The organism is Streptomyces sp. NRRL WC-3618 (assembly GCF_001280005.1).
Classification (GTDB): Bacteria; Actinomycetota; Actinomycetes; order Streptomycetales; family Streptomycetaceae; genus Streptomyces.
Genome location: NZ_LGDW01000444.1, coordinates 1 through 56646 on the forward strand (window position 1 = coordinate 1; position 56646 = coordinate 56646).

The 56646-nt window shown below is 68.9% G+C and carries 55 protein-coding genes and 1 pseudogene (1 of these 56 only partly in view); 28 read left to right on the plus strand and 28 right to left on the minus strand.

Features of this window, described 5'->3' with window-relative positions; all coding sequences use genetic code 11:
* Positions 1-110 precede the first annotated feature (110 nt).
* Both ADL01_RS28885 and ADL01_RS28890 read right to left on the minus strand, forming a co-directional pair.
* Positions 111-959: a helix-turn-helix domain-containing protein gene (locus ADL01_RS28885; protein ID WP_053744935.1), complete on the minus strand. Its 849-nt coding sequence runs from the start codon at positions 957-959 to the stop codon at positions 111-113.
* Between the two features lie 16 nt (positions 960-975).
* Entirely contained in the window at positions 976-1725 is a 750-nt protein-coding gene (locus ADL01_RS28890) for a DUF6879 family protein (RefSeq protein ID WP_053744936.1), read from the minus strand.
* 172 nt (positions 1726-1897) lie between these two features.
* Between ADL01_RS28890 and ADL01_RS28895 the strand changes: the two genes are divergently transcribed.
* From ADL01_RS28895 to ADL01_RS28905, 3 genes are read left to right on the plus strand one after another with little or no spacing between them, the layout of a single operon-like run.
* On the plus strand, positions 1898-2098 hold the full coding sequence (locus tag ADL01_RS28895) for a hypothetical protein (protein ID WP_053744937.1): 201 nt from the start codon (positions 1898-1900) through the stop codon (positions 2096-2098).
* Positions 2095-2334, plus strand: coding sequence for a hypothetical protein (locus ADL01_RS28900; RefSeq protein WP_234354828.1), 240 nt, complete (start codon positions 2095-2097; stop codon positions 2332-2334). Before ADL01_RS28895 ends, ADL01_RS28900 begins: the two co-directional genes overlap by 4 nt.
* Positions 2331-2546 (plus strand): hypothetical protein, encoded by a 216-nt coding sequence (locus ADL01_RS28905; RefSeq protein ID WP_053744938.1) that lies wholly within the window; start codon positions 2331-2333, stop codon positions 2544-2546. The genes ADL01_RS28900 and ADL01_RS28905 overlap by 4 nt, the downstream gene beginning before the upstream one ends.
* 145 nt (positions 2547-2691) lie before the next feature.
* Here the strand turns inward: ADL01_RS28905 and ADL01_RS28910 are convergent, their stop codons facing one another.
* From ADL01_RS28910 to ADL01_RS28920, 3 genes are all read right to left on the minus strand, one after another.
* Positions 2692-3219, minus strand: a complete 528-nt coding sequence (locus tag ADL01_RS28910; RefSeq protein ID WP_053744939.1) for a DUF6584 family protein — start codon at positions 3217-3219, stop codon at positions 2692-2694.
* A gap of 96 nt (positions 3220-3315) precedes the next feature.
* Complete coding sequence (locus tag ADL01_RS28915; protein WP_053744940.1) at positions 3316-3513, minus strand: DUF397 domain-containing protein; 198 nt, start codon at positions 3511-3513, stop codon at positions 3316-3318.
* Between the two features lie 8 nt (positions 3514-3521).
* Positions 3522-4373, minus strand: coding sequence for a helix-turn-helix domain-containing protein (locus ADL01_RS28920; protein ID WP_053744941.1), 852 nt, complete (start codon positions 4371-4373; stop codon positions 3522-3524).
* A 224-nt stretch (positions 4374-4597) separates the two neighbouring features.
* On the opposite strand from ADL01_RS28920, the gene ADL01_RS28925 reads away from it, so the two are divergent.
* The 5 genes and pseudogenes from ADL01_RS28925 to ADL01_RS46710 form a co-directional block, all read left to right on the plus strand.
* Positions 4598-5065, plus strand: coding sequence for an ATP-binding protein (locus ADL01_RS28925; RefSeq protein WP_053744942.1), 468 nt, complete (start codon positions 4598-4600; stop codon positions 5063-5065).
* An 87-nt stretch (positions 5066-5152) separates the two neighbouring features.
* On the plus strand, positions 5153-6040 hold the full coding sequence (locus tag ADL01_RS28930; RefSeq protein WP_053744943.1) for a hypothetical protein: 888 nt from the start codon (positions 5153-5155) through the stop codon (positions 6038-6040).
* Positions 6040-6945 (plus strand): hypothetical protein, encoded by a 906-nt coding sequence (locus tag ADL01_RS28935; protein ID WP_053744944.1) that lies wholly within the window; start codon positions 6040-6042, stop codon positions 6943-6945. Before ADL01_RS28930 ends, ADL01_RS28935 begins: the two co-directional genes overlap by 1 nt.
* Before the next feature lie 77 nt (positions 6946-7022).
* Positions 7023-7433, plus strand: a complete 411-nt coding sequence (locus ADL01_RS28940; RefSeq protein WP_053744945.1) for a VOC family protein — start codon at positions 7023-7025, stop codon at positions 7431-7433.
* Positions 7434-7739: 306 nt separating this feature from the next.
* Positions 7740-7938, plus strand: a pseudogene (locus tag ADL01_RS46710) (IS6 family transposase); the annotation flags it as partial.
* Between the two features lie 46 nt (positions 7939-7984).
* On the opposite strand, the gene ADL01_RS28945 reads toward ADL01_RS46710, so the two are convergent.
* The 6 genes from ADL01_RS28945 to rsmI form a co-directional block, all read right to left on the minus strand.
* Complete coding sequence (locus ADL01_RS28945) at positions 7985-9064, minus strand: SGNH/GDSL hydrolase family protein (RefSeq protein ID WP_053745038.1); 1080 nt, start codon at positions 9062-9064, stop codon at positions 7985-7987.
* Positions 9065-9515: 451 nt separating this feature from the next.
* Complete coding sequence (locus tag ADL01_RS28950) at positions 9516-10445, minus strand: class I SAM-dependent methyltransferase (RefSeq protein WP_234354829.1); 930 nt, start codon at positions 10443-10445, stop codon at positions 9516-9518.
* Positions 10446-11036: 591 nt separating this feature from the next.
* Positions 11037-12374, minus strand: coding sequence for a resuscitation-promoting factor (locus tag ADL01_RS28955; RefSeq protein ID WP_053744946.1), 1338 nt, complete (start codon positions 12372-12374; stop codon positions 11037-11039).
* 104 nt (positions 12375-12478) lie between these two features.
* A complete protein-coding gene (locus ADL01_RS28960) occupies positions 12479-13357 on the minus strand; it encodes a TatD family hydrolase (RefSeq protein ID WP_053744947.1) in 879 nt (292 codons plus the stop codon).
* Between the two features lie 107 nt (positions 13358-13464).
* Positions 13465-13854 carry a hypothetical protein gene (locus ADL01_RS28965; RefSeq protein WP_053744948.1) on the minus strand — a complete coding sequence of 130 codons (390 nt, stop codon included), beginning with the start codon at positions 13852-13854 and terminating at the stop codon, positions 13465-13467.
* Between the two features lie 193 nt (positions 13855-14047).
* On the minus strand, positions 14048-14914 hold the full coding sequence (gene rsmI / locus ADL01_RS28970; protein WP_053744949.1) for a 16S rRNA (cytidine(1402)-2'-O)-methyltransferase: 867 nt from the start codon (positions 14912-14914) through the stop codon (positions 14048-14050).
* 62 nt (positions 14915-14976) lie between these two features.
* Here rsmI and ADL01_RS28975 point away from each other — a divergent pair, with 62 nt between their 5' ends.
* The 3 genes from ADL01_RS28975 to ADL01_RS28985 all read left to right on the plus strand — a co-directional run bounded on the left by ADL01_RS28975 (position 14977) and on the right by ADL01_RS28985 (position 20295).
* Positions 14977-16719, plus strand: a complete 1743-nt coding sequence (locus tag ADL01_RS28975; RefSeq protein ID WP_053744950.1) for a dolichyl-phosphate-mannose--protein mannosyltransferase — start codon at positions 14977-14979, stop codon at positions 16717-16719.
* Between the two features lie 159 nt (positions 16720-16878).
* The gene (locus tag ADL01_RS28980; RefSeq protein WP_053744951.1) at positions 16879-18510 is read left to right on the plus strand and encodes a penicillin-binding transpeptidase domain-containing protein; all 1632 of its coding nucleotides are present in this window, start codon (positions 16879-16881) and stop codon (positions 18508-18510) included.
* Positions 18511-18606: 96 nt separating this feature from the next.
* Positions 18607-20295 carry a penicillin-binding transpeptidase domain-containing protein gene (locus ADL01_RS28985; RefSeq protein ID WP_053744952.1) on the plus strand — a complete coding sequence of 563 codons (1689 nt, stop codon included), beginning with the start codon at positions 18607-18609 and terminating at the stop codon, positions 20293-20295.
* A gap of 89 nt (positions 20296-20384) precedes the next feature.
* On the opposite strand, the gene ADL01_RS28990 is transcribed toward ADL01_RS28985, so the two are convergent.
* Positions 20385-20732, minus strand: a complete 348-nt coding sequence (locus ADL01_RS28990; RefSeq protein ID WP_053744953.1) for an SsgA family sporulation/cell division regulator — start codon at positions 20730-20732, stop codon at positions 20385-20387.
* 157 nt (positions 20733-20889) lie between these two features.
* On the opposite strand from ADL01_RS28990, the gene ADL01_RS28995 reads away from it, so the two are divergent.
* The 6 genes from ADL01_RS28995 to ADL01_RS29020 all read left to right on the plus strand — a co-directional run bounded on the left by ADL01_RS28995 (position 20890) and on the right by ADL01_RS29020 (position 25783).
* Positions 20890-21945 (plus strand): energy-coupling factor ABC transporter permease, encoded by a 1056-nt coding sequence (locus ADL01_RS28995; RefSeq protein ID WP_053744954.1) that lies wholly within the window; start codon positions 20890-20892, stop codon positions 21943-21945.
* A gap of 1 nt (position 21946) precedes the next feature.
* Positions 21947-22708 (plus strand): cobalt ECF transporter T component CbiQ, encoded by a 762-nt coding sequence (cbiQ, locus tag ADL01_RS29000; protein ID WP_053744955.1) that lies wholly within the window; start codon positions 21947-21949, stop codon positions 22706-22708.
* Complete coding sequence (locus ADL01_RS29005; RefSeq protein WP_053744956.1) at positions 22705-23472, plus strand: energy-coupling factor ABC transporter ATP-binding protein; 768 nt, start codon at positions 22705-22707, stop codon at positions 23470-23472. Before cbiQ ends, ADL01_RS29005 begins: the two co-directional genes overlap by 4 nt.
* A gap of 36 nt (positions 23473-23508) precedes the next feature.
* Positions 23509-23982 (plus strand): MarR family winged helix-turn-helix transcriptional regulator, encoded by a 474-nt coding sequence (locus ADL01_RS29010; protein WP_053744957.1) that lies wholly within the window; start codon positions 23509-23511, stop codon positions 23980-23982.
* A 147-nt stretch (positions 23983-24129) separates the two neighbouring features.
* Positions 24130-24534 (plus strand): organic hydroperoxide resistance protein, encoded by a 405-nt coding sequence (locus tag ADL01_RS29015; protein WP_053745039.1) that lies wholly within the window; start codon positions 24130-24132, stop codon positions 24532-24534.
* 61 nt (positions 24535-24595) lie between these two features.
* Positions 24596-25783, plus strand: coding sequence for a serine hydrolase domain-containing protein (locus ADL01_RS29020; RefSeq protein ID WP_053745040.1), 1188 nt, complete (start codon positions 24596-24598; stop codon positions 25781-25783).
* Between the two features lie 21 nt (positions 25784-25804).
* Here the strand turns inward: ADL01_RS29020 and ADL01_RS29025 are convergent, their stop codons facing one another.
* Positions 25805-26083 carry a DUF1876 domain-containing protein gene (locus tag ADL01_RS29025; RefSeq protein WP_199834957.1) on the minus strand — a complete coding sequence of 93 codons (279 nt, stop codon included), beginning with the start codon at positions 26081-26083 and terminating at the stop codon, positions 25805-25807.
* A gap of 262 nt (positions 26084-26345) precedes the next feature.
* Between ADL01_RS29025 and ADL01_RS29030 the strand changes: the two genes are divergently transcribed.
* The 3 genes from ADL01_RS29030 to ADL01_RS29040 all read left to right on the plus strand — a co-directional run bounded on the left by ADL01_RS29030 (position 26346) and on the right by ADL01_RS29040 (position 28798).
* Positions 26346-27815 (plus strand): purple acid phosphatase family protein, encoded by a 1470-nt coding sequence (locus tag ADL01_RS29030; protein ID WP_053744959.1) that lies wholly within the window; start codon positions 26346-26348, stop codon positions 27813-27815.
* Positions 27816-27882: 67 nt separating this feature from the next.
* Entirely contained in the window at positions 27883-28341 is a 459-nt protein-coding gene (locus ADL01_RS29035; RefSeq protein WP_053744960.1) for a GNAT family N-acetyltransferase, read from the plus strand.
* Positions 28342-28390: 49 nt separating this feature from the next.
* Entirely contained in the window at positions 28391-28798 is a 408-nt protein-coding gene (locus tag ADL01_RS29040) for a RidA family protein (RefSeq protein ID WP_053744961.1), read from the plus strand.
* Between the two features lie 234 nt (positions 28799-29032).
* Here ADL01_RS29040 and ADL01_RS29045 read toward each other — a convergent pair whose 3' ends face one another.
* Positions 29033-29587 carry an ATP-binding protein gene (locus ADL01_RS29045; protein WP_053744962.1) on the minus strand — a complete coding sequence of 185 codons (555 nt, stop codon included), beginning with the start codon at positions 29585-29587 and terminating at the stop codon, positions 29033-29035.
* A 207-nt stretch (positions 29588-29794) separates the two neighbouring features.
* On the opposite strand from ADL01_RS29045, the gene ADL01_RS29050 reads away from it, so the two are divergent.
* Positions 29795-31168, plus strand: a complete 1374-nt coding sequence (locus ADL01_RS29050) for a hypothetical protein (RefSeq protein WP_053744963.1) — start codon at positions 29795-29797, stop codon at positions 31166-31168.
* Between the two features lie 3 nt (positions 31169-31171).
* Here ADL01_RS29050 and ADL01_RS29055 read toward each other — a convergent pair whose 3' ends face one another.
* Positions 31172-32086 (minus strand): phosphotransferase enzyme family protein, encoded by a 915-nt coding sequence (locus ADL01_RS29055; protein ID WP_053744964.1) that lies wholly within the window; start codon positions 32084-32086, stop codon positions 31172-31174.
* Between the two features lie 283 nt (positions 32087-32369).
* Between ADL01_RS29055 and ADL01_RS29060 the strand changes: the two genes are divergently transcribed.
* Positions 32370-32816, plus strand: coding sequence for a hypothetical protein (locus tag ADL01_RS29060; protein WP_053744965.1), 447 nt, complete (start codon positions 32370-32372; stop codon positions 32814-32816).
* 175 nt (positions 32817-32991) lie between these two features.
* Here the strand turns inward: ADL01_RS29060 and ADL01_RS42715 are convergent, their stop codons facing one another.
* The 5 genes from ADL01_RS42715 to ADL01_RS29075 all read right to left on the minus strand — a co-directional run bounded on the left by ADL01_RS42715 (position 32992) and on the right by ADL01_RS29075 (position 38640).
* Positions 32992-36111, minus strand: a complete 3120-nt coding sequence (locus ADL01_RS42715) for an ATP-binding protein (protein WP_159049678.1) — start codon at positions 36109-36111, stop codon at positions 32992-32994.
* A 377-nt stretch (positions 36112-36488) separates the two neighbouring features.
* Complete coding sequence (locus ADL01_RS46715; protein WP_234354830.1) at positions 36489-36959, minus strand: SAM-dependent methyltransferase; 471 nt, start codon at positions 36957-36959, stop codon at positions 36489-36491.
* Positions 36960-37009: 50 nt separating this feature from the next.
* Entirely contained in the window at positions 37010-37249 is a 240-nt protein-coding gene (locus ADL01_RS46720; RefSeq protein ID WP_234354831.1) for a hypothetical protein, read from the minus strand.
* 132 nt (positions 37250-37381) lie between these two features.
* Positions 37382-38158: a DMT family transporter gene (locus tag ADL01_RS29070; protein WP_053744966.1), complete on the minus strand. Its 777-nt coding sequence runs from the start codon at positions 38156-38158 to the stop codon at positions 37382-37384.
* Positions 38155-38640 (minus strand): YbaK/EbsC family protein, encoded by a 486-nt coding sequence (locus tag ADL01_RS29075; RefSeq protein ID WP_053745041.1) that lies wholly within the window; start codon positions 38638-38640, stop codon positions 38155-38157. Before ADL01_RS29075 ends, ADL01_RS29070 begins: the two co-directional genes overlap by 4 nt.
* 133 nt (positions 38641-38773) lie before the next feature.
* Between ADL01_RS29075 and ADL01_RS29080 the strand changes: the two genes are divergently transcribed.
* The gene (locus ADL01_RS29080; RefSeq protein ID WP_053744967.1) at positions 38774-39130 is read left to right on the plus strand and encodes a hypothetical protein; all 357 of its coding nucleotides are present in this window, start codon (positions 38774-38776) and stop codon (positions 39128-39130) included.
* A gap of 89 nt (positions 39131-39219) precedes the next feature.
* Here the strand turns inward: ADL01_RS29080 and ADL01_RS29085 are convergent, their stop codons facing one another.
* Together ADL01_RS29085 and ADL01_RS29090 are read right to left on the minus strand one after the other, a co-directional pair.
* A complete protein-coding gene (locus ADL01_RS29085) occupies positions 39220-41457 on the minus strand; it encodes an MMPL family transporter (protein WP_053744968.1) in 2238 nt (745 codons plus the stop codon).
* Positions 41458-41602: 145 nt separating this feature from the next.
* On the minus strand, positions 41603-42211 hold the full coding sequence (locus ADL01_RS29090; RefSeq protein WP_053744969.1) for a TetR/AcrR family transcriptional regulator: 609 nt from the start codon (positions 42209-42211) through the stop codon (positions 41603-41605).
* Positions 42212-42467: 256 nt separating this feature from the next.
* Between ADL01_RS29090 and ADL01_RS29095 the strand changes: the two genes are divergently transcribed.
* Positions 42468-45767: a S41 family peptidase gene (locus ADL01_RS29095; RefSeq protein ID WP_053744970.1), complete on the plus strand. Its 3300-nt coding sequence runs from the start codon at positions 42468-42470 to the stop codon at positions 45765-45767.
* Positions 45768-45902: 135 nt separating this feature from the next.
* On the opposite strand, the gene ADL01_RS29100 is transcribed toward ADL01_RS29095, so the two are convergent.
* The 4 genes from ADL01_RS29100 to ADL01_RS29115 all read right to left on the minus strand — a co-directional run bounded on the left by ADL01_RS29100 (position 45903) and on the right by ADL01_RS29115 (position 49669).
* The gene (locus tag ADL01_RS29100; RefSeq protein ID WP_053744971.1) at positions 45903-46148 is read right to left on the minus strand and encodes a hypothetical protein; all 246 of its coding nucleotides are present in this window, start codon (positions 46146-46148) and stop codon (positions 45903-45905) included.
* A gap of 88 nt (positions 46149-46236) precedes the next feature.
* On the minus strand, positions 46237-47154 hold the full coding sequence (locus ADL01_RS29105) for an SDR family oxidoreductase (RefSeq protein WP_053744972.1): 918 nt from the start codon (positions 47152-47154) through the stop codon (positions 46237-46239).
* Positions 47151-48119: an alpha/beta fold hydrolase gene (locus ADL01_RS29110; RefSeq protein ID WP_053744973.1), complete on the minus strand. Its 969-nt coding sequence runs from the start codon at positions 48117-48119 to the stop codon at positions 47151-47153. The genes ADL01_RS29105 and ADL01_RS29110 overlap by 4 nt, the downstream gene beginning before the upstream one ends.
* The gene (locus ADL01_RS29115) at positions 48116-49669 is read right to left on the minus strand and encodes a flavin-containing monooxygenase (protein ID WP_053744974.1); all 1554 of its coding nucleotides are present in this window, start codon (positions 49667-49669) and stop codon (positions 48116-48118) included. Before ADL01_RS29115 ends, ADL01_RS29110 begins: the two co-directional genes overlap by 4 nt.
* Positions 49670-49839: 170 nt before the next feature.
* Between ADL01_RS29115 and ADL01_RS29120 the strand changes: the two genes are divergently transcribed.
* Positions 49840-50460 carry a MerR family transcriptional regulator gene (locus ADL01_RS29120; protein ID WP_053745042.1) on the plus strand — a complete coding sequence of 207 codons (621 nt, stop codon included), beginning with the start codon at positions 49840-49842 and terminating at the stop codon, positions 50458-50460.
* A 28-nt stretch (positions 50461-50488) separates the two neighbouring features.
* Here the strand turns inward: ADL01_RS29120 and ADL01_RS29125 are convergent, their stop codons facing one another.
* On the minus strand, positions 50489-51292 hold the full coding sequence (locus ADL01_RS29125) for an exodeoxyribonuclease III (protein WP_053744975.1): 804 nt from the start codon (positions 51290-51292) through the stop codon (positions 50489-50491).
* A gap of 68 nt (positions 51293-51360) precedes the next feature.
* Between ADL01_RS29125 and ADL01_RS29130 the strand changes: the two genes are divergently transcribed.
* Entirely contained in the window at positions 51361-51840 is a 480-nt protein-coding gene (locus tag ADL01_RS29130) for a GNAT family N-acetyltransferase (RefSeq protein WP_053744976.1), read from the plus strand.
* A 30-nt stretch (positions 51841-51870) separates the two neighbouring features.
* A complete protein-coding gene (locus ADL01_RS29135) occupies positions 51871-52125 on the plus strand; it encodes a hypothetical protein (RefSeq protein ID WP_053744977.1) in 255 nt (84 codons plus the stop codon).
* 56 nt (positions 52126-52181) lie between these two features.
* Here ADL01_RS29135 and ADL01_RS29140 read toward each other — a convergent pair whose 3' ends face one another.
* Positions 52182-55973 carry a hypothetical protein gene (locus tag ADL01_RS29140; protein ID WP_053744978.1) on the minus strand — a complete coding sequence of 1264 codons (3792 nt, stop codon included), beginning with the start codon at positions 55971-55973 and terminating at the stop codon, positions 52182-52184.
* Between the two features lie 424 nt (positions 55974-56397).
* On the opposite strand from ADL01_RS29140, the gene ADL01_RS29145 reads away from it, so the two are divergent.
* On the plus strand, positions 56398-56646 hold the 5' portion of the coding sequence (locus tag ADL01_RS29145) for a hypothetical protein (protein WP_053744979.1). 177 nt of this gene lie beyond the right edge of the window; 249 of the gene's 426 nt are visible here — the first part of the coding sequence; its start codon is at positions 56398-56400; its stop codon lies beyond the right edge, outside the window.

Below are 56646 nucleotides of genomic sequence, written 5' to 3' on the forward strand. Positions count from 1 at the left end.
GGTGGGCGGGGGCGGGGGCTGGGTAGGGGCGGCGGGGGAGTCGCGCCGAAAGCCACGGCGACAGGATTAGAACCTACGTACGAGTAACGTCGATGGGTCCCCTCCCCACCTCAATGTGGTCTCAGCGCCCGCCTGGCCGCGTTGATGACGTTGTGGGCGTCGGTTCCGTACACGGCGGATTCGCTCAGGGTCTTCCAGACCTTCGCGTACAAGGCGATGTTGTCGGCGTCGTCCAGCCACAGCTCGGCGTGCCAGTCCTCCGCCGAGACGACCCGGTCGTCCAGGATGCAGAAGCTGTTTCCGGGCGGGATCTTCACGGAGGCCGAGAGCGGAATGATCCCCAGTTCAACGGTGTCCATTCCGATGGCCCCCGCGAGCCGGTCGAGCTGGGCGACCAGCACGGAGGGCGGACAGACGAGGACGCGCAACGCGGCTTCCCACATGACGACCCGCAGCCGATGACCTGATGTGTACAGCCAGTCCTGCCGCCGCATCCTGACCCGTACAGCTTCCTCAGTGTCGGTCGTGGAGCCGTGCAGCTGTGCGTACCGGGTGAGTACCGCCCGCGCGTAATCGGCCGTCTGGAGCAGCCCTGTGACCGTGGATTCTTCCCATACTCGGATGACCCGCGAGCGGGCGGTCTCTGTTGCCCAGTTCTCCTGCACCGGGCTCTGCCCTGCCGCCAGCTGGCGGCGCCATGAGCGGATATGGGTCTCGAACCCTGCGAGCCGGCCTACCAGTTCGCCGTAAGCCTCGGGCTGCCCGGTCGCGTCGACCCACGCCCTGAGGTCTCTCTGTGTGGCGGTCTGCCGTCCGTGCTCCAGCTTGCTGACCTTCGAGACGGGCCAGCCCAGCCGCGCGGCGAGCTGCGTACCGGTGATCTGCCCACCAGCGGCGGTGAACCTGAGCCCCCTCAAACGCGCGCCGAGCGCCTCGCGCGCCTGCTGATAGTCGGTCACCGGTACGCGTCTGCTCCTATTCCATGGCGGCTACCTGCGCCGCGAACTGGTCGTATGGGACGGCGTGATGCAGGGCGGCGTCACGCGCGATGGCATACCGCACGACTTCGGCGGGCTCCGTCTTGGCTTCGTAGCTGGTCAGTTCGTCGGCATCATTGAAGTGCAGCACCACGACAAGGCGCGAATCGAAGATCCAGAAGTCCTCTTCGAGCAGCCGCAGCCGCTCAGCATCCGACCGCCACAGACAGCGGGCGTCCTCACCTGTGGCGGCGTTGCACGCCGCGTAGCCGAGCAGGAACCGTTGTCCGTCAGTGGGCGGATTGTCGACGACCCGTACCCGCCCGATGGCCTTACCCAGGTCGACCTGGCGCCGGATGTTCTGGTGCCACTCGCCGGCCATGTCGGGCTCCCACACCACGACGCCGGTCTTGAGGAACTCGTCGAACGTCTCGTCACGGTCCGACGCGTAGCCCCGCCTGGTCTCCAGGTGCCATGCGCTGTGCTCGAAGTCCCTGAACAGACGGGCGAACTCGTCCGCGTCAATCACCTCGGGCATCGGGTTGATCTCCTTCGGCGCCCAGTTCACAAGCAGTTCGCGCGGTACGACGACCGCCGCTTCTCCGGCGCCGAAGTGGTGCAACTGAGCAAGGTCTTCGGGGTTGGTCAGCGGCCTGCCCTGCACCACGACCTCTGGCGTGTCCAGACTCTCGTGCAATGCCGGGCAGTTGCCGACCTTGCTGTCGGTACCGGTGAAACGCAGTCGCATGGTTGTGGTCCTCTCGTGGTTGCGGACCACTCCAGGATGCGCGGGCCGTACATCACGGACTACAGCGTGCATCCGACCTTAGGAGAAAGAAAGAGGAAAGCCAGTCCCCGGACGAGAAAAAACGAGAAAACACCGTAGTGCGCCCTAACCGCTCGTCCCTAACGTCCCGTTCATGCCCACGAAGAAACCTGACACCGACCCCGTCGCGGCGATGGAGTCCCTCAGAGCAGCACTGACCGAGGTCGGCATCGTCCTGCCCTCCCTGCGGATCGACCCCGCATCCCCGCAACTGCGGCTGGTCGAGCTGGGTCGTGTGCGTGCCGACGTGGCCGTGCGCCTGGCGGAAGCGCTTCAGCGAGGGGGCCGCGAGTGACCCCCTACGACAAGCCCCCGACGATGCTCAGCCACGGCGAACTGCCCTACCCACCCGGGACACTCGTCGAGGACACGCGGCACGACCGGACCGGCGAACTCGTCGGCGTGATCGAGGAACGCCTGAAGGAGTCCGGCAAGCTCCTCAGCCGAACCGCCTACGTGCGGCCGAAGGGGGGCGGCATCGAGTGGGACGCGCCCTTGGCCCGTATCCGGCCCGCTGAAGCGCAGCCGTGACGACGCCGACCAAAGTGGCTGCCCTCCTCGGCCCTGGTGACCACATCGGCTATGAGGGGCAGTGGCGCACGGTGAGGGCCACCAGAACCGACATCGGCGCGATGGGCGGGCTGTTCGTGGTCGTCACCTGGGAGGAGGGTGGCACGGACCGTTTGCGGGCGGGTGATGAGCTGCTGGTGGGCGTCCCGGAGTCACCGCCCCGGAGCGCGTAGGCCGTCGCGGGGGACGTCGCGGGAACCTCCGCCGCTCTCACGGAATGGGATGTGCCGCTCAACCAGATCCAGATCCAGATCGCGAAGGGTGACGAGTGAGCACCCCAGGCATGGTGGCCGTCCTCCTCGGGCCTGGTGAACTGACTCAGCCGAAGAGGGCCACGACTCCATTCACCCAGATCGCAACGAACGCGAGGGCCCCCACCAGGCAGCCGACGCCCGCCAGTACACCGCTCACCGACCACGGCGCGGAGGGCTCCTCGGACTCCTCTTCCAGGCCCTCCCGGTAGGAATCCGGGTCGTCCCAGGCGACGGGGTGCCCCAGTTCCTCGGCGCAGGCGGTGCGTACCGCGACGAGCTGGCCCTCCGCGAAGGCGGTGGCAGCCGTCGCCTCGGGGCCGTGCCAGGCGAGGGCCTTCATCCGCCGCCCGGGAGACCCGTACCGCGCCTCGAAGGCGGCGGTCTCGTCAGCGTCGCGGTCCTCGTCGAGGTACATCCAGCGTCCGGCCTCGGCGGGGTCGCCGTAGAGCCGGTACACCTCGGCCAGACGTCGGCGGAGCGTCAAGTCGTACGGGAAGGACGAGACGAGGCCACGCAAACGCTGTCGCGCGACGGGTACCCGGCCGGCGGCCAGGTCCGCGTCGACTCGGGCGAGGGTCTCTGTCAGGGGCATGAACGCATGATCGGGTACCGCACTGATCTGCGTCGACCGACTTTTGTTGCGGGATACGCAGCCGGCCGGCGCGATCCGCACCCCACGAGGGGAAGGTCAACCCGCGTCCACGGACGCCCTGACGAACTCGACGAAGGGGGCGAAAGCGCCGACGGGGAAGGTGAGGGGCGCTCGGGCGGGGGCCTTTGAGTCGCGGACGGCTATGCGGGTGCGTGAGTTGGCGATCTCCAGGCAGGCGTTGCCGTCGCCGCTTCCCGAGTAGGAAGACTTCCGCCAGTTCTCGGGGATGGTCACCGGACGCCTCACAGTTCCTTGGCCAGCCTGTGGATGAAGTCACGCGACCGTTCCGGTTCGAGTGACACCGCCTCCACTCTACGGAAGAGGGTTCGAAAGACTGCGAGTTGAGCTTCGGAGTCGATGAAGAGGGCGCCGTGAGGGCCGTCGCGCACCACGGTGTCCAGCCTGGGAACCACACCTCCGGCATAGACCATGTCTGCTGTGATGTCGGCGAAGTCGTCCAGCGCGAAGGGGATGACACGCACGGTGACGTGGTCTGCTTCGGAGAGCTCCAGGATGCGAGCGAGCTGAGCCCGCGATGTGGCACGGCCTCCGACGTTGATGCGCAACGCAGCCTCATGGACCAGCGCTTCGTACGGGATCGGCTGCGCCTCCTCGATGACAAGGCGTCTCTGCATTCGGTGCAGGACGCGCAACTCAAGCTCGCTCTCGGGGAGTTCTGGGACCCGACGGGAGAAGAGCGCCCGGGAGTAGTCCTCGATCTGGAGGAGGCCGGGGATGTGCAGGAAGTCCACGTCCCACCTGTGGGTGGCATGGTGTTCCAGTTCGGACAGGTCAAGGAACGAGGTCGGCAACAGGCCTCGATACTCCTCCCACCACCCGCGCGTCCGGTCGGCCGCCATCGACGCCAGGGCATTGATGAGCGACTCGTCCGTACACGCGTAGTGGGCCGCGAGCCTTCGCAGCCGCTGCTCGCTCACGCCAGACACCCCGGACTCGATCTGGCTGATCTGAACGGAGTTGACGCCGAGCAGCGCCGCTGATTCCCGCGCGCTGAGGCCTGCGGCCTCGCGGAGCCTGCGCAATTCGACTGCCAGACGCATCTGACGCGCGGTTGGTTCGCGCTTGGTCCCCATCGACCGCTCCTCGGCTCAACGAACGTGCGAGTGCAACTCGTTCGGGGGTCAGATTACGCGACCAGCTTGCCGATTCTTAAATCTAAGGTCTACCGTCGGTGACGCAACGCACACCCTGCGGAACCCCGGGCCCCCGGAAGCGCACCGCTCCGCCCTGCCGCGACGACTGCGGCACGCCACCGCCCGCCGACCGCAACCCCCCACCACCGAACGGGAGTTGACGCATGCCCGCATCCGAGAAGGAAACCGACCCCGAGTCCTGGGAGTACTCCCTGTACATCCCCAACGACCTCCGCGCCGTCACCATCAGCCGCCGCACCCTCCGCCTGATCCTGACCACGCACGGACTGACCGGCTACCTCGATCTGGCCGAACTCCTCGCCTCGGAGTTGGTGTCCAACGCCGTACGCCACACCAAAGGCCCCGCCGCCCTGCGCGTGCGCTGGTCGGCCGGTGTCCTGCGGATCGGGGCCTGGGACGCGGACCCCCGACCGCCGGAGCCGCCGCAGGAGTTGGGGCAGCTCACCGAGTCGGAGGACGGGCGCGGGATGGGGATGGTGCGGGCCTGCGCCGATGTGTGGGGGTGGCAGCCGCTGAGCCGGTTCGGGAATCGCGGCAAGTTCGTGTGGTGCGAACTCGGCGCCGGCGATGTCGGCGGCAGTGGTCCGGCAGCACCCCTACCGGCGGCCTAGCCGTACCCGCCCCATGCGGGACTCCTGGTGAGGCCCTGTGGAGTAACCCGGGAGGAAAGAGTTGATAACCTGCCCTACTGTCCGATTATGACCACTTCACGTACCCGTCTCGCTGTGATGGCCACGGTCCTCGGTCTGATCGCGGTGCTCGGGGTCGTATGGCTGGTCAAGTCGGCCACCACCGGAAGTCAGAACACGAGTGGCAGTGGCACCGACACCTCGGCGGCCCGTTCCACGGCGGCTTCAGATGCCACGGACGGCGGAACGACGGCGTCGGGGACGACAACGGGCACCGGCCAGACCACGGGATCCGGGCAGACCGCGGGATCCGGGCAGACGACAGGCTCCGGACAGACGACCGGGAGCACGACCGGTGACGGGGGTCGCACGCCGGGCGGGGGCAAGACTCCTGGCGGGGACAAGCGGTCGATCAGCGTGAACGGCCTACGCATCGACGGCAACGGCAACGGCGACGGATGTGTGACCTTCATCAACAAGACGTCCACCCCCGCCCGCATCACAGGCGTCTCCTTCACCAAGGTCCGCGGAGCGGGCGATCCGACGATCAGCTCCGACAACGCCGCCCACTGCGACGGACAGCAAGACGATGACGCGGACCCCCCGTGCGACGGCCTCCGGCTGATCGAGGGCAAACAGTGCCAGGCGGGAGCGGTCCTCGGGCCAGGAGCCCACGGGCACTACACCGTGGGGGCAGTGGCCAGCTACACCTTCGTCTGCGACAACGCCAAGATCAATCCGTGCGATCACGCGTCGGAGGCGGGCGGTCCACCCCCGAGTCCCCAGAACCCCGTGTCGATCTCCGGCGAGAGCGCTCCTCTCCCCACGGGCCTCGACGTCGGGGGCACACCCCCCGACACACCCCCGACGGACGACACCGATCCCGGCAATCCACCCCAGCCCGTCAACCCACCCCCCGGCGGCACCCCGACCACCCCCAGCCCCCCGGAGCAGTGATGACGGCCGCCCCCACGCCGCCGCCCGAGCCCTCCGACCAGCAGCCCGTCTCCGCCCGGGTCCGGCACCTCGCGGAGGCACTCGGTCCGACGACGCTGGCGACCGCGCTGCTGATCTACTTCGGCTACGTCGCCACCCGCGCGCGTTACGACTACTTCGGCGTCCCCGTGGACATGACCGGCCGGTCCAACCAGGGCCTGATGCTGGACGGAATGGAGGTCGTCTTCGTCCCGGCGGCGATGATCTTCCTGGGGGTCATGGCGCTCGTGGCGATCCACGCCCTCGTCACCTGGGTGCTGGCCCGCGACGCGGGCGGCGACGCGTCCGCCGCCCTCCTCCTCGCGTACGGCTTCGTCCTCGTCGGCGTCATCCTGATCGGCGAGGCGCTCATCGGCATGTTCGTCCAGAGCTCCGACACGAGCGTGAAGTTCGGCATCGTGCCGCTGGCCCTGGCGTTCGGACCTGCGGCGGTGGCGTACGGGGTCTGGATCTACGGCCGCCGGCGCGGGAGCCCGCTGCTGTCGCAACGTATGGCCAGGAACGGTGTGATGTGCGTACTCGCGCTGGGTGTGGCCGGGCTGTTCTGGGCATCCACGCAGCTGGCGTGGGCGTACGGCAGGGGCCGGGGCGAGGAGGACGTCACCGCTCTCGGTCGCCGCCCCGAGGTCGTCATCGACTCCAAGGAACCGCTGGAGGGGCTGCCGACCGGGGTGACCCCGATCCAGCTCGGGAAGCCCGGCGAGAGCGGGCGGGAGTACCGCCACCGCTACCGGGGATTCCGGCTGTTGCTGGCGTCCGGCGGACGGCTGTTCCTGGTCACCCCGCAGTGGCAACTCGGCCGGGACCAGACGATCGTCCTTCCGTACGCGGACGACATCCGCGTACAGCTCATCCCGCAACGCTGAACACGGCTCCGTCAAGGTTCGCTTAAGGATCGCGATCGAGCCGGAACCGGAGCCGGGGCCGGTCTAGAAAGATCCGTATGGAACTCACCCAGATACGCCTGCTGGTGTCCGACTTCCCCGCCGTCTACCGCTTCTACCGGGACGTCCTCGGGCTCAAGCCGCAGTTCGAGGCCGAGAGCGGCCCGTACGCCAAGCTCAGCCCCGACACCGGACACGCCGCGATCGCACTGCAGGACCGGGCGCAGCTGGCCGGCGTGCTCGAGCGGCTGGGGGCGGAGCCGGAGGGGTACCGCGCGCTGGTCGTGCTGCGGGTGGACGACCTGGACGCCGCCCACGCCGAACTCACCTCGCGCGGGGCGGATTTCGTCCGGGAACCGGCTCCGATGGGCGACCGGATACGGGTCGCCTACCTGGAGGACCCGGAAGGGAACCTGATCGAGCTGCAGGAGTGGCTGGCGCTGCGCGACAGCAATGGCGGCGGCCATTGAGAGACTTTCATCCTGATCTCGCAGGTCACGGGGCTGGTGTGGGTCGGGGATGACGGACTCGTGCCGGTCAGCATCGTGATCGTCCTGGGGAGATCGTCGGTCACCTCTGGATCTCGGTGTTCGCGAGGACGAGGAGGGCCCGCAGGAGGATGGATGCGGACCTTGGTGAGGATGCGCCAGGTCTTGAGGTTGGCGAAGCCGTGCTCGACGGCGGCGCGTTCGCGGCTGAGCAGACGGTTCGGCGCTGTCACGTTGGTTAGCCGGGTGAAATGATCTTCTGGTTGATCGTGCTGGAGGGGGCTGTCCGTGGAGGCCGTGTCGCTGTCGTACAAGGGGCACCGGTACCCGGTCGAGGTGACCTCCCACTGCGTGTGGCTGTACTTCCGCTTCCCGCTGTCGTTTGCGCGAGGTCGAGGAGCTGATGGTCGAGCGCGGGATCGTCGTCTCCTACGAGACGGTGCGCCGCTGGTGCGCCCGTGGCCGAGCCCGAGCAGACCGCCCGCGACACCGCGAGCGGCCCGCTGCTCGGGTCAGCATGAACTGACTATGCGTCAGCCCTCCTCGACCGTACGGCGCCTGCGCGCGAAGTAGACCGCGGCGGCGCCGGCCGCCACGACCGCGAGACCGGCACCCGCGAGGACGGGAGTACTGCTCGACGCGCCGGTCTCGGCGAGATCTCCGTTCGTGGTCGGGTCGTTCGCCCCCGTGTACTCGCTCGGGGTCGGGGTCGCGCCCGCAGCGGGCGCGTCGTTCGTGGCCGACTCGCTCGGGGTCGGGGCCGGGGTCGCGCTAGGAGCGGGCGCGTCGTTCCTGGCGAGCTCCGCCGCGAAGGCGCCCGCGATCACTTTGTGGCCTTCGGCGTTGGGGTGGGGATCCTTCTTCGTGCACGCCCAGGTCAGCTGGCAGATCTTGGCCACGTTCGCCGGCACCTCGCCCGCGCCGGGTACGTTCACCTGGGTGGTGAAGTCGTTTGAGGAGAAGGTCCCGGGCAGGTCCGCCACCTTGAAGCCGGTGGACTTGTAGACCTGGCTGATCCCCGTGTTGGCGGCCTCGAGCAGAGGTGCCGACTCCTTGGCGGCCTGCTGCCCCGCGGCACCCAGCAACCAGGCCGCCAGGAACGGGTTGTAGTACGTCGAACCCACGAACTGGGTGTCCTTCGCGCCCGCCTTGCGCAGCGCGCCGGCGATCTGGGCGAGGTTGGTCGCCATGGTCTGGCTCCGGCTGTTCAGGCACGCCCCGTCGAGGGTGCCGGCCGGGCTGACGCAGTTGAGCAGGATGTCGTTCGCGCCCACGCTGAGGGTCACGTAGGCGACCTTGCCGTGGTGCTGGGCCATGGCCTTCAGTGCGGCGTCCAGTTGGGACTTGGCGTTCGGGTAGTCACACTTGCCGCCCTTGAGCAGAGACTCGGTGGTCTCAGCGGTGCAGCCCAGACGTATGTGCTTCAGCCCGGGAGTGCGCTGCTTGAGCTGCGTGTACAGCTGGTCGGTGTAGGCGACGTCGGTGTCCTTGTCGACGTCCGGCTGGTAGCCAGAGGCCAGGGAATCGCCGAGCGAGATGTAGTACGTCGCGTCCTTGCCGTCGGCCGCCCCGTCGGCGGTGGCCAGTCCGGGCGTGCCCAGCACGATCGTCATGGCAGCGACAGTCAGCCGGGAGCCGACACTCAGAAGGGGTCTCATCACTTATGTGCACTTTCCAGTTGCTGGGGGGGGTGAACGCCCGAAGGACGCGGCGTGAAGTGCGGCTGGAGGGCAGCGGGAATTCAGCCGCTACGGTTTTCGGGCACCCGAAGAAGGCCTCGATAAAGGCATGGGGGGCACGCCTCCGTGAGACTGCGGGATCTGCCCGACTTCGCTTCGGAGGTGTGGGCATCAACCTAGCAAGGGCGACACGGACTTGGGCATGGGGACCGATAAAGGGAAGGTCACAATGACACTCGTAATCAACAGAAGGGCTCGGTCGGCCGGGAATTGGTGACCGGACCCGCTGGTAACCATTCACTGAGTGATCGACTGAGGCTGAATCCTCCGCTCGGCAGCCCCTCCCACCTGCACGCACTGAACCACTCCGGGATCAGTTGAGGCTCTACGGGTTGGGTCCGGCCGCCGGTTGGAGCTGGTTGAGCGTAGTAATTGCCCTTGCGTTCGGCGGGCGGAACGACGCCGGTCGCGGAATGCAAACGCTGAAGGTTAAACCAGCCTGGCTTTTTCTGCGGAGTTGGACAGCACACGGCAGATCTGCTCGACCCCGAACGCCTTTTGAACTCGCCGATGAACGGTACGAGCGATTTGACGGCCGGTCGAACTCGGCCGCAAAGACAGCCGACGCCACATCAAGACCGGGCCCCCGCCGTACAACTGGGCGCGGGTCATGCTGGATCGGCGCCGCAGGACCGTCCTGGCCGTAGTACGCGGGCTCGTGTACGTCGGTGAAGCCGACGTCCGTGAAGCCGGCTGCCGCCAGGATGCCTTCCGTTACGGCCGGGTCGGCCAGTGAGAACGCGTCGGGGCCCTGCGATGCGGCTGACGTGGTGGTGAGGGACCGGCGGATCGCGGTGGCCCACTCGTTGCGGGCACGTTCCTGCCAGACCAGCGGCACCCGACGTGTCCCCGACCACAGAGCACCTCCGATGTTGGTGAACGCGGCGACCGGGTCGGTGAAGAACATCGTGCCGAACCTGCTGATGCACAGGTCGAAGCCCCCCGGGGGAAAGTCGTGGACCTGGGCGTCCGCCTGCTGGAAGGTCACGTCGGTCAGGCCCTGGTCGTCGCTGAGGCGGCGGGCCCGTTCCAGCATGGGCGCGGAGAGATCGACGCCGACCGCGCTTCCGGTGACGGCGGCGCGAGCGGCCTCGCGTGTGGACAGTCCCGTGCCGCAGCCGATGTCGAGCACACGGTCGTGAGCGCCCACGCGGGCAGCGGCCCGGAAGTGTTCGTTGTGCAGGCGCAGTTCAGCGTCGTAGTAGAACAGGCCGGACTGGTCGGGCTGGTCGGGCTGGTCGGGCTGGTCGGGCATCGCCGTCACCGGATCCTCTCGTTGTCGGCGTCGGTGGCCATGCCGACGTCCCTCTGGTGGCGCCGCAGACGCTCTGTCACCATGCGGAGAGGTGGATGGGTACGGGTGGTTTGCCGCATTGAGGGGGCAGTATGCCGACGACGCCGGATCCGGGAGCACCCGAGGCGGCTCCCGACGAGGAACCCTGGCTGAACAGCCGCCAGATCGCCGAGCTGTGGCCGGTGCGTAAGGATTGGCTTCCGGGAACCGCTCATCGCGCGGATGTCCGCACCCGCCGGTACGGCGGGGGGGGGCGGGGGACGTACGGGGGGGGGCCGACCCATTACTACTAACCACCCCCGGGTGCGCGGGGGGGGCCGCAGGGTGTTGTCCCGGGGGCGCCGCCTCGGTGGTGCTGGGGTGGTGCTGGGGTCAGGACGGGTCGCCGTACTGGAGGCCGGCGGGCGGAGTTCTGGAGCAGATTCCGGTTCCGCCTCACCTGCGGGGTCGTCCTGGCCCTGGTCCTCCTCGTCCTGGGGGTGGCGGTCTACGACGTGGTGTCGTGATGGAGGGGAGGGTGCGGGCCCGAAGGGGCCTCCGGGCCACGGCGGCCTAGCCGTGCAACCGCCCCCCACAATGCGGCCAAGGCCCCGCCCCCCGTTTCGCATACAGCCTCTTCGCGCGCATCGTCTGTTCCGCCCCCGTGGCATCCTGTGGCCGCCCGGAGCCCCCCAGGTGCTGCCACGTCTGCGTGTCGAACTGGTAGAGGCCGCCGTACGTTCCCGACGGGTCCACCGCGTTCGGGCGCCCCCCGGACTCGCAGGCCGCCAGTGATCCCCAGTCCAGATGGTCCGCCCCGTGTACCGAGGTCGGCAGGGGTTTCGAGCCGACCCTCACCAGTTGGGCCCGAGGCTCGCGCACCGTCTCCGTACGCACCCGGCGTGGCTTCTCCTTCACTCCGTTGACCGCGCGCAGGGCGAAGGTGACCCGGCGCAGACCCGGGCGGCCCGTCTGGTCGACGATCTCCGTGCCCTTGAACAGGGTCGCGTCCCGGGTGCGCCGCACGTCGAAGGGGATCGGCTCCTCGTGTACCTCCTTGGAGGCCGTCACGCGCAGCACCGTCACCGTCTGGCCGTCGCGCGGGAAGCTCTCGGGGATCACCGAGATGGTGTCCTCGCCGCGCAGGGTGATCCCGGCCTCCTCGACCGCCTCGCCGACGGTCGCCGCGTTCGTACGGATCGTGCGGGCCCGGCCGTCCGCCATGATCGTCACCGAGCGCTCGGTGCGGACGTCGATGGCCAGTCCATGGCGGCCGATCTTCTGGGAGCGCGCGAGTGAGAGGTATGCGCCCTCGGCGCGCACCCCGAGCTGGGTGAGTGCTTCCTCCACCGTGTGTGCCGTCGTCCACACCTCACGGCGTTCACCGTCCAGAGTGATGCGTACGGGTCGCCCGTAGTGGACGCGGACCTCGTCGCCGCTGGCCAGTGCGGTACCCGGCGCGGGGGCGACGACGTCGTGGGCGCCGACCGCGACCCCCTCGTCGGCCAGCAGTTCGGTGACGTCGTCGGCGAAGGTGTGCAGGGTGCGCGGCTTGCCGTCGACGCTCAGTTCGATCGCCTTGTCCTTGGCGACGAAGGCCGTCGTACCACCCGCCAGGAAGGCCACGACGAGTGCCTGCGGCAGCAAACGCCGGAGGGCGTCGGGCCGTTCGGATCCCTTGCGGCGCCTGGCCCCCCGCCCCTCACGGACGCGCCCGCCCGTCATCTGCTGCTGGGGCAGCGTGGGCGACAGCTGCGGCGCCGACGGCTCGTAGGCGGGCCGGTACGTGTCCTCGTACGGCAGCAGCCCGTACGCCACCGTCTCGGCGGTGTGCGGGTCGTACCCCCCGTACGGCGATGGCTGCTCGGGCCCACTGGCGGGGCTGTACGTCTCGTACGGCGAACTGCTCACGACGACACGCTCCAGGTTCCGGCGACGAGCACCAGAACCTAGCGGAGTGGCCGTCACTCTCCAAAGCGACGCGGCTACGGAGCGTCAACAGACGTGAGTGTGCGTCAGTAATCGAAGGCGCGTGCGGTGTTCGTCGCGATGGCCGTCGCGAGCGTGTCCTCGTCGATGCCCCGCACCTCGGCCATCGCGCGCAGGGTGATCGGAATGAGGTACGGAGCGTTGGGCCGGCCCCGGTACGGCGCCGGGGTGAGGAAGGGGGCGTCCGTCTCGACGAGGACCAGTTCCAGGGGGGCCACGGCGAGCGCGTCGCGCAGGGGCTGGGCGTTCTTGAAGGTCATGTTCCCGGCGAAGGACATGAAGTAGCCGTTCGCGGCGCAGACGTGGGCCATCTCCGCGTCGCCGGAGTAGCAGTGGAAGACGGTCCGCTCGGGGGCGCCCTCCTCCTTCAGCACCCGCAGGACGTCGGCGTGCGCGTCCCGGTCGTGGATGACGAGGGCCTTGCCGTGCCGTTTGGCGATCTCGATGTGCGCCCGGAAGGACCGCTCCTGGGCCGCCTTGCCGTCGGGTCCGGTTCGGAAGTAGTCGAGTCCCGTCTCGCCGACGCCCTTGACCTGCGGAAGCGCGGCGAGCCGGTCGATCTCCGCGAGCGCCTCGTCGAGGGCCGCGTCCCCGCCGGGCACCCGCGCGCCCTGCCGGGACCAGCCATCGGGGTCGCCGTGGACGATGCGGGGGGCCTCGTTCGGGTGCAGGGCGACGGTCGCGTGCACGCTCTCGTACGTGGCCGCCGTGTCGGCGGCCCACCGGGAGCCCTTGAGGTCGCAGCCGACCTGGACGACCGTCGTCACCCCGACCGACGCGGCCTTGGCGAGGCCTTCCGCGACGGTGCCGGACTGCATGTCGAGGTGGGTGTGGGAGTCGGCGACCGCCACCCGCAGGGGTTCGGGCAGCGGCGGCGCTTCGACGGCTGGGGACTTGGCAGACATGCCCCTGATCCTACGAAGGGCGCAAAGCCCGCGCCCCTGAGGGGCGCGGGGAACTGCGCGACCAGCCCCCACCGGCCCGCAGAGAAGAACCGCCCAGCCGGCGGAGCCTAACTCGCCTTGCGGTGGAAGGGGTGCAGGAGATCCGAGAGGTGCCAGTGATGGTCTTCCTTCGGCGCCCCGGACGCCCCGCCGACGGCCGACTCCGCCTCGGGTGCCGAGCGCTGCCGGTGCATCGAGTTCTGTACCGACGACACCTGCCCCGCCCGCATGATGCGCACGACGTGGGCGTCGCAGTTCTGACAGGTGGGCCGGGTCAGCGGGGACGGTACGACGTTGCCGTCCGCCACGTACATGACCGTCTGGGCGCCCTCGGCGTCGACGTGGTGCTCGATCTCGTACGACTGTTCCCAGCCGTGCCCGCAGCGCATGCAGGCGAAGGAATACGACTCGTGAACGACGGCGGTGGCCGTACCGCGGTGGCCGGTGATCTCGCTCATGCCAGCTCCTCTTGTCCGCTGGACAAAGGACGGAAGCGTCCCTGGGAACCAGTGGACGCCTCTACCGGCGGGAAGGCATCCGACCTGTCGACTGTTGAAGGCGTTTTGGGCATTCCTTGTGGGAACAGCCCCAATTCGCGGGCTGCGCTTTGCCGTTGGCCGTTCCCCTTTGCACGCCTATGGCTTTGTGCGCCTATGGCGTGACCGGCATCGCCTCACCGGCGTTCTTCGCGGCCACCACCGCGTCGAACACCTCCCGCTTGGGCAGCCCCACCTCGGCCGCGACGGCCGCGATGGCCTCCTTGCGCCGCTCCCCCGCCTCCTCCCGCACCCGCACCCGCCGCACCAGTTCCTCCGCGCCGAGCTCCCCGCCGTCCTTCTCGGGGGCGCCCTCGACGACGACGGTGATCTCACCCCGTACGCCCTCGGCCGCCCATTCCGCCAGCTCGGCCAGCGGGCCGCGCCTGACCTCCTCGTACGTCTTCGTCAACTCCCGGCAGACGGCGGCCCGTCGGTCGGTGCCGAACACCTCGGACATGGCGGCGAGGGTGTCGTCGAGGCGGTGCGGGGCCTCGAAGTAGACGAGGGTGCGGCGTTCCTGGGCCACCTCGCGGAGCCGGGAGAGGCGTTCGCCGGCCTTCCTCGGCAGGAAGCCCTCGAAGCAGAACCGGTCGACGGGCAGCCCCGACAGCGCGAGCGCGGTGAGCACGGCGGACGGACCCGGTACGGCCGTCACCTTGACGTCCTTCTCCACGGCGGCGGCGACCAGCCGGTACCCGGGGTCGGACACCGACGGCATGCCCGCGTCCGTCACCAGCAGCACCCGCGACCCGCCGAGCAGCGCCTCGACGAGTTCGGGGGTGCGCGCGGCCTCGTTGCCCTCGAAGTACGACACCACGCGCCCCCTGGGCTGCACGCCGAGCGCCTGCGTGAGCCGGCGCAGTCGCCGGGTGTCCTCGGCCGCGATGACGTCGGCGCCCGCCAGTTCCGCCGCGAGCCGGGGCGGCGCGTCCGTGATGTCGCCGATGGGGGTGCCTGCCAAAACCAAGGTTCCTGTCACGTTTCCATCCTCGCAGGGCCCTATCCCAGGACGCACACAGCGCTGTTCCCTACGATGGCGCGGTGACCAGTACCGCGCCCTCCACGGACATCCGGCAAAGCTCCCCCTCGGCAGAGCAGCGGCCGTCGTGGCAGCAGCGGCTGCGCCGATACGGCTACACGCCGAAGCCGACAAGCGATGTCCGGGACCGGCTGGTGCCGCCGTACACCGAGCCGAGTCCCCGGCTGTGGTCGGCCCTCGGACTGCCGCCGACCCTCACCGACCGGATCACGCGCTGGTCCGGCTGGGGCGGCCCGCTGCTGGTGACGCTCCTGGCGGGCCTGCTGCGCTTCTGGAACCTGGGCAGTCCCAAGCGGGTGATGTTCGACGAGACGTACTACGCGAAGGACGCGTGGGGCATCATCCACCGCGGCTTCGAGGTCAACTGGGACAAGGACGTCAACAACCTGATCCTCCAGCACAACGGGCACGTCCCCATCCCGACCGACCCGGCCTATGTCGTGCATCCGCCCGTCGGGAAGTACGTCATCGGGCTCGGCGAATGGATGTTCGGGTTCACTCCGTTCGGCTGGCGCTTCATGACGGCGCTGCTGGGCACGCTGTCGGTCCTGATCCTGTGCCGCGTCGGCCGCCGGCTCTTCCGGTCCACCTTCCTGGGCTGTCTGGCGGGCGCGCTGATGGCGGTCGACGGCCTGGCCTTCGTGATGAGCCGCACCGCGCTGCTCGACGGCGTCCTCCAGTTCTTCGTCCTCGCCGCCTTCGGCTGCCTGGTCATCGACCGCGACAGGGCCCGCGAACGACTGGCGGCGGCGCTCCCGCCGGACGCGGACGGTGTCGTACGACCGGACGCGCACACCGCCGAGACGACACGCTTCGGGGTGCGCCCGTGGCGCTGGCTCGCGGGGCTGCTGCTGGGCCTGGCCATCGGTACGAAGTGGAACGGCCTGTACATCCTGGCCGCGTTCTGTGTGATGGCGGTGCTGTGGGACGTCGGCACCCGCAAGGTCGCCGGCGCCGGCCACCCGTACGAGGCGGTCCTCAAGCGCGACCTGGGCTGGGCGTTCCTGGCGACGGTCCCGGTGGCCATCGTCACGTATCTGCTCTCCTGGACGGCCTGGATCCTCTCCCCGTCCGACGGCACCGGCGGCTACTACCGCAACTGGGCCGCGACCGAGGGCCGGGGCAGCAGCTGGTCGTGGCTGCTGCCGGACTGGTGGCGCAGCCTCTGGCACTACGAGCACGCGGTGTACGAGTTCCACGTGGGCCTGCACACCCCGCACAACTACCAGTCGAACCCGTGGAGCTGGCTCGTCCTGGGCCGCCCGGTCTCCTTCTTCTACGAGTCCCCCGAACCCGGCAAGGGCGGCTGCCCCACCGGTCTGGGCCAGAGCTGCGCCCGCGAGGTCCTGGCTCTGGGCACGCCCCTGCTGTGGTGGGCGGCCTGCTTCGCGGTCCTGTACGTCCTGTACCGCTGGCTGCTGCGGCGTGACTGGCGGGCGGGCGCCATCGCCTGCGGGATCGCGGCGGGCTATCTCCCCTGGTTCATGTACCAGGAGCGCACGATCTTCTTCTTCTACGCGGTCGTCTTCCTGCCCTTCCTGTGCCTGGCCGTGGCGATGATGATCGGCGCGATGGTCGGCCCACCGGGGTCGAGTGAACGCCGCCGGGTCGCGGGGGCGGCGGGCGCGGGCGTGCTGGTGCTGCTGATCGCGTGGAACTTCATCTACTTCTGGCCCATCTACACGGGGACGCCGATTCCCATCGACTCATGGCGTTCACGTATGTGGCTGGACACCTGGGTCTGAAGCAGGACCCGAACCAGGTTCTGAATCAGGGTCCGATCGGTCTTCAGATCACACTTCTGATCATTCTTCGGACAACAGTTGGGACAAGAGGCGGAAACACCCCTCACCGCAGCCCCTCGGGCCACTTACAGTGCAGTGGCCAACGGGGAGGGAACTCACATGCGCAAGGGAGCCAAAGCCGTCATCGTCGGGTCCGTGTTCACGGTGATGGTCGGGGGAGCCGGATACGGCACGTTCAACATCGTGTCGGCGCTCAACGAGGACAGCGGGCCGCCGGCCGTGAAGACCGGGCCGCCGTCGAAGGACGAGATAGCGGAGACCAGCGAGAAGTTCTTCGCGGCCTGGGAGAAGGGGCAGGCGCAGGCCGCCGGCGACCTCACCGACAACGCGGCCCCCGCGACCACGCTGATCAGTGACTACAAGGCCACCGCGCACATCACCGGCGTGAAGATCACCCCCGGGACGGCCACCGGAGCGACCGTGCCCTTCTCGGTGAAGGCCACCGTGTCCTTCCAGGGCCGGAGCAAGCCCCTCGCCTACACGAGCAGCCTGCGCATCGTCCGGGGTACGACGACCGGGCGGGCGCTCGTCGACTGGAAGCCGTCGGTCGTCCACCCCGGGCTCAGGGCCGTCGGGGACGCGCTGGTCACCGGGGAGGCCGGGAGCCCGCCGATCGAGGCCGTGGACCGGGACGGCAAGGTCCTGACGAAGGAGAAGTACCCCTCCCTCGGGCCGGTCCTGGACACCCTGCGGGCGCGCTACGGCGACAAGGCGGGCGGAAAGCCGGGCATCGAGCTGATGGTCCGGCACGCCGACACGAACGTCGCCGACACCTCACTGGTGACCCTCGCCGAGGGCACCCCGGGCAAGCTGGAGACGACGCTGAGCGCGAGCGCGCAGGCCGCCGCCGAGGAGGCGGTGCTGAAGTTCTCCGAGTCGTCCGTGGTCGCCGTACAGCCGAGCACCGGTGAGGTGCTGGCGGTCGCGAACCACCGTAAGGACCAGTTCAACGCGGCCTTCGAGGGCACGTTGGCGCCGGGCTCCACGATGAAGATCGTCACGGCGGCGATGCTGATCGACAACGGCGTGACCTCGATGAACGGGCCGGCGCCCTGCACCCAGACCGCGGTCTGGAAGAGCCAGACCTTCAGCAACCTCAAGGGCATGGCTCCGAACGAGAACGCCACCCTCGCGAACGACTTCCTGCGCTCCTGCAACACCGGTTTCATCAAGCTGATCGACGGCACCGAGGCGAAGCCGCTCACCGACGAGTCGCTGACGACCGAGGCCCAGGAGCGGTTCGGGCTCGGGCGGGACGACTGGAAGACCGGGATCACCTCCTTCGACGGCAGCGTCCCCGCCTCCGCCGGCCCGGACCGGGCGGCCAACGCGATCGGCCAGGGCCAGGTCCAGATGAGCCCGCTGAACATGGCGTCGGTGACGGCGACGGCGATCACGGGTGAGTTCCGGCAGCCGTACCTCGTATCGCCGGACCTGGACAAGCGCGAGCTGGCGACGGCGAAGGGCCTGCCGGCGAGTACGTCCGCGCAGCTCAAGCAGATGATGCGGATGACGGCGACGCAGGGCACCGCGGCGCGGGCCATGGCCGGGCTGAGCGGGGACATCGGGGCGAAGACGGGGTCAGCCGAGGTGGACGGGCAGGCCAGGTCCAACAGCTGGTTCACCGGGTTCCGGGGCGACATCGCGGCGGCGGCCATGACCCAGGAGGGCGGTCACGGCGGCGACGCGGCCGGGCCGATTGTCGCAGCCGTGCTACGGACCGGCGACTGAACTCACCCTCGCGTGACGGGACTCTAGTGTGGTCCTCGTCGTTGAGGTGGATGAGGGCAACGGGGACCCTGGGGATTACGCGAAGGATCGGGAGCTGTGGGCAACAGAAGGCGCGTCGCCGAGCGACGGAGTGCACGCAAGGCCAAGCCTGCGGTGGTCGGCGGGATGATCGCCGTGGTGGTCGGCGGCGCCGGTTTCGGCGCCTACGCGCTGTCCGGCGGCGGAGCGGCGGCCGAGGAGGGCTCCTCCAGCGCGGCCACGGCCGACAGAAAGCCGTCGGTGCCGACGGGCCCGGTACCGGCGCCCCAGGTCAAGGCGATCGCCACGCGGTTCCTGACGTCCTGGCAGACGGGCAAGGTCGCCGAAGCGGCGGCGGCGACGAACGACACGACCACGGCCGCAGCGACCCTCCTCACCGGCTACACCAAGGATGCCCACATCACCGGTGTGACGATCACACCCGGCGTGGCGACGGGCGCCAAGGTCCCCTTCTCGGTCAAGGGCACGGTGACGTTCCGCGGCACGAGCAAGCCGCTGGCGTACGAGAGCGCGCTGACCGTGGTCCGTCGTACGTCCGACGGGAAGCCGCTGGTCGACTGGCACGCGTCGGTCGTCCACCCCGACCTGGCGGACGGCGACAAGCTCCTCACCGGAGAGTCCGGCACCCCGCCGATCAAGGCGGTGGACCGTGACGGCGGCGAGCTGACCCTCGCCAAGTACCCGTCCCTGGGCACGGTCCTGGACAGCCTCCGGGAGAAGTACGGCAAGAAGGCCGGCGGCAAGGCGGGCATCGAACTGCGCGTCGTGCGCGGTACGGAGTCGAAGGCCGCGAAGTCGGCCGACAAGACGCTGCTGGAGCTGAGCAAGGGCACCCCGGGCACCGTGAAGACGACGCTGAGCCCCACCCTGCAGGCGGCGGCGGAGGCGCAGGTCGCCAAGAAGCCGAAGTCGTCGGTCGTGCTCATGCGCCCCTCGACCGGCGAGATCCTGGCGGTGGCGAACCAGTCTCACGGCTTCAACACCGCGTTCCAGGGCTCGCTCGCGCCGGGTTCGACGATGAAGATCCTCTCGTCGTCGCTGCTGATCGAGAAGGGGCTGGCGTCCCCGGACAAGCCGCACCCGTGCCCGAAGTTCTCGACGTACGGCGGCTGGAAGTTCCAGAACGACGACAAGTTCGAGATCAAGGGCGGCACGTTCAAGGCGAGCTTCGCGCGGTCCTGCAACACGGCCTTCATCAGCCAGGCGAAGGAACTCGACAACGACAGCCTGACCAAGCAGGCGCAGCAGGTGTTCGGCCTCGGCATGGACAACTGGGCGATCGGCGTCTCGACCTTCGACGGCTCGGTGCCGGTCCAGTCGCAGGCGCAGATGGCGGCGTCGCTGATCGGGCAGGGCGGGGTGCGGATGAACCCGCTGAACATGGCGTCGGTCGCGTCGACCGTGGACACGGGGGTGTTCCGGCAGCCGTACCTGGTCTCGCCGGAGGTGGACGGACGCACCCTGGCGAAGGCGTCGCGCACGATGTCGCCGTCGACGCTGTCACAACTGCGGGAGCTGATGCAGTACACGGCGTCGTCCGGCACGGCGGCGGAGGCGATGGCCGGGCTGGGCCCGAACTACGGCGCGAAGACGGGCTCGGCGGAGGTCGACGGCCAGGACAAGCCGAACGGCTGGTTCACGGCGTACCGGGGCGACCTGGCGGGCGCGGGCGTGGTGGTGGAGGGCGGCCATGGTGGCAGCACGGCGGGTCCGATCGTGGCGGCGCTGCTGAAGGCGGGGTCGTAGGCGCTCACATTTCCAACCCGTCCGGCGTTTGAGGACAAGGCCCGTTCAGGGCCGGAGCGGGGGTCTGGGGGCGCAGCCCCCCAGCGAGGTCAACTAGGCACCCGCGCCCCCGCCATATAGGTGCGCCTCAGGAACCGCATCAAGGTCTTCTTCTCGAACTGCACCACCGACACACTCCCCCCCGAGTGGAACTCGACAACCGCCTGCACCCGCCCGAGGGGCCACACCCGCACCTCCCCGGACCCCACCGGCGCCCGCAGCCCCTCCTCCAGGAGGGACCGCGAGAACGTCCACTCGTGGTGCCCGGGCAGCCCGACCCGCACCGCGCGCGGGTCGGCGTCCGGGTCGTAGCGCAGGACGACGCGGACCGCTTCGCGATCGTCGTCCTGGGTGTCCGTGATGATATGGGCTCGCGCGTACTGCTCCACTACGGACATCGGACGGCCCCTTACGCTACGTAACCTATGCGGAAGCTGTGAATCCGCTTCACTTCCCCTCCAATGTCGCATATTTTCCGAATTGCGCCCGCGCCCCGCCCAATCAGTTACACATCGCTCTTGCAAGGAGTTCGCAACAAGCCACTATCATCGAACGGTGCATGTGCCTGATGGATTCATCAACGCCCCCGTCTCCGTAGCGGCCGGAGTCGTCGCCGCCGGCGCCGTCGCCGTGAGCCTGCGCGGCGCCCGGCGCGAGCTGGACGAACGGATCGCACCGCTCGCCGGTCTGGTGGCCGCGTTCATCTTCGCCGTGCAGATGCTGAACTTCCCGGTCGCCGCCGGGACCAGCGGACACCTGCTCGGGGGCGCGCTCGCCGCGATACTCGTGGGGCCCTACACAGGGGTCCTGTGCGTGTCCGTCGTCCTGCTCATGCAGGGCATCCTCTTCGCGGACGGCGGCCTCACCGCGCTCGGCGTGAACATCACGGTCATGGCCGTCGTGACAACCGTCGTCGGCTACGCCGTCTTCCGCGGCCTGGTGAAGGTGCTCCCCAGGAAGCGCCGTTCCGTCACCGTCTCGGCCTTCGTCGCCGCCGCGCTCTCCGTACCGGCCGCCGCCCTCGCCTTCACGCTCGTCTACGCGATCGGCGGCACGACGGACGTACCGATCGGCCGGGTCCTCACCGCGATGGTCGGCGTGCACGTACTGATCGGGCTCGGCGAGGCCGCGATCACCGCGTTCACGGTCGGCGCCGTCATCGCCGTACGGCCGGATCTCGTGCACGGCGCCCGAGGCCTGCGCCAGAAGCTCCAGCTGCGGGTCGGCGGCGAGCTGGTGGACGCGGCCCCCGAGCCGCAGCCCACCCCCGCCCCGGCCCGCCGCACCCGCGCCGTCTGGCTCACCGGCCTCGCCGCCTCGCTCGTCCTCGCCGGTGTCGTCAGCTTCTACGCCTCCGCCAGCCCCGACGGCCTGGAGAAGGTCGCCGCCGACAAGGGCATCGACGCCAAGGCCGAGGCACACGCCGCCGCCGACTCCCCGCTCGCCGACTACGGCGTCGAGGGCATCACCGACGGCCGGCTCTCGGGCGGGCTCGCCGGTGTGATCGGCGTCGGCGCGACGATCGCCGCCGGGACGGGCGTCTTCTGGGCGGTACGCAGGCGGCGTACCGACGAGGACAGCCCGGCCGTCACCCCCCGCGCGAGCGTCTGAGGTGGGCTCAGGGCACGCGCACCGGCTCTACCGGCACGCCCACTCCCCCGTGCACGCCCTGCCGCCGCACACCAAACTGGCCGCCGCCTTCGCCTTCGTGATCGTGGTCGTCTCCACGCCCCGCGAGGCGGTGTGGGCCTTCGCGGTGTACGCCGTACTGCTGGCGGCCGTGGCCCGCGCCGCCCAGGTGCCCGCCGCCTTCCTGCTCAAGCGCCTGCTGATCGAGGTCCCCTTCGTCGCCTTCGCCGTGCTCATGCCGTTCGTGGCACAGGGCGAGCGGGTGGACGTCCTGGGCGTGTCGCTCAGCGTCAACGGCCTCTGGGGCGCCTGGAACGTGCTCGCCAAGGGCACCCTCGGCGTCGCCACCTCCGTACTCCTCGCCTCCACCACCGAACTGCGCGAACTCCTCCTCGGACTCCAGCGCCTCAAACTCCCGCCGCTGCTCGTGCAGATCGCCTCCTTCATGATCCGGTACGGCGACGTCATCACCGACGAGATGCGGCGGATGCGGATCGCCCGGGAGTCGCGCGGGTTCGAAGCGCGGGGAGTGCGGCATTGGGGCGTGCTGGCGAAGTCCGCCGGAGCGCTGTTCATCCGGGCGTACGAGCGGGGCGAGCGCGTACATCTGGCCATGATCAGCCGGGGGTACGCCGGTTCCATGCCCGTCATCGACGAGGTGACCGCGTCCCGGGCGCAGTGGTCGTACGCCTTCGCCCTGCCCGCCGCCGCTCTCGTCGTCTGCCTGCTGGGATGGTCCCTATGACACCTTCACCGATCCCCTCCCTCGAGGTCGCCGGGCTGGCCTACGCCTACCCCGACGGCCATCAGGCCCTCTTCGGCGTCGACTTCTGCGTCGGGCGCGGAGAGCGGGTGGCGCTGCTGGGGCCCAACGGCGCCGGCAAGACGACCCTCGTGCTGCATCTCAACGGCATCCTCAGCGGGGGCGCGGGGACGGTCACCGTCGCCGGAATGCCCGTCGGCAAGCGGCACATGGCCGAGATTCGCCGCAAGGTCGGGATCGTCTTCCAGGATCCCGACGACCAGCTGTTCATGCCGACGGTCCGCGAGGACGTCGCCTTCGGGCCCGCCGCCGCGGGAATGAAGGGCGAGGAGCTCGAGCTGCGCGTGCGCGGCGCCCTCGACCTGGTCGGCATGGCGGACTTCGCCGACCGGCCGCCACACCACCTCTCCTTCGGGCAGCGGCGCCGGGTGGCGGTCGCGACGGTGCTCGCGATGGAGCCGGAGATCCTCGTCCTCGACGAACCGTCCTCCAACCTCGACCCCGCCTCGCGCCGCGAACTGGCCGACATCCTGCGGTCGTTGGACGTCACGGTCCTCATGGTCACGCACGATCTGCCGTACGCCCTGGAGCTGTGCCCGCGCGCGCTGATCCTCAGCGAGGGCGTCATCGCCGCCGACGGACGCACCGGCGACCTCCTCGCCGACGACGACCTGATGCGCGCCCACCGCCTGGAACTGCCCTTCGGGTTCGACCCGCGCTCGGTCGCCGCCGCCCCCACCCCGTGACGTTCACGCCGTCAACGCGTCCGTGACAATGGGCGCGTGATCGAACAAGAGGACGCGCACAACCCCGGGTCGCCGCGCCTCGAAGACCAGTTGTGCTTCGCGCTGTACGCGGCCCAGCGCGCGGTGACCGCCGCCTACCGCCCGCTCCTGGACGAGTTGGGCCTCACCTACCCGCAGTACCTCGTGCTGCTGGTCCTGTGGGAGCGGGGCGAGGTGACCGTGAAGGAGCTGGTCAGCGCCCTGTGCCTCGACTACGGCACGGTCTCGCCGCTGCTCAAACGGCTGGAGGCGGCGGGTCTCGTCCGCCGGGAGCGGTCGGCGCGGGACGAGCGGTCGTTCTCCATCGGCGTCACCGGGCGCGGCGAGGAACTCCGGGAGCGCGCGGCGAGCGTGCCGGGCGCGCTGCTCGCGGCGACGGAGTTGGGCGACGGCGCGGTCGCGCGGTTGCGGGGCGAGCTGTGGGAGCTGACGGAGCGGGCGCAGGGGGCGGCCGACCGGGCACGCCGCTGACCTGAGGTTTCCCACGGTTCCTACCCCCGGGTAACGGTCGCATCCCTACCGGCCGGTACCTTGTGCACGATGTAGTTGTGTTCACTTGGGGGAGGTTCTGCCGTGACCGACGACGCCACCGCTGTCGACACCCGTCCGACGAAGATCATGTACGTCGCCGAGGCCACCGCCCACGGCGGCCGGGACGGCGATGTGACCAGCCAGGACGGCCAGATCGCGCTGAAGGTGGCGATGCCGCCGCAGCTGGGCGGGGACGGCAACGGCACCAACCCTGAACAGCTGTTCGCGGCCGGTTACAGCTCGTGCTTCCACAACGCCCTGGTCCTGGTCGGCCGCCGCGAGGGCTTCGACCTGACCGGCTCCACGGTCGCCGCGAAGGTCGGCATCGGCCCCAACAAGCAGCGCGGCTACGGCCTCGCGGTCGCCCTGAGCGTCTCGCTGCCGGTCCTGGACCAGGAGATCGCGGCCAGGCTGGTGGAGGCGGCGCACGTGGTGTGCCCGTACTCGAACGCCACTCGTAACAACATCGATGTGACGATCATCCTGGGTTGACCCTCCTGCGATGAGGAATCGCGGGCGGGCAGGTGCGCGTTACCCCCGCGTGGACTTGAACATGGACGCGGGCGTTGCCGTGAACGGCACAGTGGCGGAGGGCTTCGAGCCCGTCAGGGCGGCCTTCGCGGCGAACTTCGCGACCGGCGGCGAGCGCGGCGCCGCCGTCACCGTGTACCGGCACGGGCACCGGGTCGTCGACCTGTGGGCCGGCACCCGTGACGTGGACGGCGACGCCCCCTGGGAGCACGGCACCGCCCAGATCGTGCGCTCGGCGACCAAGGGCGTCGCCGCCGCCGTACTCCTGATGCTGGCCGAACGCGGCGAACTGGACCTGGACGCGCCCGTGGGCGAGTACTGGCCGGAGTTCAAGGCGGCGGGCAAGGAGCGGACCCTCGTACGGCACCTGCTGGCGCACCGCGCGGGCGTCCCCGTCCTCGACCGGCCGCTCACGCCCGCCCAGGCCGCCGATCCCGCCCTCGGCGCGGCGGCCGTCGCGGCGCAGGCGCCCGCCTGGGAGCCGGGGGCCGACCACGGGTACCACGCGCAGACGTACAGCTGGCTGACGGGCGAGCTGGTACGGCGGGTCGGCGGGCGCCCGATCGGTGAGTGGGTCGCCGCCGAGATCGCCGGGCCGGCCGGGCTCGACCTGTGGATCGGGCTGCCGGAGAACGAGGCGGGGCGCGTGGGCCGGGTCGGGCGGGTGCAGATACCGGTGACGGGGAGCCCCGGCCTCAGGACGCGCCCCAAACGGTCCGTCGCCGACGCCTACGCCGATCCGGACTCGCTCACCAGCCGCGCCTTCGCCGCGATCAGCCCGCTGCCCGACGAGAACGACCCCGCGTACCGGGCCGCCGCCCTCCCCGCCTCCAACGGCATCGCCACGGCCGACGGACTCGCTCGCTTCTACGCCTCCCTGATCGGCCAAGTGGACGGCGGCACCCGCCTGTTCACCCCGGCGACGGTCGAGCTGGCCCGGCGCGAGCAGTCGGCGGGCCCGGACCGCGTGCTGGTGATCGGCACCCGCTTCGGCCTCGGCTACATGCTCCACGGCGCCGCCTCGCCGCTGCTGTCCCCCGGCTCCTTCGGCCACCCGGGCAGGGACGGCGCCCTCGGCTTCGCCGACCCCGAGTCGGGGATCGCCTTCGGCTATGTGACGAACGGCTTCCGCAAGAGCGTGACGGCGGACGGGCGGGCGCAGGCCCTGGTACGGGGCGTGCGGACCGCCCTCCTGTCCGAGGGCAGATGAACCCGTCCGAGCCGGTGAGCTCTACCCGAGGGCCAGTGAACGCGATGTACGCCCCGACGCCTCGTCGATCTCGTCGTGGGCCTTTGTCAGCAGCTTCATCGCCAGTTCGTTGAGGGCGCGCGCCCCGGCGATCTCCTCGCCGACGCGCGGCTGATTCTCGTCGGACCGGTGACGGCTGGCGTATCCGTGGGCCCGTACCTCGCTCCCGTCCGCGAGTCTTACGAGCGCCGCGGCCCGCGTGCGCTGCTCGTCCTCCTCGAACTCCAGCTCGACATGCCATCCCACCGCGGTCTGCGTCATGACGATCACCTCCGGTACCCGCTCCTTCCAGGGTGCGCCTGTCCGCCCGCGCCCGCACGCGTACCGCCCCCTCTGCGGCGTCCGTTGTGTGTGACTTTCGTCGCGATCGCCCTGTCTCATGTGTGCCCGGGGCCCGTACCGTGCTCTGCTGAAGGCTTCCCGCGCACCTCCCGCACCGACGCCAAGGAGTTGTCGTGCCCCATACCTCCGGCCGACCCCGCGCCCACCGCGGCCGTTAACGGGCCACGGGCACGTTCCGATCATGCGCTGCTGTCTCTCCGCCCCCCTCGCCGCCCTGGCGGCGTTCCCCGCTCCCCGCGACCTCGTCCGTTCCGGCGCGCTCCTGACGCCCGCCGTGCTCCGGTCCGCGCTCGCCGCGCGCCGGGAGCGGCTCACCCGCACCGACGTCGTGACGGCCCTCAACCTGGAGCTGGTCACGCTCGCCGAGGATCACGCCGTGATCACCTGGTACACGGCCGTACCCGGCACCGACGACGGTTTCGGCCACCTCGTCCCCGCGGTCACCGAGGGCGAGGTCGTCTACGGCACCCACCCGGCCCACCTCAACCGCACGGCGTCGGAGGGTCGCCCGACCGCCCACCACCACGTCGAGCTGACGGACCTGGAACCGGGCCAGACGTACTACTACCAGGCCCGTTCGCGCGGCCGGGCGGCCACACCGACGCCCCTGCACCTGGTGCGCGGCAACGCGGTCGGCACCTCTCTGCACGGCCTGGGCTCCCACGGCGGCCCCTATTCCTTCACGACCCCCGAGCCGCCCCCCGGCCGCCATCTCATGTCCATCGCGCTCTGCAACGACCTGCACCTGGGCGAGACCACGGCGGGCCGGGTGGCCGGCGTACCGATGCTGCGCGGGGTCTCGCAGCAGCCCGGCCTGGACCCGTACCCGGAGATCATGAGCGTGGCCATGGTCGAGGAGGCCCACCGGCGCGGCGCGGACGTGCTCCTCGCGGCCGGGGACATCTCGGCGGCCGGCGCACCCCGGGACCTGGCCGAGGCCCGCCGCATCCTGGACGGCTTCGGCACCCACGGACGGGACTACTTCGTCGTACGCGGCAACCACGACCGCCCCCGGCACCCCGACGACTCCTTCCGCGACGGCTTCCTGGGCGGCGCCGACGGCCCCGGCTACTTCGCGCGCGACCTGGGCGGCCTGCGCCTGATCGGCCTCGACACCTACGAGAAGAACGGCAACGGCGGAGACGCGGGCGGGCTGAGCGCGGAGCAACTGGCATGGTTCCGGGCCGGCTTGCGCGCCGACCGCGACCAGCCGACGATCGTCTTCGGCCACCACCCGCTCACCACAAGGGACTCGGTCTTCCCGATGGGCCGCGGCCAGCGCCTGGACCGCGGCCAGGCCCGCGAGATCGTCGACGCCTACGCGTCCTCCCCCGGCGTCTTCCTCCACCACGCGGGCCACACCCACCGCAACAAACGCACGGTCCTGACGAGCGCCCCGCACGTCACCCAGCAGGAGGTCAGCGCGGTCAAGGACTACCCGGGCGGCTTCTGCCTCCTGCGTGTCCACACCGGCGGCTACGCCCTCAACTACTACAAGAACAGCAGCGTCCCGGCCCGAGCCTGGGTGGAACGCAGCCGCCTCACAGCGGGCGGCCTGTGGCCCCACCACGCCCTCGGCCGCTCGGTGACCGACCGCAACAGCATGCGCCCGCACGACCTGTCGGGCGTACGTGCTTACCTGCGTGCATGACAGTCAACACCCCGGCGAAGACAGCCCCGTTCCACATCCGTCCCCGCACGGAGGCGGACCTCGACGCATGCGTACGAACACGTCGACGGTCCACGACCAGAACGCGTACCCCCTCAACTGGCCTGCCGACCCGGCCGGTTGGCTGACCCCACGCTCACTCCTCGCGGTGTGGGTGGCAGAAGGCGAGGGTGGTGAGGGCATCATCGGCCACATCGTCCTGTCCCGCAGCGAGGAGGGCGACGCGGCGGCGGCCCTGTGGAGCGGCGGCCCGACGGCCGTGATCAACCGCCTGTACGTCGATCCGGCGGCCCGGGGCCGGGGAGTTGGCGCGGCGCTGATGGAACGGGCGGTGGCGGAGGCGGAGTTGCGCGCCCTGCACCCCGTACTCGACGTGGCGTCGAGCGACACAGCGGCGGCGGCCCTGTACGAGCGCCTGGGCTGGACGCTGCTGGCGGCGGAGGTGGAGCAGGAATGGGGGCCGGGGCGGCGGGTGACGGTGCGGTGCTATGCGGCGCCGGGGCCCTGAGCAGGCATCTCCCCGGAATCGCGGGGGCCCGCCACTTATTGGCCCCGACATGACCTCCGACCGGCGCACGATCACCAACCCGCCCGCCCTGCACGACCCGATGCCCTTCGGCTACAGCCATGCCGTGTCGGCGGCGCCCGGCGAAACCCCGTACATCGGGGGCCAGTACGCCTCCGACGCCACCGGCGGACCCGTCCCCGGCGACTTCGCCACCCAGGTGGACCTGGCGTTCGACCGGCTCCGCTCGGCGCTCGAGGGAGTTGGCCTCGGCTACGAACACGTCGTGCGCCTGGGCACGTTCGTCGTCGACCACGACCTCGGCAAGCTGGAGACCCTCGGCAAGGCACTGCACGCCCGCTTCGGCGACCGCCTCCCGGCGCATACCCTGAGCGGGGTCGCCTCACTGACCCTGCCGGGGATGCTGTTCGAGGTGGACGCGGTGGCGGTACGCCCGTAGCAGGCGGGTGAGGATCAAGGCCCCCTCCCGGACCACCCCGATAGCTGCCAGGCGAGGGGGTGGTCCGGTCTCGGTATGAGGTTGTGAAGCGCGGCCCCCCAGGTTGGGAGGGGAGCTCCCAGAATTCCGACGAGCCGCGCCCCTTGGCCGGAGTGGTCAGACTCCGGCCATTGACCGGATCGCCGTCCACTCCCGAGCGCGAGGGAGCAGAACGGGGCGGCGACCCGGGGTCGGTCAGGCCGAGTTCTCAGCCCATAGCCGGTCAAGGTCGAGGCGGCACCACACCGTCTTGCCGGCCCTGGTCCCCGGCGACCACCACACCGCGTCCGCCAGCCGCTGAACGATCAGCAGCCCCCGTCCCCGATCCGGCAGCAACGCTTCGGAGAAACTGCCCGCAAGATCGGGCGAGAAGAACTCACCCACCGGGAGATCCGGCGGAGTCGAATCCTCATCCGACACCCCGATGACCAACACTTCCGGATACGTCATCAGCGACACATCGATACGCCGCCCAGAACCAGGTAGCGCTAGCCGGTTGTCCGGCACCACATGATGAACGACATTGCCAACCAGTTCCGACACGACGAGCCGCGCGTCGTCGACCGCGTGCTCCAGGTGCCAGGTCTTGAGGTACGAGCCGACCATGTCCCGCGCAGCCTTGACGCAGTCCGGCGACTCGGCAAAGAGCGTCAGCGCCCGGAAGTGTCCGTTTGCCGGATCATGAATCGAACGACGCGGAGCACCCACCGCCGCTGCATTCGCCGTGTGTTCGCTCTGCTGTGCTTCCACCGCGTCCCCTCCCGAGCACTGACAGGCCCTGTAGCCCGTCGATCTGTGCCGACCAGTGAACGACGCAGGAAGCGCAAGCGGGAGCGTTCACCAGGGGGTTCACGTGAACACCGGCCAGCACAAAGGGGGTTCACCAATGAACCCCCCAAGACGAAACTGCTGTGACACGATGGACACTCGCTGTCATTCTCGGGTTGGCAGGGGAGCATGAACCGAGAGCCGAACGCACAGCTGATCGCCGTCATGGGCGAGGCGCAAGTTTCGAACAAGGGTCTCGCGAAGCGAATGCAGGACACCGCTGCCCAGCGAGGAGTGAATCTCGGCACGACGCACGTCGCCGTACAACGATGGCGAGACGGCTCCGGCATCCAGCCGCAGACAGCGGCGATCATGGCGGACGCACTCTCCGCCAAGCTGGGCCGCCGCATGACACCGGGCGATCTCGGGTTCTTCGATCACTCGCGTGCGAGCACCCCGCAACAAATCGGCTACCCCGGCACTGTCCCCGACGTGCTGTCGATGCTGGCAGGACTGGCCGACCAGCGCGCCGAAGCCCCCGCATCCGACCAACTGACAGTTACGGAAGGCGACCTCAACTCCGCTGTCCTGTCATGGATGATCGCGCGCCCCGACGGCATCCAGGCCGACAAGCCCGCCGGCCAACGCATCGGCATGCGGGACGTACGCGCGATCAGAGACGCCGCCAGCATGTTCATGCAACTCGACTTCAAGTACGGCGGAGGCCACGGCCACAGAGCACTGCGCCACTACTTCCGGCACGAAGTCCTGCCCCTGCTGGACGCCAGCTACAGCGAAAGAGTAGGTACGGCGTTATTCGGCGCCGCCGCCGAAGTCTCCCAGCTACTCGCGTGGACCGCGTACGACACCGGAAACCACCGACTCGCCCACCGCTACCTCACCTCCACACTCCGCCTCTCGCAGGTCATCGACGACCGCATGTTCGGCGCCCGCATCCTCGGCAACCTCAGCCACCAGGCCAACTACCTCGGCAACCACGCCCAGGCGATCCGCCTTTCCCGTGCGGCAGTCGAGGGCGCCAAAGGCCGGGCCACACCCAGGGCGATGGCGCTGAACTCGGCAATGGAGGCCCGCGCCCTGTCCAACGCAGGCGACCCGATCGGCGCCGGACGCGCGATGAACGAAGCGGAACGCTACTTCGAACGCGCGGACACCGCCGAAGACCCCGCGTGGCTCGGCTACTTCGACTCCGCGGAACTCATGGGCGAAATCTGCCACTGCTTCCGCGACCTCAGGATGCGCCGGGAGTCCGTGACAGCAGCGCAACGCGCGGTCGACGACACCGACCCGAAATACGCCCGCACCCTCGGTTTCTGCCGCATGGTGCTCGCCCAAAGCCACCTCCTGAACGGTGACTTGGAAGCCGCCGTCACAACCGCCAGCCTGGCCGTGAACGGCGGAGACACCCTCCAGTCCACCCGCTTCCAGCGCTACGTGACCGACTTCCAGGCCGAGGTGAGCACCCACGCGACGAACCCGGTCGTGGCCGCCTTCAACAACCAGGTCCGCGACGCACTTGCCCGCCTGGAGGACGACGCGTAACGCCTACCAGGGCCGCCAGTCCCGAAGCGCATCATCATTGCGCAGCCCAGCGATCCGCCGGCGATACTCGGCCGCCGTCCCCTCGTCCTCCTGCACGTTCTGCATCAGCCACGTCGTCATACCGAACTCCTGCAAGCCACGCAGCGTCTCGTAGCCGTGCCAGTCGTACAGATCCCGCCCGTACGCGGCCACGAATTCGGCGTACTGCTCATCGGTCTGCCAGCCAAGACTGTGATGCTCCACCGACGTGACCATCAGATCCCACTCGGGATGATCGAAGCAGAAGGCCTCGAAGTCGATCAGGATCACCTTTCCCTGATCGTCCACCATGAGGTTCTGTACGTGGGCATCACCGTGCACCGGACCCTTGGGAGTCTCGAACCGCAACTCGTCATACCTGTCACGCAGTTCGAACCAGCGCTTACGCAGGAAGACCTTGTCATCGTCGGAGACCACGGCCCGGTCCAGACGCAGTTCCTGCTTGTCGAAGGGATCAAACGAGGGCAGTTCAAGACCGTCCGGCACGGTCAGAGAGTGCAGATCCCGCAGGACGCCCCCCAACTCCCCGTAGGTCGCCTTCCGATCACCCTCAACGATCAGATGCCAGAACGTCACCGGATGACCGTCCACCAAGAGCGGCTGCTCAAGATCCTCAACGATTCGAGCCGCAGGGAACCCCTCCGCCGCCAGCCATCGCGAGACAGCCACTTCCGTACGCGCCGTCGGCCACCACTCCTCCCCCCGAGCCACACGCACGATCACCGGAGCCGAAGCCAGCCGGAACAACGCGTTCTCCCCAAGCCGGATCAACTCCGCCCCACCGCCATCGAGCCCCACAGCCCGGCACGCGGCACCTAACACCCGCGTAGCCCTCGCCGACGTGAACCCCTCTTCCGACCGAGCAGCATCAACCGCCATGCCCGTACCAGCTCCCCTAGTCGCGCGCGATCAACCGGCGCACGCCCACGGGTGACCAACCCGACGTACGCCAGACACGACCCCGACGGTACCTAGTTCCCGAGCGCTGAGACGAGTGCCAAGCTCAGGCATACACCTTGCGCTTGGCACGCTCGCGGCCCAGTCCCCCCGCAACTGACGCTCCCGTGGCAGCATGTAAGTGACACATGGGATGCAAACGGCACGTCAGATGGGTAGGGGAGCGATGACAGCGCCGGGCGATACAGGGCCTGAAGTAAGGTCCATGAGGAACGAGTTCGCGTTGGAACGGTACCGTTACCTCCTGCAGCAGATTCACGCAGTGAACGAGAACGCGCACCGTTTTCTTGCCATCTACCAGACGCTCGCTACGGGCCTCGTCACCGCAGCTCTTGCACTGTTTGTTGGGTATCGAAAGTGGGGGGTGAACCCTAGCACCGCGCGAGGCGGAGTGATCGGATTACTCAGCCTCACCACAGTGGTCGCCGCATTCACCTCTACGTTGATTGTGGTCGGTGCCATTGCATGGTTTGACTACCGAAACGAGGAGTGCGACATCACTGACGAGATGGTGGAGCCCGGCTTTCGCACGCGTCCACGCTCTCGTAATTTCTTTCGCTGGTACGAGACTTATGTCTTGTTATTCATTCTCGTCTCGCTGATGGTTATGTGGCTGCTCGCCGACTTCTTCCTTCTACCAGCGATAAAGTGAGCGCGCACCCTCGCGATCGAAATCCTATGGCTAAGCAGCGTCACAAACATCGCGGACGCCGGGCACCACAACGCCCAGCGTCCGCTCGCCCTCCTTTAGGCTCACATGATCACTAACCGCCACCATGCGACTACGCCCGAGACCTGGTGAGGCGACAGGCGACCATCGAAGGAAATCAATTATTATCCGATCGCGTCCAACGAGAAGAATCGAAAATCTGTCTGGTTGCAGCTACCTCACAAGACTCCTGGAATTTTTTGAGTTCGAGATAGCTGATGTCAAATTCTGACCCCAAAAGCCTCCGATAGACATCTTCTGCAAGTTCTGCCCGGTTCAGGCCCACATAAGTGACCAGCCATGACAGAACCGTCAACTGCCGACTGAGTTCTTCCGGGTCACTGAACTGACTCTTTATAGCATCAACAGCCCAAGCCCACGGGTGATCGTTAAATAGGTAGTACTCAACACCTACTCGGACTCCCACGTAGCGGTCCGAGAACCCTGTTGACTCGACATCCCCAATGGGCAATCTCGCAACATGCCGCAGACGGATATCCCTCTCGCCTTCCATTGACCGCATCGATAGACGCTCGACCAGGTGCAGGGTCTCTCTGCTGTTTAGGCTTGACGTCCACCTTGCTGCGCCTTCATGCCGGCGCCAGGTGACGTTACAGGACCTCCGATCCATACGACCGGAGAGAACTGCGATTTCCCACTCTGATGCGAGATGCTCTTCCAAAAGCCCGAATCCACCAATGCGACTGCATAGGAGCGTCCAGTTCGCCGGAATCGGATCGTCTGCATTTCCTAGGAACTCCAGGAGAGACTGCAAAGAAACATCGGCTGGCACCTCACGCAGTAGCGCCTCCACATGGTCGGCAAAGTTACTAATGCGCATATGAATCTCGGGTTGCACACGAATTTCTTCGATTGACGCTTTCCGGCGCACACCTCCTTCTTCCACTACGGCCAACGGTACTTGTTGAAGTGCGGACTGGAGGAGCCTAAAAGAACTAGGAACCATGTTATTGGCCGTCAATGACGAAGTTAGGAACTGAGCCTCACTGCAAGCCCAAGTCAGTGAATATCCGTTCTCACTTTGAAGTAGATCAGTCTGATCCCGGATGTGGTCACAGTACGCTTCATAGATCTTGCCGAGCAGCGCGGTCTTCTCAGGCGTGTCATCCAGAGATGATCTGGCTACATTTGTACGAGGAGAACCCTGCCCGCTTACATTAACGAGGCCAATAATGCCATTTCGATCTTTATACCCCGGCGCCGTACTTTCAACCCGAACACCTTCCACACACACGCCCGGAGAAAACTGATCGCGCTGGTAGTTTTCGCGGCCGCTGACGTATTGAGCTCGCAAGTTGAGCCTACGCGACGCAGCCATATTCCGATTGTTTTTCAGGAATTCCCATTGCCTAAAGAATTCATTCCAGCGTAGCGCATAAGCGATTGTTGCATTCTCCTTCTCGACCACGTTCACTCGAACCTTATTCGAAGTGAGGTGCTCGCGAGAAATTATGGAAGACTCGATCATAAAGTCTTCTAGAGATTCCTTAAGGTTGTCATAGCCCACACGTACCTCTTCTGAACCGTCAATCGTGCAAGTTACAGCGCAACCTGGCACCACGATCCAGCGGCGTGCCGTGTCAAGAATGTCGTCAATTTCGGCGCTGTGACGCACGATCAGACGCACAATCGTGCCGTGAGGCCTGATCGTAGCGTCAACTTCTTCCTTCGGGAGCACCCTGACCAAATATTTACCGTGAACCGAACGCAATTCGAGTTGACGAGCCTCCTCTTCTTCCGGATTCGAGGTAATTACTTCAACCTGGTCAGCAATCATGAAGGCGGACATTACTCCGATGCCGAATCGGCTGATAGGACTGAAGTTAGGGTGCTTTTTCCTAAAATCCGGCTCTTGGTATCGACTGGATCCAGCCCTGAGAAGGTTATTCTCGATGATCTCCTGCGTCATACCGCAGCCGTTGTCTCTAACCTCAAGGGTTCGAGTCTTACTATCCCAGGAAATCCAAATTTTTCCGTTTTTACAGGTAGATAGTTCCTCCTGAAGTCGTACAGCATCGATGGAGTTCTGCAAGAGCTCTCGCAACACAACATTGCTGTCATTGTAGAGAGTATGCCCAGTGAGGAGATCGAGGATCTTCTCACGATCGATGTTGAAGTCGAATTGCCGCGGAAGAAAGCCCTCTACGTGAATATGGTGCGTGTCGATATGCTTCCAAGGAAAAGTGAACGTGGACGCAAATAGGCGATTGGAGCGGGTAACCCACTCGTGACTCATACGAAGTTGCTGCTCCGCGTATTGCAAATAGGCGATCAAGCCGAAGTAGGCGTTTCCATCCGTGAAGAGCGCGTGAACCTCAATACTCTCTGGGGTGAGCGAGGGGTCGAGTTCCCCTTCGCTATTAACGGCCAATTTTGCTCGTACTGATGTTACCGCTTGCTGCTTAGCCCACTCCAGTTGACTAGTGGGGTCACTTGGATTCAGGATTCGAAACGTAATTGACGGAGTTCTATCACTCGTGACGTGGAGGATATCCACTGTTCGCAACAGAATGGCTGCATATTGAACGTTCGCAGTTTGCGTTTTTCGCGTACCGTACGGCTTAGACACACTGTACTTATCGACGTTGTCAAGGTCATCTAGGTGATGACTCTCGCAGACCAAAGCGAGATCTTTACGAAATACATAAGGGAGACCGTCAAGTACTTTCGCTACTTCCGTCTGTGCAGTGTTAGAGACGCCGTACTCTCCGGTTGCGTTACCGATGATCCAATTACGCACGCGCGTCGCGTGGAAATAGCGCACAAATTCTTGATATAGAAATTTCTCAACGTCACCTCCTTGGATTTGCAGTTCGTCGATGCGCGCTTTGTAGTCTCGCCCGTTATTGTCATCGGTTAGCAGCACGTCTTCCTTGAACCTCTGGAAAGACGACTGATCTCGCTGCTGGTATTCATCTTTCGTGACAAGCATGCCTAGATCATGAAAATAGATCGCTAGGACCGTGAGAAGCCAATCGGTCGGCGTTAGTTGGCTCTTAGTTTCCTCTGGGATGATCCACTCAAGCGATTCCAGCATCGCGTCAATGTGACTGATGTCGTGCTTCGTGTATTCTTCAAAGATTCCAACATTCCCAATCGCCCCTAGGAGCTCTTCCACATTATTTCGAATGCCGAGAAGATTTATTTCTCGGAATGGCTGAAGAGTGCAAGCTTCCTGTGCCATTCTCTCTGCATGAGATGGAAGTGCGTCTGCCACTGGGCCCTCCGCTTTGTCACTGATCCTTCGAGGCGCTCGACAAGTTAACGCTAGCCAATCTGTTAGCTGTATGTCCGGTGAACAGCCATTTTGCCGTGGACGTGGGGCACCAAGGTAGCGGAGCAGGGAGAGGTGGCCGCAGAGTGGTACGTCCGGGTGAGCGTTGACTCCACTGCGTCCAGTAAGACGCAGCCAGCCCACGCACCCCGACCGTTCATGATCAGTCAACCCGCGTGCGCTGGACACGGCTTCGACTGTGCTGAGGGACGCATGGTGCGGAACGAGGCCAAGGGATGACCTCGTCCAGCCCCCTGACCAGCCAAGTTATTGCCGCATGAAAGATAGTTGACTAACGTGACGTTGCCGGGCAACTTGCTCTACCCACCTGCGATGACCAGGCGGTATCCGTAGTCCATGCTCTGCTGACCCAGCAGGTCGGCGTGGCGGCGGTGCCAGGTGCCGGAGGCGAGGTCGGCGCGGAGACGGGCGATCGCCGGCTCTACGACGGAGGGCGGCAGCTGGGCGAAAGTGGAGCTGGCCTGCCGGATGACCGGGTCGAGGTAGCACTCCGCTCGGCGCCAGTGGGCGCACTGGAAACCGTCGGTGAAGCCGTGCGGGATGGGAAACGGCGTCACAGTGTGCGCGTCGAGGGCGTCGGCGACCTCGGTCACAGAGGTGAACCGGGCATGGTCCATCTCACGGATCTCCGGCAGGTACTCCTCAAGCACCCACAACTCCGGCCGGTGCGTCGGATCCCAGGTAAAGACAACCTGCCTGCGAGCGACGCGGCGCAGTTCGCCAAGTCCCCGATGCGGGTCACGCCAGTGATGGATGGTCAGGATGGCCATGGCCGCATCGAAGGAGCTGTCCGCGAACGGCAGGGCTTCGGCCCCGGCCTTCACCTTCTTCGTCCCAGGTGTTGGTCGAGCATGACCTGAGAGGGATCAACGGCTGTCACGTCGGCGGCCTCCGGCTCATAGGAACCGGTGCCGGCGCCGACATTGACGACGGTGTGGACACTTCCCAGCACTTGGCCGATCAAAGCATGCAGTCGGCGGTCAGGACGTCGGATGTCGCTGTACCCGATGCCGATGCGGTCGTACGTGGCCGACGGACGGTCGCCAGCGGCAGTCTCCATGGGCCAAGTCCAGCAGGTCGCGCCCCTTGCCACCACCCCACCTCTTGCTCTGGCAGACGCCGCCTGGTCGGCGACCGACTGGTATGACGGGCTCACGAACGCGCACTCGGGACCTGCGTCCTAGGGCCGGGCTCAGCAGCCCTGAGCAGCGAAGTTATTACCGCATGAGCGAAGCTTGACCGACGACTCCCGGAGCGCAGCCACGGGCGCGAGTTCCGCCCTTGTCTGCGCCCACAGCACCAGCCCGTACGCCGCCACGGACAGCGCGGCGCCGAGCAGCCCGACGGCGGCGAACGGCCGTACCGTCGCGAGGAACTGGCCCCGCCAGCGGTACCACGCGTAGGCGGGGATGGCGATGCCCTCCAGGGCCATCAGCCAGGCGATGTAAGCGAGCGCGGACCCCGAGGCCCGTACGCCCAGGCCGTCGACGACCGTGTACGCGGCGATGGACAGCCCGGTCGCCAACGCCGCCCCGATCGCCGCCCAGTTGGGCCGCCGCCCGCGCAGGCCCCACAGCGCGACGCCGGTAAGTCCCGCACAGGACACGGCGATTCCGGCCGCCGCCCACCCGTCGGGCACCTCGTGCGCGAACACGGCGGCGAGCACGGTGACGACGAGGGGCGCGGTGCCGCGCGCGATCGGATAGGCCTGCCCGAAGTCGCCGAGCCGGAACGACCGCATGAGCAGGACGTAGTAGGCGACGTGGATGAGGGCCGACGCGACGAGATACGGCCAGGCCCCGGCGGCGGGCAGCGGCAGGAACGGTACCGCGACCAGCCCGATGGCCATCCCGCCGCCGGCGATGAGCGTGAATCCGACCAGCTTGTCGGTGATGCGGTGCGCGAGCGCGTTCCAGCAGGCGTGCGTGACGGCGGCGAGCAGTACGGCCGCGGTGACGGCAGGTGTCACGAGGTCGCCGACTCGCGGACGTCCACGAGAGTGGCGCCGGCGTGGGCGACGAGAGCCTTCGGCTCCATGGGGAACACGGTGTACGGGGTGCCGGCGGCGGCCCAGACGACGTCGTGCTCCAGCAGCGAACGGTCCGCCAGCACCCGGGTCCTGGTCCGGTGCCCGAAGGGCGGCACGCCCCCGATGGCGTACCCGGTGGTCTCCCGTACGACGTCCACCTTGGCGCGGGTGACCTTCGCGGCCATCAGTTCGCGCCGGACGAGCTCGACGTCGACCCGGGAGGCACCGTCCATGAGGACGAGCACCGGGACGCCGTCGGCGGCGAAGATCAGCGACTTGCAGATCTGGCTCAACTCACACCCGATCGCGGCGGCGGCCTCAACGGCGGTACGGGTCTCGTCGGGGAACCGGCGGATACGGGAGTGGAGTTCACCGAGGCCCAGTTGATCGAGGGCCTCGGCAAAACGGGAGGACGTGGTCATGCCCGGCACGGTAGCGGGCCGGACAGACGCACCACGAGCGAATTCCATGTGGCGGGGGCGATGGCGATGTCACCCAGATGGGTGATCATCACCCGATTGGCCGTTGAAAGCGGTCGCAGCAGCGTTGAGCGCCATGGAGGCCCGTGACCCGGAACGAGCGGGGCTCCTCGCCGAATTCACCAGCCAGGGCCTGGGCAGGACCGAGGCATTCAAGATCTGGAGCGAACTCTTGAAGACCCAGACCTCCTTCTTCACATCGTTGGTGGCCGAGGAACTCCGAGCCGAGGGAGAGGCAAAGGGAGAAGCCAAGGGCCTCGCCCACTATCTCCTCCACCACCTCGAGCGCCGTGGCATCCCCGTCTCCGACGCCGACCGGGACCGCATCACCACCTGCGACGCTCCCGACACCCTCACCCGCTGGATCGACCGCGCCATCACCGCCACCTCCACCGCCGAGGTGTTCGCCGAGGAGCCGGACGCGCAGGAGTAGCTCCGCGCAGAAAAGGCAGAAAAGCAGGAGGGGCACCCCCGCCGCAGCCGGGATGCCCCTCCTCGCCTCGCTCGTTGCCGGGTCCTGGGTCAGACCTGCGCGAGCTCCCTGTCCTCGTCCTTCGGGTGTTTGTCGGGGGCCGGGGTGCGTAGGGCCTCGCCCTCCACGTCCACGTTGGGGAGTGCGCGGTCCAGCCACTTCGGCAGCCACCAGGCCCGCTTGCCGAGCAGAGCCAGTACCGCCGGGACGATCGCCATGCGGACCACGAACGCGTCGAAGAAGACCGCGATCGCCAGGCCGAAGCCGAACAGCTTGATCATCGACTCGCTGGAGCTGATGAAGCCGCCGAAGACGGCCATCATGATGATCGCGGCGGCGACCACGACCCGGGCGCTGTGCCTGAAGCCGGTCTCGATGGCGTCGGACGGCGACTCGCCGTGGACGTACGCCTCCCGCATCCGGGTCACGAGGAACACCTCGTAGTCCATCGCGAGGCCGAAGACCACGCCGACCATGAAGATCGGCACCATCGACATGATCGGGCCGGTCTCGTCGACGCCGATCAGGCCGCTCAGCCAGCCCCACTGGAAGACCGCGACCACGGCACCGAGCGCGGCGAGGACGCTGAGCAGGAAGCCCAGGGCCGCCTTGAGCGGGACCAGGATTGAGCGGAAGACCAAGATGAGGAGGAGGAAGGCGAGGCCCACCACCAGGCCCAGATACGGGATCAGGGCGTCGTTGAGCTTCTGCGAGAAGTCGATGTTCATCGCGGTGGTGCCCGTGACCAGTACCGTCGCGCCGGACTCGGCCTTGACGCCGGCACTCTGGTCACGGATCGCGTGGACCAGGCCCTCGGTCTGTGTCGAGGACGGCTTGGAGTTCGGGATCACGGCGATCGTCGCGGTGTCGCCGGCCTCGTTGAACGCGGGCGGCGCGACCGTGACGACGTCCTTGAGGCCCTTGATTTTCGCGGTCAGCTTGTCGATGCCCGCCTGGGGGGCGGTGCTGCTGCCCTTGGCGTCGTAGACGACCACCAGGGGGCCGTTGAAGCCGGGGCCGAAGCCCTCCGACAGCAGGTCGTAGGCCCTGCGCTGGGTCGTGGACGTCGACTGGGAGCCGTCGTCGGGCAGGCCCAGTTCCAGTTGGGTGACCGGGAGCGCGATGGCTCCCAGGCCGAGTACGCCGAGCAGGAGTACGGCGACCGGGCGGCGGATGACGAAGCGTGCCCAGCGGGTGCCCATGTTGGGGCCGGCCGGCTGCTCCTCGACCTGGCCGCCCTGCGCGCTCTTCGCGACCTTCTCGGCCTTCTTCCGGCCCGCCGGCTGGATCTTGCGGCCCGCGTACCCGAGCAGCGCCGGGATCAGGGTCAGCGCGATGAGGACGGCGACCACCACCGTGCCCGAGGCCGCGAGGCCCATCTTGGTCAGCATCGGGACGTTGACGACCGCGAGGCCCGCCAGGGCGATCACGACCGTGAGGCCCGCGAAGACCACCGCCGAACCGGCGGTGCCGGTGGCGCGGGCGACCGCTTCCTCGCGGTCGTGGCCCTCGGCGAGTTCGCTGCGGTAGCGGGAGACGATGAACAGCGCGTAGTCGATGCCGACGGCGAGACCGATCATCAGCGCGAGCGTGGACGTGTTGTCGCCGAGGTCGAGCGCGTTGGCGAGGGCGGTGATGCTCGCACCGGCGATCCCGACGCCGATGATCGCCGTCAGCAGCGGCAGTCCGGCCGCGACCAGTGAGCCCAGGGTGACGACGAGGACGACGGCGGCGATGGCGATGCCGACGACCTCGCCGATCGCGCCGGGCTCAGCCTTCGCCTGCAGCGCGTCACCGCCGACGTCGACGGTCAGCCCGGTGGCCCGGGCCTGCTCCCCCGCCTTCTCGAGGGCGTCCTTGGTCGAGTCCGCCAGCTCCATGCCGGGGAGCTTGTACTTCACCGACGTGTACGCGACCGATCCGTCCTTGCTGACGGCGTACGTCGTGAACGGGTCGGTGACGGAGACGACTTCGGAGCCGTCGCCCAGTTGCCTGACGGTCTTCTCGACGGTCGCCTTGTTGGCGGCGTCCGTCATCTTCTGGCCCGCGGGCGCCTTGAAGACCATGCGTCCGGTCGCTCCGGCGGCGCTGGCACCGGGGAAACGCTGTTCCAGCAGGTCGAAGGCCTTCTGGGCCTCCGTACCCGGAATGGAGAAGGAGGTGGTGCCCGGGGCGGGCGCGCTGGCCGCGCCGACTCCCGCGAGCGTCAGCAGGGCCACCCATATCAGGGCGACGAAATGCCGTCGCCTGAAGGCGAGTCGGCCGAGTTTATAGAGGAACGTGGCCACGAGGGGGTTACTCCCGGTCAGGTGGTTGAACAGCAACAGGGCAGGTTTGATCGGCCTGTTGGGGCGCAGGAGTGATCAGCCCGACGGCGTGAGCGGTCGCGTCAGGTTCAGGTGGGGTGGTTCGGAAGAGGCGGGGCGGGTCGGCTTACGGGACCGGGGCCGTCACACCGAGGGCGGGGAGCACCACGGCGTTGACGTAGTCACGCAAGTAGGCCTGCGTCGGCGGCAGTTCGTCGATCACCGTGCGTGCCACGAAGGCGCCGATCATCATGTGCAGCACATAGCCGACCGCCGGGTTGTCCGCGCGGACCTCACCACGGTCGACGGCACGCTGCATCACCTTGTGGAACTCCGCCATCTCCGGTTCGATGAGCAGTTCCCGGAACGCCTTCAGGAGATCCGGGTTGGCCTGGACCGCCATGCCCAGAGCCCGCATCAGCGCGGAGTTCTGTTCCATGGCGCAGTCGTCCTCGCGGACCAGCAGGGCGTAGAAGTCGCCGCGCAGGGACCCGGTGTCGACGTCGGTGATGGCGCCACCTGGCTTGAAGTGCCGCATCGCCCTGACGACCAGTTCGGCCTTGCCGCCCCACTGGCGGTAGAGCGTGGCCTTGCTGGACTTCGTACGGGCGGCGACGGCGTCCATGGTGAGGGCCTCGTAGCCGACCTCCCGGAGCAGGTCGAGCGTGGCGCCGTACAGCTCGGCCTCGCGCTCGGGCGTGATCCGACTGCGACGCGCCGTTGCGACCTCGGTCATGTCACTCACCCTTTCCGGCTCCGGTATCGGACGACACCGTTTCGTACAGCTCCGCCGTACGTCAATGAACATACCCCGAGAATCAAAGAAACGAAACGGTTTCGTACGTGTCCTCGCTCACGGACGGAATCCGGGCATCTCCACGAACTCCTCATGCACCTCCGGACGCCTCCATGTGCACGATTTTTCCTGAGTTGCCAGCATTAATACGGCGTCCGGAGTTGCTGGCGCCCCATTTGCGGAAAAGCATGGGGACGTGAGCTATCTGCGTCTGCCCCACCTCAGCGGAGACCTGCTGTGCTTCGTCGCCGAGGACGATCTCTGGCTCGCCCGCCTCGACGGAGAGACCGGAGGAGCCGGCCCGGGCGGCGACGGCCGTGCCTGGCGGCTCACCGTCGACCGTACGAAGATCGGGCACCCGCGTTTCTCGCCCGACGGCCGGCACATCGCGTACACGAGCTGGCGCAGCCTCGTGCCCGAGATCCACCGGGTGCCGGTGGACGGCGGCCCGGCGCGGCGGCTCAGCTACTGGGGCAGCGCCGACACCCAGGTCTGCGGCTGGTCCCCGGACGGGGACATCCTCGCCGTCACCTCCCACGGCCAGCCTTTCTCCTACTTCACCTGGGCCTACAGCGTCCCGGCGGACGGCGGCCCCGGCGGCCGGCTGCCCTGGGGTCCGGTCTCCGACATCAAGGTCGCGGACATCGACGGCGAGCGCCGCAGCCTCCTCCTCACCGGCACCCCGCCCCACGAGCCGGCCGGCTGGAAGCGCTACCGGGGCGGCGCGACCGGCCGGCTCTGGCTGCACGGCGAGCGGCTGCTTCCCGACCTCGAGGGCCACCTCCACTCGCCCATGTTCGTCGGCGACCGCATCGCCTTCCTCTCCGACCACGAAGGCATCGGCAACCTGTACTCGTGCGCGTACGACGGTTCCGGCCTGCGCCGCCACACCGACCACGACGCCTTCTACGCCCGGCACGCCTCCAGCGACGGCACCCGGGTCGTCTACCAGTGCGCGGGCGACCTGTGGATCGTCGACGACCTCGCCGCCGACTCCCTCCCGCGCCGCCTCGACGTGCGGCTCGGCGGTCCGCGCGCGGGCCGGCGTACGTACCAGGTGCCCGCCGCGCAGCACGTCGACGGCATCTCGGTCGACGAGACGGGCCGCGCGAGCGCCGTCGTCGTACGCGGCAGCCTGTACTGGCTGACTCATCGGGACGGCCCGGCCCGGACGATCACGGACACCCCGGGGGTACGGGTCCGGCTGCCCGAGATGCTCGGCTCGGGCGGGCAGGTCGCGTACGTCACGGACGCGGAGGGCGAGGACGCGATCGAGATCGCCTATCTGCCGAGGGCCAGCGGGGAGCGGCAGCCGAGGCGGCTGGCGTCCGGCGCACTGGGCCGGGTACTGGAACTGGTGTCCGACCCGGCGGGCGAACGGCTCGCGATCGCCGCCCACGACGGCCGCCTCCTCCTCATCGACGCAACGGAGGAGTCGGACGGCGAGGTCACCGAGCTGATCCGCTCCATCAACGGACCGGTCACCGACCTCGCCTTCTCCCCGGACGGCGCCTGGCTGACCTGGTCGCACCCGGGCATCGGCCGCTCGCTGCGCCAGATCAAGATGGCCCGTATAAAGGACCGCCTGATCGTCGACGTGACCAACGGCCGCTTCGAGGACGAGAACCCGGTCTTCACGCGCGACGGCCGCTATCTCGCGTTCCTCTCCTGGCGCGGCTTCGACCCCGTGTACGACGTCCACACCGGCGACCTCTCCTTCCCGCTCGGCTGCCGCCCCTACCTGGTCCCCCTCTCCTCCGCCACGCCCTCCCCCTTCGCCCTGTCCCCCCACGGGCGGCCGGCCGCCGGAGGCCTGGACCCGGTCGAGGACGAGGGCGAGGGCGCCGACGGGACGGTGATCGTCGAGGTCGAGGGCCTGGAGAGCCGGGTGACGCCCTTCCCGGTCACCGCCTCCAAGTACTCGGCGCTGTGTCCGGTCGCGGGCGGCGGGCTGGTGTGGCTGCGCTGGCCGATCTCGGGCGCGCTGGGCGAGACGTTCGCGAACCCGGCCGACATGACCGGCCGGCCGACGCTCGAACACTTCAACATCAGCAAGGCGAAGAAGTCCGAACTCGTCGAGCACCTCGACTGGTTCGCGCTGAGCGGCGACGCCTCACGGCTGGTCGTCGTCGACGAGGACGAGCTGCGGGCGGTGCCGTCCAGCGACCCGGGCGACAGCGACACGACCGTCTGGATCGATCTGCGCCGGGTCATGCACGAGGTCGACCCGCCTGCGGAATGGCGCCAGTCCTATGAGGAGGCGGGCCGGCTGATCCGCGCCTACTTCTGGGAACCCCGGATGTGCGGCATCGACTGGGACGCGGTACTCGCGCAGTACCGCCCGCTCCTGGAACGGGTCGCGTCCCCCGACGAGTTCGCCGACCTGCTGAGGGAGGTACTGGGCGAGCTGGGCACCTCCCACGCCTACGTGACACCCTCCCGCCGCAACGAGGGGCCACCCCACTACCAGCGCCGCCAAGGCCTGCTGGGCGCCAACTTCGTACGCAGGGAGGGCGGTTGGATGCTGGACCGGATCCTCCCCGGCGACTCCTCCGACTCCAAGGCCCGTTCCCCGCTGGCCGGTTCGGGAATCCGGGAGGGCGCGCTGCTCACCCATGTGGACGGACGCCCGGTGGATCCGGTGACGGGCCCGTTCCCGTTGCTCGCCGGAGCGGGCGGTACGACGGTGGAGCTGACGTTCACCGCGGCCGAGGACGCTTCGGCTGAGGGCGCGGGCCGGGCGCGGAGGGTCGCCGTGGTCCCCCTCGTCGACGAACGGCCGTTGCGCTACCAGGACTGGGTGGCCAAACGCCGGGAAGTGGTACGGGAGGTGAGCGGCGGGCGGTGCGGCTATCTGCACATCCCCGACATGGGCGGCTCGGGCTGGGCCCAGTTCAACCGCGACCTGCGCATGGAGGTGTCGAGGCCCGCCCTCATCGTCGACGTGCGCGGCAACGCGGGCGGCCACATCAGCGAACTGGTGGTGGAGAAGCTGACGCGCACGATCCTGGGCTGGGACCTGACGCGCGACGCCCAGCCGGTCTCGTACGCGTCGAACGCCCCCCGGGGACCGGTGGTCGCCCTGGCCGACGAGGCGACGTCCTCCGACGGCGACATGATCACGGCGGCCTTCAAGCTGCTGAAGCTCGGCCCGGTGGTGGGCCAGCGGACCTGGGGCGGCGTGGTCGGCATGACCGGCCGCCACCGCCTGGGCGACGGCACGGTGATCACGGTCCCGATGAACGCGGCCTGGTTCGACACGTACGGCTGGACGGTCGAGAACCAGGGCGTCGCCCCGGACCTGGAGGCCCTGCGCACCCCCCTGGACTGGGCGGAGGGCCGCCACGTCGAAATGGACGACGCCATCAGACTGGCCCTGGCCCTCCTCGACACCCACCCAGCGGCAACCCCCCCGACATACGACGAGGTCCCCAACCGAGCAAGACCACCCCTTCCGCCCCGCCCTTCTCAACAGACGCCGGGCTCACCCACCTAGGGGTGCGGGGCACTGCGCGACAAGCCCCCACCGACCCGCACCCCACAACGCGACCGAAAGCGGCCCAGAAAACAAAAACGCAGGGTGCCCTCGACACAACACGAGGGCACCCCACGTCAACCGATCAACCCCGGACTAGATGTCGTAGTCCTGATTGAGCCGATCCTCTTCGTCCTGCATCGCCCGCTGCGTATCGTCCTCACGCGACCGCCCCCGCGCCGGAGTCTCCTCCTGGCCCGGCCGACGCCGACCCTGCTGGCCGGCCTGGCTGGGCTGGCCGGGCTGGCCCCCCTGACCCGGCTGGCGCTGACCCTTCCGGGTCGGCTCCATCTTCTCCTTGGCCTGGCGAGCCTTGTCCTTCATCTCGTCCTTCATGCCCATGTGGGTTCACTCCCGTAAGTGGGTGAGGGGATGGGGGCTCGACCACATTTACACGCCCACACGAAGCACGCATTTCGATCAGTTACAGTCAGTCACTGACGGTGCTCGCGCCACCCCGGCCAACCCCGGCCGCCACCCCCCCAGGCTCCTCATCCGCAGCGCCACCCGCCCCCACCAGCCCCGTCCGCATCCCCTGCAACCGCCCCGCGAACCGCCCGACCTCCCGCTGCCCCACCGCACCGATCAGCCCCGGCAGATACCCGCGCACCCCCTGCGTCCCGCGCAGCCACCACTGCCCGTACACATGGCTGGACCGCCGCTCGATCCCGGCCACGAGCCGGTCGACGGCGGGCCCCAGCGGATACGTCTTGCTGGCCGGCCACGGCAGCCGCTGCCGCAACTCCCGCATGACGTCGTCCTGGTCGGCACCCCGCACCATGTCCGTGTCGGTCCACGACAGATACGCGACCCCCACCCCGACACCCTTGTGGCCGACCTCGGCCCGCAGACAGTGCGCGTACGCCTCGACGCCGGACTTGGACGCGCAGTACGCGGTCATCATCGGCGCCGGAGTCATGGCGGCCAGGGACGCGATCTGGAGGAGATACCCCCGGCTCTCGGTCAGCGCCGGCAGAAACGCCCGCGCGGTGACCGCCGCCCCGATGAGGTTGACCTCGATGACCCGCCGCCACGCCTGCGGATCGGAGTCGACGAAGGGCCCGCCGCTCGCGACCCCGGCGTTGGCGACGACGATGTCGACCTTCCCGAACCGCTCCTTGACCTCCGCCGCGACCCGGGTCATCGCCTCGTGGTCGGTGACGTCGGCGTGCCAGTACGCGCTGTCGGTGTGCAGCCGTTCGGCCACGCCCTTGAGCGCCTCGGCCTCCAGCCCGACCAGCGCGACCCTGGCCCCCCGGGCGGAGAGCTTGCGCGCGAGCAGCTCACCGACCCCCCGAGCGGCCCCCGTGACGACAGCGACCTGTCCGTCCAGCCTGACCCTGCTCATGCGCCCTCCTCGATACGTACGCCGACCTGATTGCCCCGCGACCCCAACTGCCCGTAGGCCAAGACCAGTTCACGAATCACCCCGGCCACCTCGCCCGGCGCCTCGACCGGAGTCATGTGCCCGAGCCCGGCCAGCTCGATAACGCCGTGGCAGTCGGGCAGCGCGGCGGCCAGTGCCCGCGCGTGCACAGGCGGGGTGAGCCGATCGGCCGTACCGACGACGACGGCGGCCGGAACCATCAACTCCCGCACCTGATCATCGAGTTGGATCCTGTCCAGCACCCGCGCCCACGAGTACCGCGCCTTGCGCGGGCAGGCGTGCACGATCCGGGCGCACTCCTCGACCATCGCCGGCGTCGAACCGGCGCCCATCGTCGCGTACTTGAGGAGACGCCGGGAGAGAGGCGTCACCGGTCCGAGCGGGGCGCGTGAGCTGAGGCTTCGCCGGGTGAGCCAGGTGCGCAGCCGCCCGGCGCGCATCGGGAGGACCAGCGCCTCGGCGACCAGCCGCGAACTGCCGGTACTGCACAGCAGTACGGCCGCCGCGTGCTCCCGGAAACCCGGTCGCGCGGACGCGGCCAGCACCGTCATGCCGCCCATGGAGTGACCGACGACCACGGCTTTCTCACCGGGCCCGAGGGTGGCGGCGAGGACGGCTTCCAGGTCGTCGGCGAGTGCGTCGGTACTGCAGCCGGGGCTCGCCGGGCTGCGTCCGTGGCCGCGCTGGTCGTAGGCCACGACCCGGTGATCGGAGGCGAGTTCGCGGATCTGGGCGGCCCAGAAGGCGGTGGAGCAGGTCCAGCCGTGCGAGAGGACGACCACGGGGGCGTCGTCCGCGCCGTGCACCTCGACATGCAGCCGGGCGCCGTCGACGGACACGGCGGTGAGTTCACGAACGGGTATGGGTGGTGTGGCCGGACGGTCCGCCACGGAGGTCCGGCGCGTCGATCGCGACAGCCGACTCATGCGCCCACCTCCACAGGCGAGTTGACGTCATCCTGTGGCGACCTCGCCCGCAGGACCTGGTACTCGGTGAGGTCCACGCGCCGGGTCGCCCGCCGGAACTCGGACGTCGTACCCGGCCAGACGGTGGTGTTGCGCCCGTTCGCGTCGAGGTACCAGCTGCTGCATCCGCCCGTGTTCCACACCGTGCGCAGCATCCGCTCCTGGAGCCGGTCGTTCCAGACGTCGACGGCGGCGGGCCGGGCATCAAGGGCGACGCGGCCGCCGAGGACGTCCAACTGCCGTACGTAGTCGGCGAGATAGTTCAGCTGGGATTCGATCATGAGGATCATCGAGGAGTTCCCGAGGCCGGTGTTGGGCCCGATGACCGTCATCCAGTTGGGGAACCCGGCGGCGGACGCCCCGCGCAGCGCCCGCATCCCGCGCTCCGCCCAGGCCTCGGCGAGCGTACGCCCGTCCGCGCCGACGACCCGGTCGGCGATGGGCATGTCGGTGACGTGGAACCCCGTACCGAAGACGATGGCGTCGACCTCGGCCGAACTCCCGTCGGCCGCAACGACGGTGGCTCCCCGGACCTCGCTCAGCCCGCTCGCCACCACGTCGACGTTGGGCCGGGTGAGCGCCGGGTAGTACTCGCTCGACAGGAGGATGCGCTTGCATCCGATGCGGTAGTCAGGGGTGAGTTTCGCGCGCAGGGCCGGATCCTTGACCGCGCGGTGCATATTGCGTCGGGCCACCGCCTCCACCACCCCGAGCTCACCCGGATGCCTGGTGAACGCCTGGACCTGCAACTCCCGTACGCCCCAGGAGAGTCCGCGCCGCAGCCGGGTGGTGAAGGGCAACGCGCGGTGCACGGCGCGTTCGGCGTCGCCGATGGCGCGGTCGACGCGGGGCATCACCCAGGGCGGGGTGCGCTGGAAGAGGGTGAGGTGGGAGACGTCGGGCTGGACGGCGGGGACGATCTGGATGGCGGAGGCCCCGGTCCCGACCATCGCGACCCGCTTGCCTCGCAGGTCGTAGTCGTGGTCCCAGCGGGCGGAGTGGAAGACCTTGCCGGGGAAGGTGTCGAGGCCGGGGACATCCGGCACCTTGGGATCGGACAGGGGCCCGGTGGCGGACACGACGAGATCGGCGAGAAGAGTCCCGCTGCTGGTCTCGACGACCCACACCAGCCGTCTGTTGTCCCACGTCATCTTCTTCACCTCGGAGTTGAGGCGGAGATGGGGCCGCAGCCCGAAGACGTCGGTGACGCGCTCCAGGTAGGCGCGGATGTGTTCCTGCCCGGAGAAGGCGCGCGGCCAGTCGGGATTGGGCGCGAAGGAGAACGAGTACAGGTGGGAGGGGACGTCGCAGGCGCATCCCGGATAGCTGTTGTCGCGCCAGGTCCCGCCGACGCTGCCGGCCCGCTCCAGCACGACGAAGTCGGTGACCCCTTCGCGGCGCAGCCGCACGGCGGCCCCGAGTCCCCCGAAACCGGACCCGATCACCGCCACCCGCACATGTTCGTGTCCGGCGTCCTGCTCGGCCTTCTGCTCGGCGTCCTGTTCGGCCATGCCGATGCCCTTCCCCACGCGACCGTGCCAGTGAATACTGGCGCAATGGGGAGAGTAGAGCAGGTCCGTACCGATGGGTAGGGTCCGGGAGAGGGAAAGTTACCGCGAGTACGCCATAGGGTTCCGACGTGGCAGACGCAGCTGAGAACGCCGAACAGCGTGAGTACCGGATGGAGGAGCTGGCCGAGTTGGCCGGCATCACCGTCCGCACCCTGCGCTTCTACCGCGAACGCAAACTGATCCCGCCGCCCCGCCGCGAGGGCCGCATCGCCTGGTACGACGACCACCACCTGGCCCGCCTGCGCACGATCTCGGCGCTGCTGGAACGCGGGCACACCCTCAACGGCATCGCGGAACTCGCCGAGGCCTTCGACCACGGCCGCGACGTCGCCGACCTGCTCGGCCTCGGCGCCCCCACCGAGGAGATCCCGGTCCGCCTCACCCCCGAGGAACTCGCCGACCGCTTCGGCCCGGACGCCACACCCGAGAACCTCGCGGCCTCGATGGACCTCGGCTACCTGGGCACCGACGGCGAGCAGATCGTCCACATCAGCCGCAGCCTCCTGGACGCGGCGTCGGCGCTGGTCCAGGAGGGCATCCCGCTCTCGGCAGTCCTGGCGGCGGGCAAACGGGTACGCGACCACGCGGACGCCCTGGCCGAGATCTTCACGGACGTGATCCTCACCCACACCCCGGACGCGGACCCGACCCGGCTGCGCCCGCTGGCGCGCGGGGTGGTGGAGGCGGAACTGTCCCTGGCGCTGGACCGCCGGATGCGCCGCCGCCAGTGACCACGGCCGCTACGGGCATCAGGGGCACTCAGAGGTCGTAGACGACCGTGACCGGCGCATGGTCCGACCAGCGCTCCGCATGCGTCGCCGCCCGTTCGACGTACGCCTTGACCGCCTTGGCGGCGAGTCCGGGCGTCGAGATCTCGTAGTCGATGCGCCAACCCGAGTCGTTGTCGAAGGCCCGCCCCCGGTACGACCACCACGAGTACGGCCCCTCGACGTCGGGATGCAGCGCCCGTACGACGTCCACGAACCCGCCGTCCGCCTCGTCGAGCACCCGCCCGAGCCACGCCCTCTCCTCCGGCAGGAATCCGGAGTTCTTCTGGTTGGCGCGCCAGTTCTTGAGGTCGGCCGGCTGGTGGGCGATGTTCCAGTCGCCGCACACGACCACCTCGCGCCCGTCGGCGGCGGCCCGCTCCCGCAGCTCCTTCAGATGGGCGAGGAACTCGCCCATGAAGCGGATCTTCTCGTCCTGCCGTTCCGTGCCGACCTCACCGGACGGCAGATACAGACTGGCGACGGTGACACCGGGCAGGTCGGCCTCGACATACCGGCCGCTGCCGTCGAACTCGGCGGAGCCGAAGCCGACCTGGACGCGGTCGGGCTCGCGGCGCGTGTAGAGGGAGACGCCGGCGCGGCCCTTGGCGGCGGCGGGCGCGTGCGTGACGTACCAGCCCTCGGGGGCCCGGACCTCCTCGGGCAGCTGTTGCGGTTCGGCGCGCACCTCCTGGAGGCACAGCACATCGGCGGAGGTCTCGGCGAGCCACTCCACGAAGCCCTTCTTCGCGGCGGCGCGGAGTCCGTTCACATTCACACTGGTGACAGTCAGCACTCGGGCACGATACCCGCCGGCGGAAACCCCCTGGCGACGGCAACCTGCATAGATGTACCTTATGCGGTATGAATATCCGCCGGGTCTCCTTCGCCCACCCCGACGCCGTCAAGCTCAACGACCAGGTCCAGGCCGAGTACGCCCTCCGGTACGAGGACGAGGGCGACGCCACGTATCTCGACCCGGCGATGTTCGACCCGCCGTCCGGCCTGTACCTGATCGCGTACGACGAGCGGGACCGTCCGGTGGCCACCGGCGGCTGGCGCGGCCACGACGAGGAGACCGAGGAAGGCTATCTGGCCGGCGATGCCGAGCTGAAGCGGATGTACGTCGTCGAGGAGGCCCGTGGACTCGGCCTGGCCCGCCGCATACTGGCCGCCCTGGAGGAGGACGCCCGCATGGCCGGCCGTACCCGCATGGTCCTGGAGACGGGCGACCGGCAGCCGGAGGCCATCGCGCTCTACACCTCCAGCGGCTACGAACCCTCCGCGAAGTTCGGCTACTACCGCCATCACGAGGCGAGCCGCTGCTACGCGAAGAGCCTGTAGGGACGCTCACGCGGCCAACCGGGGACCGACGTGGCGGCCGGACTCATCGCCGAGGCCGCCGACCGCACCGGCCACCCGCTGCCACACCCCGCGACGACCACCGCCCGTTTCTTCCTCGCCGGCGTCGACGGCCTCACGACGCAACGCCTCGCGATGCCCGACGAGGAGGCCGAGTACGCCTGCCTCCAGGCCCTGGTCTCCGCCTCCGTCACCTTGGCCGGAGGGCGACCGCACCTGGTCGCCGTGGACCGCGAACTGGCCACGGGCACACGCTCGGACACCTGAGTCGCCGGTCAACCGGGGGAAGTCGTTCGACGAGTACGGCGACCGGACCGGACGATTCAGTGGGCGCACACCTCGCGGTACGGCACATCGCGGACGTACCTCTGCCACTGCGCCCGCGTCAGCCCGTTGCCTCCCGTGCCGGCGCACACCGTCCCGACCGCCTTCGACGGGTCGATCGGGTAGCGCTGGAGAGGCACATGCGCGCTTCCCGCGTACACCGTGCCGCTGTCCGCGCCGAACGCCACCGTGTCGATCGGCTCGCCCGGTGTCGTGAGCGGGCGGCCGAGCGGCTGCTGGGTGGCGACGTCCCACAGTTGCAGGCTCCCCGCCTCGCCGCCCACTGCCAGCGTGCTGCCGTCGGGGCTGATCGCGAGGGCGCTGACGGCCTCGGACGTATCGTCCTGGAGCGTGTCTGCCGTGCCGTCCGCAAGCGCGGGGAAGACGTTCGGCAAGCTCCCCTCCCGCTGGCGCACCGTCCGGTCCCACAGCGTCACCCGGCCCGTCTGGTCCCCCGCCGCGAGCAGCGAACCGTCCGGAGCGAAGGCGAGGGCGCCGATGTCGCCGCCCTGGAACCGGTCGCGTCCGGTGGTGCTGCCGTCCGGCAGGCTCGCCGTGCGGTTGTCGCCGGCCAGGAGCCCGCCGTCGGGACGCACGGCCAGGTGGCTGCTGGCCAGGCCGGTGAGAACCGCCGTCCGGCGGTGGCGGGCGATGTCCCAGGTCTCGTTGCTCCGCTCGCCCATCGCCGGTGTGCGGGTGAGGTGGAGCGTGCGGGCGTCCGGGCCGAGGGCGATCGTGATCACCGCCCCGGCCGACGCCTTCGTCGCCAGGTCCAGCGTCGTGCGGACCCGGCCCCGGGTGACGTCCCAGATCGTGAGGCGCTGCGGGGACGCCTCGTAACCGGGCGCCGAGACGGCGTAGGCGAGCGCCTTTCCGTCGGGGGCGAAGGCCAGCAGAGGGGAGGTGTCCTGCGGGCGTACCCGCCGGGACGGGTCGTGCGACACGGGGATCGGCGTGGGCGGCAGCGTTCTCCGCAGTCGTCCTTCGGTGTCGCGCAGCTCGAAGCGGTAGGTGTGGCCGGTGCGTCGCGCGACGGCGAGGGTGCGGCCGTCCGGGCTGATCAGCACCTTGTCCGCCGGCTGGTCCTGCCAGGCGGACGTCACGGCCGTCGCGACGTCCACGGAGTGGACCGTGCCGGCCTCCAGATAACGCAGTACCGGGCGGGCGGGGTCCCAGGCCAGTCCGCCGTACGGGTGCTGGTTGTTGAGGAGGTACCGGAACACCGGGGCGTCGACGCCCATCCGCCACACCCTGATCTCCTCCCCGTCGGCGGTCGCCAGGAACTTCCCGTCCTCGCTGAAGGCGGCGTCCGTCACTCCCGTGTCGGGGAGGTCGGCAAGCTGCTCCCCCGACCGGAGGTCCCAGACCCGCACGCCGCTCGGGATCACCGCGGCGAGCCTCCCCCGGCCTTCGGCCGGGGGGACCCCCATCTCGCTTCGCTCGCCACCGCCGAGCACCAGTTGCGCGCGCTCCTGGCCGCAGATGTCCCGCGCGCCTTCCCAGCGCCCGCGCACCGTGTTCCGCCGCGTAATGTCGTGCACCCGCACGGGGTCGTCCCCGGAGGGGCAGAGCGCGAGGAGCCGTCCGTCGGCGCTCTGGGCCGGCGTGACCATGCTCGCCGACCGGGTCTCGAACAGCGGCTTTCCGTCCACGGCCGAGTGCACCCGTATCCGGGCGTCGTCCGCACTGCTCACGGCGTACGTGCGCTCGGCGAAGTCCACCAGGGCCGAGCCCGGCAGCCGGTCACCGACCCACCGTCCGGCGACCCTGTCCCACACCCGAACCCCGTCATCCCCGGAGATCGCCAGCAGCCGCCCGTCCGGACTCGCCCCGACCGGTACGCCGGCCTCCGGCAACCGCCCGTCGGCGATCCGCCGGTGCCGTGCCACGTCCCAGGTCCGCCAGGTACGCGCCTCGACGCTCAGCAGCGTGCGACCGGAGTCCGTCAGGCGGCGGAAGGGGCCGTCGGCAGGCACCGGATCACTGAAGGCGTCGAGTTCCCGCTGGCCCAGCGAGCCCAGCAGAGCCCGCCGGGTCTCCGGCAGCTTCGCCACCCGCCAGGCGGCGACGCCCAGCAGTCGCGCGGTGCGCGGGTCGGTCGTCCGCAGGGAGTCGGCGACGGCCGCGGTACGGCGGGCCGCGTCGTCGGTGCGGCGGCGCTCGTTGTCCCGGCGCTGCGTCCAGGCGGCGACACTCGCGACCAGCGCCACCGCGAGGACCGCCGCGAGTACGCCCGCCCCCGCCCGCGCCCGGCGCGTCGAGCGGGCGGCGGCCCTGCGCTCCGCCTCCCGGGCGGCCAGGGCGGCGGAGAGGAACTCGCGTTCCGGCACGGTCAGGGTGTGTTCGCGCTCATGTTCGGGGAAAAGCTCCGCCGCACCGTCCAGGCGGTTGCCCCGGTACAGGGCACCGGGGTCACGGTCGTGCTCCAGCCAGATGCGGGCGTCCTCCGTCAGACGACGGTGGTGGCGCAGCCGCTCGCAGTCCTCATCGATCCAGCCGCGCAACCTCGGCCAGCAGCTGATCAGCGCCTCGTGGGCGAGCTGGACGCCCTCCTCGTCGACGGTCAGCAACCGGGCGCGAGCCAGCCGCTCCAGCACCGTCGGCACCTGGGAACACGCCCACTCCGCCCGCTCGGCGCGGGTCAGCGGACGCCGGGTGTGCGCGGTGCCCTGGCCGGGCTCGACCATGCGCAGCAGGAGCCGCCGGGCGGCATCCGCCTGGGGTGCGGTGAGCTGCCCGTACGCCTTCTCGGCACTCGCCGCGATGGCGCCGCGCACCCCGCCGGCCGCCTGGTACGCGGCCAGGGTGAGCACGCGGCCCTTGCGTCGCCGCCAGGTCTCCAGCAGGGCGTGCGAGAGCATCGGCAGCCCGCCGGGCTCGTCGAGGACCTCGTCCACGATCCGCGCGGTCAGCTCCCGCTCCACCAGGAGCCCGGCCTCCTGCGCCGGCTTGACGACCGCCTCGCGCAGCTCGTCCGCGGTCATCGGGCCGACCAGCAGTCCGGCGCCACGCAGCGTGTCCGCCAGCTCCCGGTGCTCGCCGCAGCGGGGGTAGAAGTCGGCCCGTACGACGATGAGCACCCGCAGCCGGCTGCCGGGGTCCCTCGCGGCGAGCAGCAGGTCGAGGAAGCGGGCTCGCTCGGCCCGGTCCCGGCAGAGAGTGAAGACCTCCTCGAACTGGTCCACCACCACCCAGCTCTCCGGCTCGTCCGCCGCCGGGGCCAGCAGATGGCCGTACGTGGCGGCAGGCCGGTCGCCGGGTGTCAGCACCCGCAGCACCGCCGGGCGACCCAGGTCCTCGATCTCCTTCTGGAGCCGGGGGATCAGTCCGGCCCGTAACAGGGAGGACTTCCCGCTGCCCGAGGCGCCGAACATCGCGGCGAACCGGTGCCCGCACACCAGCTGGAGCAGGTCTTCCGTCAGGCGGGCCCGCCCGAAGAACAGCCTCTGGTCGGCCGGCTCGAACCGGGCAAGGCCCCGGTACGGCGGCGGCGCCGCGTCCTCGTCGTCCTCGCAGACCGCCCCCGCCACCTCTGCCTCGGCGTCCCGCCACCGCGGCTCCCACTCGTCCGGGTCGCCGCCGCAGGCCCGTACGTATCCCTGGACGACGGCGAGGGACGGCAGCCGCTCACCGGCGGCGGCCTGGGACAACGATGTCGACGCGAAGCCCGCGATCTTCGCCATCGCCCGGTACGAAGGGCTGCCCGCGTTCCTGCGCAGCTCCCGCAGCTCGTGCGCGAACCGCGGCACGGGACCGGCGGTCGGGTCCAGCGGTCTTTCCGGACGCCCCATGCGGACACCTCCTCCCTGTAGCCGGCGAACCTGTGGCCGGCGAACCTGTGGCCGACGAAAGCAACATCATGGCGGTCCGGGTGACGTCGAGGCGAAGCGGCACCGCTTGCGGGGCCTCGACCCGGAGAAGCCGACCGGGAATTGACCGGCCGGGAATTGATTCGTGCCAGAGAAACGCGTCCTGATCAACTTGCCGGCCCGGCAAACTCGGTTCTGCCCGAACCGACAGGACAGAAGGGAGCGGGGCCATGTCCCGTGCGCTCTCCAGGAGGCTCGTCGGCGCCGCCGCGCCTGTCACGGGCTGAGGACACCTACGGGCTGATCCCCACGGCAGCCCGTCGGTCCTCGCCTCTCTCCCCTCGCGGGAAAGGGAACGAACAGTCAATTGATCATCAATGATCAGATGAGAAAAGGTGCACCAAGGATGGAACTCACGCTGAGCCGGAACGGGCGCAAGCTCGCCGCCGCACTGACCGCGGCTGTCACCCTGGGAACGGGCGGGGTCATAGTGAGCGCCGGACAGGCGTCGGCCGCCACCGCGTTCAGTCCATACGCCCTCACCAGCTCGCTGCCCGGCGGCACTGCCGCTGTCGGGCTCACCGTCAACGGTCGGGCGGGAGGGTGCCACCGCCCGCCGCGCGCGGGTGGGCCCGTCGTCCCGCTGACGGACCTC

Bases quoted from the DNA above. Each gene is read 5' to 3' on its own strand.
- ADL01_RS29040 (WP_053744961.1), top strand. From the start codon at position 28,391: ATGACCTCCGACCGGCGCACGATCACCAACCCGCCCGCCCTGCACGAC.
- ADL01_RS28895 (WP_053744937.1), top strand. From the start codon at position 1,898: ATGCCCACGAAGAAACCTGACACCGACCCCGTCGCGGCGATGGAGTCC.
- ADL01_RS29110 (WP_053744973.1), bottom strand. From the start codon at position 48,119: ATGAGTCGGCTGTCGCGATCGACGCGCCGGACCTCCGTGGCGGACCGT.
- ADL01_RS29140 (WP_053744978.1), bottom strand. From the start codon at position 55,973: ATGGGGCGTCCGGAAAGACCGCTGGACCCGACCGCCGGTCCCGTGCCG.
- ADL01_RS29020 (WP_053745040.1), top strand. From the start codon at position 24,596: ATGGACGCGGGCGTTGCCGTGAACGGCACAGTGGCGGAGGGCTTCGAG.
- ADL01_RS29130 (WP_053744976.1), top strand. From the start codon at position 51,361: ATGAATATCCGCCGGGTCTCCTTCGCCCACCCCGACGCCGTCAAGCTC.
- ADL01_RS29035 (WP_053744960.1), top strand. From the start codon at position 27,883: ATGCGTACGAACACGTCGACGGTCCACGACCAGAACGCGTACCCCCTC.
- ADL01_RS28935 (WP_053744944.1), top strand. From the start codon at position 6,040: ATGACGGCCGCCCCCACGCCGCCGCCCGAGCCCTCCGACCAGCAGCCC.
- ADL01_RS28960 (WP_053744947.1), bottom strand. From the start codon at position 13,357: ATGTCTGCCAAGTCCCCAGCCGTCGAAGCGCCGCCGCTGCCCGAACCC.
- ADL01_RS29115 (WP_053744974.1), bottom strand. From the start codon at position 49,669: ATGGCCGAACAGGACGCCGAGCAGAAGGCCGAGCAGGACGCCGGACAC.
- ADL01_RS29015 (WP_053745039.1), top strand. From the start codon at position 24,130: ATGTACGTCGCCGAGGCCACCGCCCACGGCGGCCGGGACGGCGATGTG.
- ADL01_RS28965 (WP_053744948.1), bottom strand. From the start codon at position 13,854: ATGAGCGAGATCACCGGCCACCGCGGTACGGCCACCGCCGTCGTTCAC.
- ADL01_RS28980 (WP_053744951.1), top strand. From the start codon at position 16,879: ATGCGCAAGGGAGCCAAAGCCGTCATCGTCGGGTCCGTGTTCACGGTG.
- ADL01_RS29025 (WP_199834957.1), bottom strand. From the start codon at position 26,083: ATGACGCAGACCGCGGTGGGATGGCATGTCGAGCTGGAGTTCGAGGAG.
- ADL01_RS46720 (WP_234354831.1), bottom strand. From the start codon at position 37,249: ATGGAGACTGCCGCTGGCGACCGTCCGTCGGCCACGTACGACCGCATC.
- ADL01_RS29030 (WP_053744959.1), top strand. From the start codon at position 26,346: ATGCGCTGCTGTCTCTCCGCCCCCCTCGCCGCCCTGGCGGCGTTCCCC.
- ADL01_RS29105 (WP_053744972.1), bottom strand. From the start codon at position 47,154: ATGAGCAGGGTCAGGCTGGACGGACAGGTCGCTGTCGTCACGGGGGCC.
- ADL01_RS28940 (WP_053744945.1), top strand. From the start codon at position 7,023: ATGGAACTCACCCAGATACGCCTGCTGGTGTCCGACTTCCCCGCCGTC.
- ADL01_RS29005 (WP_053744956.1), top strand. From the start codon at position 22,705: ATGACACCTTCACCGATCCCCTCCCTCGAGGTCGCCGGGCTGGCCTAC.
- ADL01_RS28925 (WP_053744942.1), top strand. From the start codon at position 4,598: ATGCCCGCATCCGAGAAGGAAACCGACCCCGAGTCCTGGGAGTACTCC.
- ADL01_RS28890 (WP_053744936.1), bottom strand. From the start codon at position 1,725: ATGCGACTGCGTTTCACCGGTACCGACAGCAAGGTCGGCAACTGCCCG.
- ADL01_RS46715 (WP_234354830.1), bottom strand. From the start codon at position 36,959: ATGGCCATCCTGACCATCCATCACTGGCGTGACCCGCATCGGGGACTT.
- ADL01_RS28910 (WP_053744939.1), bottom strand. From the start codon at position 3,219: ATGCCCCTGACAGAGACCCTCGCCCGAGTCGACGCGGACCTGGCCGCC.
- ADL01_RS29080 (WP_053744967.1), top strand. From the start codon at position 38,774: ATGGAGGCCCGTGACCCGGAACGAGCGGGGCTCCTCGCCGAATTCACC.
- ADL01_RS28920 (WP_053744941.1), bottom strand. From the start codon at position 4,373: ATGGGGACCAAGCGCGAACCAACCGCGCGTCAGATGCGTCTGGCAGTC.
- ADL01_RS29120 (WP_053745042.1), top strand. From the start codon at position 49,840: ATGGAGGAGCTGGCCGAGTTGGCCGGCATCACCGTCCGCACCCTGCGC.
- ADL01_RS29050 (WP_053744963.1), top strand. From the start codon at position 29,795: ATGAACCGAGAGCCGAACGCACAGCTGATCGCCGTCATGGGCGAGGCG.
- ADL01_RS29100 (WP_053744971.1), bottom strand. From the start codon at position 46,148: ATGGGCATGAAGGACGAGATGAAGGACAAGGCTCGCCAGGCCAAGGAG.
- ADL01_RS29075 (WP_053745041.1), bottom strand. From the start codon at position 38,640: ATGACCACGTCCTCCCGTTTTGCCGAGGCCCTCGATCAACTGGGCCTC.
- ADL01_RS28990 (WP_053744953.1), bottom strand. From the start codon at position 20,732: ATGTCCGTAGTGGAGCAGTACGCGCGAGCCCATATCATCACGGACACC.
- ADL01_RS29090 (WP_053744969.1), bottom strand. From the start codon at position 42,211: ATGACCGAGGTCGCAACGGCGCGTCGCAGTCGGATCACGCCCGAGCGC.
- ADL01_RS28945 (WP_053745038.1), bottom strand. From the start codon at position 9,064: ATGACGATCGTGCTGGGCACGCCCGGACTGGCCACCGCCGACGGGGCG.
- ADL01_RS28930 (WP_053744943.1), top strand. From the start codon at position 5,153: ATGACCACTTCACGTACCCGTCTCGCTGTGATGGCCACGGTCCTCGGT.
- ADL01_RS28950 (WP_234354829.1), bottom strand. From the start codon at position 10,445: ATGCCCGACCAGCCCGACCAGCCCGACCAGCCCGACCAGTCCGGCCTG.
- ADL01_RS29055 (WP_053744964.1), bottom strand. From the start codon at position 32,086: ATGGCGGTTGATGCTGCTCGGTCGGAAGAGGGGTTCACGTCGGCGAGG.
- ADL01_RS29060 (WP_053744965.1), top strand. From the start codon at position 32,370: ATGAGGAACGAGTTCGCGTTGGAACGGTACCGTTACCTCCTGCAGCAG.